This is a genomic window from Levilactobacillus hammesii DSM 16381 (assembly GCF_001434395.1).
Lineage (GTDB): Bacteria > Bacillota > Bacilli > Lactobacillales > Lactobacillaceae > Levilactobacillus > Levilactobacillus hammesii.
This window is the reverse complement of sequence record NZ_AZFS01000064.1, coordinates 119,620-177,290: the sequence shown is the minus strand read 5'-3', so window position 1 is coordinate 177,290 and position 57,671 is coordinate 119,620. Positions and strand designations below refer to the sequence as shown.

Here is a 57,671-nt window from a genome sequence, read left to right as displayed (position 1 = left end):
GCAAATAACGCTCGACTGAAACTAATTCTCCCGAAAACCGTCGAAATCCTGCTGTTTAGCAAACCGTTGCATCATTTTCTCCTGAACTTTAGGAAGCGGCAACGCCGAAATTTCGCCGGCTGGGACCCATTTTCCGGGGAAGAAGTCCAACGGCATAGCGGTTGGTAAGTCTGCCATCAAAAGTTTCACGTGCCACCGTTGATGCGTATACGTCTGACTAACGGGTTGCCCGCCAACGACCGTCAATTTCAGGGGAAGTTGGTAGTCATTTCGCCACTGCTCTTCAAGCGCGGCTATATCGGCCGCAAGAGTCATCGGCTGGTGGTCATCCGCGTGCAAATCCGTCTGCAAAACTAGGGGAAAGCTCCAATACCCCGTTAGCATCTCATTGGCACCACGTTGCACCATCAAGTAGCCTGCCGGTGAATGAACGATCAGTCCGTAATACGCCATCGGTTTGGGCCGGGGAGCCTTGGTCTTAACCGGAAAGTCCAGCACCCGCCCAGCACGATAGGACGCGTCGAACGCCTTGACCGGTGAGTGCGCCGGATCGGGATTCTTAGCCGTCATGTAACTCGACCCGAGATCCATGATGGCCTGGTTGAAAGCCCCTGGGCGTTGGGGGTCGACGATCGGTTGGATAATTTCCGTAAAGAGTTGCCGTGTCTTGGGTTTGGCGATATCAGCCTCAATCATCAACAATCTGGCGAAAACGCGAAAGGCATTGCCATCCACGGCCGGCACGACCTGATCAAAGGCAATGCTGGCAATCGCGCTCGCCGTATAGGGACCGATGCCCACTAAATCCTCCAGCTCCGCCGCTGTGCGTGGCCATTTCCCCTGATAGTCCGTCATCAATTGCTGGGCTGCGCGCTGTAAGTTTCTGGCCCGTGAGTAGTACCCCAGTCCCTGCCAAGCCTTGAGCAGAGTGGCCTCATCTGCGGCTGCTAAGTCAGCGACCGTGGGAAACGTCGCCAAAAAGTTTTCATAGTACGGAATGACCGTATTAACCTGTGTCTGTTGCAGCATTACCTCGCTGACCCAGGTGTGGTAAGGATTCCGTCCGTGTCGCCAGGGAAGATCCCTGCCCGCCTCGTCATACCAATCCAACAGCGTTTTGCGAAAGTCGCGGATCGTTGCCGCCGACCATTTTTCCATAGTGTGCCACCGTCCTTGTTTTTACCATTCTAGCGAATCCATCAGCCAGTCACAAGTTTACTGCCCAACTAAACCTTGACGTGCTGCCGCCGCTCCCCTATTATCAGGGAAGACTATCGTTGCGCCGGATATTTAGGCGTAACCAGCACGCTACCCAAGTGCATCCCGTACACGGTTACGGGCCAACCTTAGTATGGAGGAAGAAACTTGAAACGTTGGGGAATTCTCATTATTTTAATCGCTTGTGGCCTCCTGACTGGCTGCGACATGAGCCACGAAACGGACTCGCCTAGTGACAGCAAGGGTGTCATGACGAAGAATCAGGTGTTGACGTTGGCTTCGAACCATCCCTTGACGACGCTGGACACGGATAAGCTCACCCAATTTGGTCGGCTCAACAACACCATTGAGGGCCTCTATCAATCCAATGGTGACAGCACACCTAAATTAGCCCTCGCCAAGAGCGTTAAGGTGAATGCGGCGCGGACGACCTACACCTTCACCCTCTGGAAAGACTCCTACTGGAGCAACGGTGACGTCATCACCGCACCCGACTTCGTCTTTTCCTGGCGCCGCGCCCTGTCACCCAAGACGAAAGCGCCAGAGTCCGACCTCTTCGATGGGATTAAGAACGCTCGGCAGATTCTGGATGGCAAGCTGCCCGCCACGCAACTAGGCATCAGTGCGCCTAGCAAATTTAAACTCGTCCTTCACCTTGAACACCCGATGGCCGAATTGCCGCAAAAGCTGGCCTATCCTTTATTTGGCCCGCAAAATCAACGTATTGCTAAAAAGTATGGCAAACGCTATGCCACCAAGCCACGCTACCAAGTCTATGCTGGGCCTTTCATGGTCACCAGTAAGAATAGCACCGCCAACCATTGGCATATGGTACCGAATCCCCACTACTGGGATCGCCAGCACGTCTACCTCAGCCGCATCAACGTTGAGACCTACAAGTCGGTCGACGCCGCGTGGGATGCTTACGATAGTGGCAAGCTCGATGAAATGCGGCTCATAGGTAAGTCCGATATGAAGTATTACGAAAAGAAGGCCGACTACACGGCCCGCCCTTACTCAAAGATGGTGCTGTTAAATTACCGGCAAAACGGCCGCGATGCCACGATCAATCGTCTTCTGCAGCAAAAGGTCGCCCGCTTAGCGATCTCACATGCCATCAATCGCCGCGCACTGCTCAAACAGGCTTACGGAAACACCTCCCTCACGGCACAGGGGGTTGTCCCGGCCGGCCTCAGTCGTGGTCTCAAGGGAACCGCTGATTTTGCCGCCGCACAACCCAATCAAAAGACTTTGGCCTATCAGCCCAAGGTTGCCAAACGGGAGTGGCAGACCGCGCTAAAACGGGCCCATGCTGACCACGTCACGCTGACTCTCAGCTATCTGGATGGCACCAATAGTGGAATGGCCGCCAAGACCATTCGCCATCAATTGGAAGCGCAACTGCCTGGACTGTCCCTCACGTTAAAGCGACGTGAACAGACCATTAACACGCGAATGGCCCCGGTCAACACCGACCTATCCCTGACGACACAACGAGCCCAATATGCCGATCCGTTGGCCATTCTGTCGCTATTCACCAGTAATAACACAGCCAATATCGGCCACTGGTCCAGTGCCACCTATGATCGTCTGATCGATACCGCCAGCAACGCCCCAACCTTTAACAATCAGCGTTGGCGGACCCTGCTCGATGCCGAGGGGGTGCTCATGAAGGATCAAGGCGTGACGCCCCTGATTCAACCGGCCAGCACCTATCTGGTCAATTCCAGACTCAATGGTGTGCTCTACAATACCGTTGGGACCCAGTCAAACTTCAAGAGCGCCTACTTTGTTAAGTAATGGCTCTTCCATAAATGAAAATTAAGGCAGTACTCAAAACGACGCTTTCGGAATCTTCTGAAAGCGTCGTTTTTATTTTTGCCATAATGGTGCCGAAACGTGGGACACCCCGAGATTTTCCGCCTTATGACGTTAATGCTCTGAGGTTGTTGCTCTAATCTTATATTGCCGAAACGTGCACCAAGGGGCAGTCAGCTCCGCTTAACGCCATTAAGGTAATAATCCAAACCCAGGATTTTTACCTTAATAACGTTAATGCTCACTGACTAACCGCCCCTTGGTGCACTCTTTCTCACAGTTGTCCTTGCGCCGTTTGGATCACGTCATCGCCAACGAACTCGCTGGTTAACCGAGCCATGGGCGTATAGCCGTGGCGTTCCTTGTAAGGAACCGGATAGGCCGCCACAACGGCCACCTTTAAATTATTTTCCGTTAAAAAGATCTGGCCCACACCGCGGTATTTGCCCTTGCTATGCCGCCCCGTGCGCCACGAGTGCAGCTTAAAATCACCATCGGGCTCCCGTTTAATTTCATATTTTCCAGAAGCGTTGGCGGCCACGGGCACACCCACGTACTGGTTCACTTCGTATTTTGCTTTCATACTACGCCTTCTCTGTTAGGATTTCAGTCAGTTGGGACACCGCTTCAGTGCCCAATACCGCGACCACCGCAGGCTGTTGGAGCACCGCCTGAATAGCTGTCGCAGTGGTCGGTTGCCCCACTAAGTCGTCGGCAATGGTGTGTAACGCCTCGGGAGTGCCGACCGTGCCAAACAGGGTAATGGCCCGCAGCTCACCATGCCATCGCGTAAAATTAACATGGAGTTGCCCGGTGGGGAGGGTTAAACGCTGATACTCCCGGAATCCCGGATTGGCGCCAAAGTTCCAGGCATCCGTCGCATACTTTTCCGCCAAGCGTTGATCAATCACCGACCAGTCATGATCCGATAAATGATACGTCTCGATTTCATCGAGATGGTCAACCTCAAAAATGTGACAGAGTAAGGCCGTCTTAAAGTCCTGAATATCTAAATTCTGATACTCAGGGGCCAGGTACTGCCGTAAATTCGTGATCGGCACCCGGTTAGAGGCCACTCCCCGATGTCGCCGATCGCTGACGGGAATCAAGGCCTGATGGGCAGCGTCCACGTTGAGGTCATACATGATGGTTCCCCCCGCGGCGTAACCCTCCCCATTTTTAAACATCGTCATGCCGGAAAATTTTCGATCCTTCACCACCAGATTGCTCTTCTGACTGATCGCCAAGTCAGCAACTCCCATGGACCGTAACGCCTTCAGCACGGGTTCTGCAAACACCGTGTAGTCACCGAACTTGGACCCGTCCTGGGGATCGCCATTGACAATGTGTTCAAAAATCAAGTTGCGTTCGTCGTGATAGACGGCGCCCCCACCGGAGGTTCGCCGCACCAACTGAACGTCATGTTTCGCGAGGTAATGAAAGTCCACTTCGGCCGTGACATTTTGATTAATGCCGACGATCACTGCCGGCCGATTGACATACATCATCAGTCCATGGCCAGGCAACTTCAGGTCATTGACCAGGTAGTTATCAATGGATTGGTTGACCACGGCATCGGTCACGACTTGCCCCTGCCGATTCGTATCAATGAGAAACATGGTGTTGCCTCCTCGGGTTCTTATAGTTTTAAAACCGTTACCTAACCCAGCCGACGCCCGTCGATCTGGTCGAAAATAACCGACCGCCGGGTGCGACTAATTTTGATTTTAGTTTAGCATACCGGCAAGCTGGCAACAACTTGCCGCTCACGTATTGTCAGCGGTTACAGCATAAGGGTATACTAAGACGGTAACAACCTTAAGGGAGGAAATAGACCATGTCTGAAGAACAAAAGCCCTCATTCTGGAAAATATTTAAAAGTTTCTTTCGTCGTAAACCCGTAGAACCTAAAGTCACCACGTTAAATGGTGTGTGGTGGGAACAGCGTCACAGCATTTATCGCTTGGGACTCACCAGCGAGGCCATCCAACAACTTGGTAAGGTTAGCTTTGCTGATCTGATCGTTGCGCCGGATGATGTCCTTGATCAAGATGAAGATATCATTGAAGTCGAAAGTGATAAGGCGGTTCAAAATTTCAAGACACCTTTCGCTGGTACCGTGGTTGATGTCAATCGCTTTCTCGTCGACAACCCCGACGCCATCAACTCCAACCGACAATTGGAAAACTGGGTGTTAGACATTCGGATCGATTTTGATTAAACCATCTAATTAACCCGTTTTAAGATAAGCCGCTTCACCAGCAATCTTTTCGAGGAATTAGACAAAATATTTACCATTTCCGTTTTAAAGGACTACCATGAAAGTTGAAGCCGGTGGTACCCATGCCAATCACAGATCCGCTGACCCCAAAATTTTTTTGGAGGTAATGGTTATGGCTGTTGTAGAAAAGACTGCTTTATTGGATGAAAAGATGAACGAAGTATTTGACTGGTCCGATGCAACGTTACCTGTTCGTGACGCTCTTTGGGATCACTTCATGGAATCCAATGGTCACAACACCGATGAAACTGAAGCTTCAATGAAGGAAATCGACGCTAAGTCCGACGATGAAGTTCGTTCTTACGTGGAAGACAACCTCAAGAAGTAACCGGCTGTTTCAACCTAAAAATAACCCTGCCGTTTTCGGTGGGGTTATTTTTGTTGCCCACTTTACCTTATAAACTTTCCACCAATGGAGAATTGAAATTAAAAAAGGCAGTCGCCACCCACCTGCGGCTGCCAGAGATTCCGGCGCTGTGGGGACCGCCTGCGGCCTGAGAAGCGGTCCTCCGGCTCGGTTTGAAGTCCGGCAGAGTTCACCGGTCTCCAAACACGTCCCACGCTGTAAGCCGAAGACCATCGGCTAACACCGTCGTCACGGCTGCCTCCATCTCTGGCCTCCTCCGGTTAAGAAAGTTCTTTTCCCTAGCATTGTTGTGGACATCGTTGAGCTGGCAACGTTCATCCCAGGTTATGGACAACCTGTCGTGGAGCCGTGAGTGAGCTAAATTTGGGATCAGCCGTGGGATTTTCCAAGTGGGCTACTTGGAAAATGGCGACTTTGAGACGTGATTTTTTTCGGCTCAAAGCGAGGGAGAAGACCGCTCTTCAGGCTTCTCCCGTCCTGCCCACCGCGTTCCAGTCCAAATTTGGCGAACGGTAAGGCGGCCAACCGCTACCCTGCTGCGTAGCTTCGACATTCACAAGTATTTTCAACCAATCAGTAAAAGCCCCGTTATCCAGAACAGTCTGGATAGCGGGGCTTGTGTTTAAGTTTAAAGTTGTGGACTGACACCGTAGAACTGGAGGTAACGGTGCCCCGTCGCCGGATCAATCACCATGCGTGTCACGCTGGTATTGGTGGGTTCTGGTAAAGCGGTCGTCGCCGGAGACGCCAGCATCAACAGAGCCGTCGCCTTGATCGTTAACCCGTGACTCACCACCAGGATATGATCATTCGGATGATCCACGACCTGCTCGGCCAGCCACTGGCCAACCCGCCGTTGAATCGCCAGGTAAGACTCGCCGCCCACCGTTGCCAAAACATCGGGAAGGGCTTCACCCGTAACGGCATCAAAATCCTCTGGCCGCTGCTCACTAATGACCGGAAGACTCTTTCCCGTCCAGTCACCATAGTCGGCCTCCATCAACCGTTCATCAAACGACGGTGTAAGACTCAACATTGTTGTCAGCGCCGCCGTTGTTTGTCGTGTCCGGTGTAGCGGACTGCTAATCAACTGGTCGTAGCGCTGCGCATGCAACCACTGTGCCAGGTGCTCCGCTTGCTGTAAACCACGAACCGTCAAATGGGTCACCGTCGTGTCCAATTGGCCTTGCATAATTTGATCCACGTTGGCTTGCGTTTGCCCGTGGCGAACCCAATCGAAAGTTGTCATTTCTCAGTCACTTCCTCATTTCCCATTAAAACCCTTTTTCGACCTTTCGTCGACCCCGTTGGAGTAAATAAATGGCCACAATCACCAAAACAGACCCGATAACTTCGGCTGTAGAGATCGCGAGGCTTAAGAAAATAATAGACAGAATGAACGTCACCACTGGCTGGACGGCATCCACGATACTGATCACATCCGATGGCGCAAAGTGTGAGCTATACAGCAATAGTGAGAAGGGCAAAATCGTCCCGAACAAGATCACCGTTGCCATTGAGGCCAACAGTGTTCCCGTCAACGGTGGCGTATTGACCCAAACCGGCTGGTGAATATTGAAGACGATTCCGGCAATAAACGTTCCCCAGCCGAGTACCGTGATGGGAGCATGTCCGTCGTCACGAACCAAGTTCCGCGGTAACACCACGTAACAGGCAGCCGTAATCCCAGAACCAATCCCCCACAAGATGGAGTTCAGCGGAATGGCCAATTGTGAAAAGTCTCCCCGCGTGATAGCCAAGAAAACTCCGACCATGGCAACAACGAAGGCAATCACGTCACTTCGCAGTGGTCGCTCATGCTTAAAGAGCAAGCTTCCCAGCACGATAAATAAGGGACTTAAGTATTGTAGAATCGTTGCTCCCGCTGCATTCCCTGTCTGCACGGCAATGTAAAAGGTCAGCAGGTTTGCGCCCAACCCGATCAAGGCATAGGCCAATAACCAAGCGATTTCACGCCAACTACGAAAGATCGTAAATGTCTGCTTACCATAAAGAATCAAACTGATGGCCAGTAAAACCACCCCGGCGCCCATCGTCCGCGCTGATAGGAACCAGCCAACGGGAATGGATTGCCCCTGTGAAATAAACTGTAAAACGGTTCCGGAGACCCCAAACATCCCTGAAGCGATGGTGGCCCAGAAAATACCCTTAATGACGTTTCCCGTCGATACCTCTGAATTTTTCAAACCTGTGAATCCTTTCTCTCTCACACTCACGGCGTGCATTATAATTCTCCAATTTTACCCGATATTCATTAGAATATGATGATGAAATGGTGAAAAGTTTAGCCCTTTGGCAATTTATTTAGTCATATCTACAGGTTGAACGACTAAACTACCCAAAATGGGAGCAACTCGCAACGAGCTGCTCCCACTTCATGTGCGACCCTAGGCCGTGTGATCCACGTGCCGGGCCAGTAAATCACCAATTAATTGAATGGCAAAAACAATCACTAAGATAATCAACATTGCCATAATCGTGACATCCGATTCAAACCGACTGTAACCCACGTTGATGGCCAAGTTACCCAAGCCACCACCCCCGATGGCACCAGCCATCGCGGTCAGGTCAATCAGACTGATCAGCGTTAGGACGGAAGACCGAATAATATCGGCCAGACCTTCCTTTAAGTAGACACGGAAGATAATGGCAATCGGACCAGATCCCACGGATTCAGCCGCCTCAATCACACCCCGGTCAACTTCGGCCAAGGCATTTTGAATCTGACGCGCATAGAACGGCGCCGAGCCAATAACCAATGGGACAATCGCTGCAGTCGTCCCAATCGCCGTTCCCACAATGATCCGTGTCAGTGGTGCGATCACGGCCAGTAAGATAACGAAAGGAATGGACCGGCAAAGATTGACGATCTTATCCAGAATATTATAAATAACGCGATTTTCCAAAATACCACCGGGTTGGGTCACAATTAACCCAATCCCAATCGCCATTCCAATAACCCCAGCTACAATGGCGGTGATGGCCGTCATGTACAGCGTCTCACCCGTTGCTTGGATAAAGTCACCCTTCATCGTCACTGCATTGGGAAAATACTTCGCTAAAAAGCTCATCTAGGCCACCTCCGTATCATTAGGATTTAAATGCGTAATGTTAATCCCAGCATCCTGACAGTATTGCCAAGCGGCCGCCAACTTATCGGGTTCCCCTGACATAACCACAATCAGGTTTCCCAATGGCGTGTCTTGCAGAATTTCGACGTTCCCATATAAAATGTTGGAAACAACCCCGTAACGCTTGTACAGCTCCGTAATCAGTGGGGCATCGGTGCTCGCTCCCACATACTGGAGTTGAACCAACTGCTGACTTTCGCTGAGGTTGAGCGAATCGGCCTGCCGGAAGATCTTTTCCAAGGCCTGATTAATCTGGGTCGCCGTGTTGATAAAGTCTTGGGTCAGTGGCTTTTGTGGCCGACTGAAGATCGAGACCAAGTCCCCACGTTCGATGATTTTCCCATCTTCCATGACGGCAACCTTGTTACAGATTTCCTTCACGGCTTCCATTTCATGGGTAATCAGAACCACGGTAAGGCCTAACTCCTTATTCAAACGCTTCAACAGCGCCAGAATTGAGGAAGTCGTCTTGGGGTCCAACGCGCTGGTGGCTTCATCACTGATCAGAATCTCGGGGTCGTTGGCCAAAGCACGGGCAATGGCCACCCGTTGCTTTTGACCACCAGACAATTGGGCGGGGTAATCTTCCGCCTTTTCGCTGAGGCCAACTAGGTCTAATAAGTGGGCCACTTTTTTCTTTCGGTTCTCATGGGACAACCGCCCCTTAAGCGGGTAGCCCACGTTATCCGCAATCGTGCGGGAGGCCATTAAGTTAAAGTGTTGAAAAATCATACCAATCTTCGTTCGTGCCGTCCGCAAATCGCGGGATGACAGGTTCAGAATGTCCTGGCCGTTCACCTCAACGGAACCAGCAGTTGGCCGCTGGAGCCGGTTAATCACCCGCACCAACGTACTCTTCCCGGCACCAGAATACCCAACAACACCGTAGATGTCGCCCCGGTTGACCGTCAAAGAAACCTTCTTGACAGCTTCAACGGTCTGCCCCTTATTATGGAAGGTGACGTCGATATCTTTTAACTGAATAATCGCTTCATTAGTCAAATCTTCGTTCTCCTTACTCGCCCTATGCTGGCAATTTTTTCTCTCTACTTATCTTAATACCCCTGCCGCCCGTTGCAAGTTGAATTTTTTCGCTCAGTCATTTTTCTACCCTGACAGCGATCAGGCACCGTGCTGTGAGGATAACATCATCGGCGCAGCGCGGTGCCTGAAAGTCTTTAACTCAGGGACGTTGGTTAAGTGGCCACGTGCTTTTAAACCCGCAGTGGCAACCCAAACCTACTATAATACGTATTGTTTACCAAGCAGGAACGGACAAGCCGTGGAAGTACTTCTTGATTAACTTCTTCGTGGCTTCAGATTGGTAAGCCTTCACAATCTTCTTGTAAGTCTTGTTGTTCTTGTCAGACTTGTTAGCCGCAATGATGTTGACGTAAGGAATAGAAGCCTTGTTCAGCTTTTCCTTGTAAATGGTTTCGCTGTTTGGCAACTTAGCTTCAGCAGCGAATTCGTTGTTGATTACGGCACCAGCTGCATCGGTCAATGAACGTGGCGTCTGAGCAGCGTCAACGGCCGTAACCTTCAAGTTTAACTTGTTTTGCGTAATGTTCTTAGGCGTTGGTAAAGCCACCTTGGAATCAACCTTGATTAAGCCAGCAGATTGCAATAAATGTAAGGCCCGGCCTTCGTTAGTTGAGTCATTAGGGATGGTAATTTGAGCACCCTTCTTGATGTCAGAAACGCTCTTAACCTTCTTGGAGTATAACCGTAGTGGTGCGCGTACCGTCTTCCCAATGGAGACGATGTCACTCTTGTGCGCCTTGTTCCATTGATCCATGAAGTAAGTGTGTTGGAATGAGTTGATGTCAATTTCGTGGTTCGTCAACGCCGCGTTAGGCTGGTTGTAATCCGTGAAGGTAACCAGCTTGATGTTGACCCCTTCCGACTTCAACTTCTTTTGGATAGGTTTCCAGATTTTTTCGTCTGAACCCATGATTCCGACTTTAACCGTCTTGTCGCTGGAGCTGCTGGACTTGCCACAACCCGCCACAATTAACAATGGAATCAACAATACTAAGAGCCAACTGAACCGTTTAAATGATTTCTTCATACTCAAAATCCCCTTTATCCCAATTTATAATATAATTGCTTAAATGTTGCGAGAGAAAACGGTGACCAAAAGAAAAGAGTCCGCTTCTAAATTAATAGAAACGAACTCTGTCGTGGTACCATTCTAATTCAAGTCAGATGCAAACTGACCCCTCATTAACACTCGCCAGCTTGCGCCTTAAAGTGCGTGCACGATAATGAGTGCCAAGCATCACCGCTTCATCACAAGGACTTAGCGGTACCAATTCATTTCAGGCCATCTTCACCCCGCCGTGGGTTACTCGCTTTCAGCAAAACGCGAGCTCTCTTGAAACCATTAACGGTGGTTACTCTCCTGATCACATTGTTTTCAATCGCTTAATTTAATTGCAAGTCTAATGCAACTTTAATCCGGTGTCAAGGAAAATCGACAATAAATATATTTATAACGAACCCCGTCACACCGGCTTTCCACCGCCACGACTGACTTCGAATCGGTTTCACCTTCGCAGAAATTCTCACGTAAATTTCACTTATTCGTCCAAAATCTGCTCGCGGAGAATCCCCGCAGCCAGTAAAAACATGTGTGTGACGACGGGCCCCACAAAACTGAATCCTCGCTTTTTTAAGTCCTTGGCTACCGCACTGCCGAGGCTGGATTGATTGGTCACTTCATCTCGCGTGACCGCAGGCAGCAGGAACGGCGTATCGTTGACGAATGCCCACAGATAGGCACTGAAACTACCAAACTCCTGCTGAACTTTCAGGATGGCACGCGCATTCTTCAATACCGCACGAATCTTCCGCTGATTACCAATCATCTCGGAATCGGCCGCAATTTCTGGAATGGCCAACTCATCAATCAAGGCCGCCACTTGGGGAATGGCCATCCCGGCAAAGACGCGTCGATACACGGGAAGCTTGCTAGCCGCGGCTTGCCAGCTCAGTCCCACTTGAAAAACCCCCACCGTGAGGAGTTCAAACAGGACGTGGTCATCGTGCGTCGGCGTGCCAAAATAGGCGTGATACTCCTTGACGCCATCTGTGTGCCAGTCTTGCCCGTCGTTCGGTCCAATTGCCATGGTTTCCGTCCCCTTCCGTCTGCCTATCCATGATACCAAACTTTACTGACACGTGTCACTTGCACTTCTAGCGACAGCATAGTGGCACAACGCCGCCTTACCGTTCGCCAAATTTGGGCCGGGACGCTGTGGGCAGGACGGTCCGAGCCAAAGTGCGGTCTCGGTCCTCGCTTTGAACCGATAGCCCGCGTTTCAAAGTCGCCATTTTCCAAGTAGAACACTTGGAAAATCCCACGGCTGAGCCCAAATTTAGCTCACTCACGGCTCCACAGTATGTTGTCCATAAACTAGGATGAATGTTGCCAGTCAATTGCTGTTCACATCAATGTCAGGGTTAAGAACCCCCTTAACCGGAGGACCGCTTTTCAGGCCGCAGGCAAATTAAAATCTAGCTTGAATTTTCCAAAGCCTATTAGCTGGAACGTAGTTGGTAGTCTACGTACTTTCAGTTTATCTTCAGCGTATATCGCAAAAATACCGGCACCGCTAGCGTTTGGTCTAGCCGTACCGGTATTTTATCTGAGATGACCCTTCAACCGCGCTTGTCCTCGTCAGCGATGCCCACCATCGCTGCAGTTAAGGTCACTCGGGTTCAAGGGTGTTCGCACCTTGAACGTTGCCTCGCAACATCCCGTGCAAAGGTCTCATCGCTTATTTCATGTAAGCAAACTTGTAACTCCATTGCGTGCCCGCTGTGTTGTGGATCACGCCCTGAACGTCTGACCGCTGCAGGTAAGCGTAGTTGGCCTGATAGAGTGGCGTAAAGCTCTGTTCTTTATTGATCAGCTTGGACGCCTGAACCATGTCGTGCCAACGGGCCTCGTTGTTGCCGGCATCGGCCCCTTGCGCCTTGTCAATCAACGCGTCGTACTGCTTGTTCGACCACTTACCGTAGTTCAGTGCATTAGAACTGACCGGAATCTGCAAGAAGGAGATTGGGTCATTGAAGTCGGCACCCCAGTGAGACAGGTAAAGGTCAAAATCACCGCTGGTCGACCGAGACTGGGCAACGGAAGCTGGGACATTTTCAATCTTGAGGTTGAAACCACTGAGATTCTTTTCCAGCGTACTCTTCAGGTACTGGGTCACCGTGCTGGCGGCAACGTCATCGTTACCGGCCAAGATATTCAGGTTAACCTTCTTAATCCCCAATTGTTTCAAACCAGCCGCCCATTTCTGCTTAGCCAGGGTTGGATCGTAAGTCGTCGCGTTCTTAACCGTCTGTTGCTTGGCAAAATCTTCGCCCGTCTTAGGATCGCTGGCCAAGCCACTCGCAACGAATCCCGTTGGTGTGACGGACCCATCCCCCAGCACCTTCTTAGTTAGCTGACTGCGATCGATGGAAAGTGCGATGGCCTGCCGGATGTTACGGTTATTCATGATCCGCCGCTTCTCCTGATTGGCATCCTTAAAGTTATACTTCAAATGAATCACAATTGAATACGGGTATTCCTTGAAGGCACTGTTATTCTTGTAATTCTTAACCTGTTCCGTGGATAACTGGGCAAAATCAAGCTTCTTGTTCTGGTATAAACTCAAACCTGTTTGGGGATTGGTCACGACTTGATAATTAATCTGGTGAAGCTTCACCACTTTCTTATCCCAGTATTGGTTATTCTTGACAAAGGACCACGTGTTACCGGTCCCGCTCCAGTTAGAAATCTTAAAGGGACCACTGTAGACCATGTATTCTGACTTTGTGGCATATTTCTTGCCGTATTTATTAACGACCTTTTCATTTTGCGGGGCAAATAACGGGTAAGCCATCAAAATTTTAAAGTAAGCAATGGGCTTGTCCAATTGAATGACCACCGTCTGGCGATTCTTGGCGTGAATCCCAATGGTGTCCGGATTGGCTTTGCCGGCAATAATCTTGTCCCCATTCTTGATACCGGAGAACATCGTCGTATAAGAGGCCTTCGTCGCCGGGGTTAACGTCCGGCGCCAGGAGTAAACGAAGTCCTGGGCCGTGATCTTATCCCCATTGCTCCACTTGGCATTGTCACGAATGTGGAATGTCCAGGTCTTCTTGTCCTGAGAAACCTTAGCTGAATCCGCCAGGCCAGGTGCGACCTTACCGTTTTTCCCGAGACGATAAAAACTTTCATACACGTTCCCGGTCTGACCGTAGCCGGTCGCCTTGGCTAAATCGATGGTGTCTAGTTGCGCTGTCGCCGGTAATTTTAAGACCTGCGAAGGCTTAGTTGTCGAAGCTGATTGACCGCAGGCAGCTAATCCCAATCCCATCGCAATGACTGCCGCAACTAAGCCGATACCCGTCCATTTTTTCATAAAATTCATAGCTCCCTTATCCTCAAATTTAGTGGTGTGCAATCCCTAAATTCGTCCTTAAGTACAGAAAAAGCGGGTTTCCCTCACGTTGATCGTGATGGGAAACCCGCTTACACTGACAACAGTCGCTACCGTTGTCGTCGCTATGTAAGTCTACTGGTTAGCCGGAAAATCACGATTGAACGCAACACAAACAAGCACGTTACATTGGCAACATGCGGCTAACATCATTTGTTTTTGGTTGACGTTGAACATCATCGTGATTTTCCCTCCTTACTTTTTATAATCGAATTGGATTGCACAAGACTAAAGATAGACTCTTTTATCTGATTTGTCAAAAGAAAAAAACCGGTTACTAACATCTCGAAAGGGAAAACTGTATACTGGAGACAAGTTGAACAAGTAGAAAGGATTTGAACGTATGGACATCGAACGAACGCTTGCTGCATTGACGTTACCGGAGAAGGCCGCCATGGTCTCCGGCAAAAACTTTTGGTACACGGCCGCTGTGGACCGCTTGGACATCCCGGCTCTGATGATGACGGACGGCCCCTCGGGGTTACGGAAGCAGGACCCCGACGCCTCAGCCGGCGATATTACAAATTCTGTGAAAGCCATCACCTACCCCGCCGCTGCTTTAAGTGCGAGCTCTTGGAACCAATCTCTCATGCGCCAATTGGGAGAACACTTGGGTGAAGAGGCCCGCGCAGAACAAGTGAGTCTGTTGCTGGGACCCGGTGTGAACTTGAAACGCTCACCCCTGGGCGGTCGCAACTTTGAGTATCTTTCAGAAGATCCCCTGGTCGCCGGTAAGCTTGGTAGCGCCTACGTTGAAGGTGTCCAATCCCAACACGTTGGGGTGTCGGTGAAGCATTTTGTCGCCAATAATCGGGAAAACCAGCGTTTCACCGCTTCAAGTGATATGTCGGCCCGAACCCTACGTGAACTCTACTTACGGACGTTTGAAATAATTGTCAAGGCAGCTTATCCCGCTACCATTATGACCTCGTACAACCGTACAAACGGCGTGCTCAATTCGCAAAACCGCCACCTGCTGCGTGACATTCTGCGTGACGAGTGGGGCTTCCACGGGGCCATCATGTCCGACTGGGGCGCGGTGGCGGACCACGCAGCTGCGTTGACCGCGAGTCTCGATCTAGAAATGCCAGGAAAGGGACAAGCCTCCGTTGATGAAATTATTCGCGCCGTTCAAACCGGCGAACTGGATATTGGGACGTTGAACAAGGCGGTTCGCCACCTGCTGCACGTGGTGGACAAGTGGAAACCGGCACCTACCGCAACGACGTATGATCATCAGGCCCATCACGACTTTGCGCGTAAGATGGCCGATGACAGTATCATCTTGTTGAAGAATCACCAAAACGAATTACCTTTGACCCCCGGTAAAACCGGAAAGATTGTGGTCGTTGGCGAGTTGGCTGAACATCCCCGCTATCAAGGCGCTGGCAGCTCACACGTGAACCCCACTAAGGTGGTCACACCGCTGGAGGCCTTACAAGCTACCGGCCTGAAAGCCGACTACTACCCTGGTTATCAGTTAGATGAAAGTGAGACTGACGATCAACTGGCCAATGCCGCGATGACTGCCGCAGCGAATGCGGATCACGTCATTATTTTTGCTGGCTATCCTGCCGCAGCCGAATCAGAAGGCTTTGACAAGCACTCCTTGATGTTACCCGAAAACCAAACGGATCTCATCGGGAGCTTGGCCAAACTCAACGACCATACCACGGTTGTTCTGCAAAATGGCTCAGCCGTTGAAATGCCTTGGATTCACACCGTGGCCGCCGTTGTTGAAACTTACCTCGCTGGTGAAGCCGTTGGTGAAGCCACTTGGGATATCTTAACTGGCGCCGTTAACCCTTCAGGTCATTTGACGGAAACGTTCCCCGTTCGCTTGACCGATACGCCAATGGCACCCACGTTTGCACAAGATCCACGGCATGAGCTCTACTCGGAAGGCATCTTCATGGGCTACCGTTACTACGATACCCATGAAATGCACGTTCTGTATCCGTTTGGCCATGGTCTCAGCTACACCGAATTTGAATTCACTAACCTAGCTGTTACGCAAAACGAGCACGGGGCAACGGTTACCTTTGACGTGACCAACACCGGCGATCGTGCCGGACAGGCCGTTCCCCAACTTTACGTTGCCAACCACGCCTCTCACGCCCCAATGCCCACCAAGGAATTACGTGACTTCACCAAAGTTGCGGTTGACCCCGGGGAAACGCAAACCGTTACCCTGAAGCTTGACCGTCAAGACTTCAGTTGGTGGCGTCAGGGCAAACACCGGTGGCAAGCCGATTCTGGCGACTACGAAATCATGATTGGACAATCCTCTCGTGACATTCGGCTTCAGAGTAAACTGACGATGGACTTCAAGAACTCGCCAGCCCCGATCACCGACGAGACTTATTTGACAACGATCGCTTGGAACCCCAAACTCTTGGACCTCTTCAAGAAGATCGTCATAACGCCGGCTGGACAAGGAGACACTAGCCTGCTCAGCGCAACCGATGAAAACGGTGAGCCGACCGTCTTACAAGATCAAATGTTTTTGAACATGCCACTACGTGCTTTGATTGCGCAGGGTGTGCCCGCAAACCTCATTGAAAACTTCATTCGCGCTGCTAATATAAAATAAGTGTAAAACAACCGTCACCCTATTGGATGACGGTTGTTTTTTGATATTTAACTCAAAGGTAACACCATATCAAGGTGTGGAATGCCCGTGTCTAAATACACGTCGCTCGTTGGCTGAAACCCAAACGAGGCGTAGAATTTCTGTAAATAAGCTTGCGCTTGAATCACAATAGATGTGGCTGCCGGATACGTTCGCCGAGCAGCTGCAAGCGCCGTATCCACCAATTGCCGACCGGAACCGTTGCCCCGATTGGCCGGTGCGACTAACACCCGGCCAATGCGGACCTGACTGCCCTCGTCTATTAACCGAGCATACGCCGTCACGTGGCCAGCCGTATCCTGTGTAAACAGGTGTTGGGCCTGAACATCAAGGCCATCGACCTCCTGATAAGCACACGTCTGCTCTACCACAAATACTGCCACCCGCACACGATAAATTTCAAATAGCTCCGTCGTGGTCAACTGCGCAAAACACTTCTGTTGAAAATCTGGCATTCACTCACCCGCTTAGTTTAGAGTTTTAATGTGGGGCTGATGGGCCAGCGGATACTCCACCGGTGTGTCCCACTCCTCTAACATTTTATCAGTAATGGCAACCCGTTGCAGTTCTAAATTATCGTAAGGCTCCATGTAGTAGGCGCGCTCATTAAGTCCCATGTAACCACGATACTGGGTGTAGTCACTGCTTCCATCTGGCTTGAGCTTAACGCCCTTGGGAATCGTCACGCCGTCTAGCAAATGTTGTAACAGATTCAGCGTGGATGGCGTATCAGCCGTAGCCCGACTGTAATGTTTATTAAAGACCGTTCGAATAAACCGTGACGGTGATGTGTAATCGCCCGGCATTCCGAACGCCCCAGTTCCGGGACCAACCGTCTTCAGCTCAAAGCCTTGGTAATCGTGCAACGGGCGCGTATCAGCCACCAAAGTCCCATAAGTACTCAAGTTCTGCAAATGCCAGCTTAGCTGCGGCGAATTTGCCATGACACCGACCGGATCAGCGATCAAGTGTAGATCCTGATCGGTAGCTTCCAGAACGGCAGTATCACCAGTTGGATCACTGAAGATAAAGTGCAAAGGCACCGTAATTCCCAGCAACCCAACTGGCTTATCCACGATCTGAACCTGCGTGATCAACTCGCGCAGGTCAGCAACACTCTTGGCATTTCCCAAAACCCAAGCCGTCAGGTCATGCGGCGCAATGCCCAGCTTATCAGCAGGTGCCGACTGTGCATACTTCGCGTAGTCAGAAAAGTATAGGGCCGCTGCACCCAGACCAAATTCATTAACCCCGTCCACAAACATATAATGACTCAGATTGCGGCCAGCCCCAATGAAACCATACTTGGTGGTAAATTCGCCGGCGTCCCCCTGAATCTTTTGTTGCCGTGGCATGAAGATTGGCTGACCACCCAACTCAAAGCCATAATCCATGGTTCGAGCTAAGAAATGATCACCTTGGCTATTTTCATAGGTCAAACTAGTACACATCAAAATCATCCCGTTTCCAATTTAGTTATTTATTATTCTAAACCCAAATGAGATGTTGTGCACGCATAATCGTTGATTATATAACCGTTTTTAAAAATACCTATCAAAATGCATGATACCGGCGTTTTAAGGTTTAACCCCAGAACCGTAATCGGGTGAAACGGTCACCCACCACAATTAGATAGCTGTGAGAAAATCACTATCAAAAATGGTCATTTAATGCAATCCAAAGTTTTGCGGGACTCGTTTTAGCCTTTGTGAATCACAGGCATTGTTGCCCCCTGCTTTTTTCTTAAGGACGGGTGATTTCTGTCGAACACACTGGCGCCTTTCAAAAAGGGCCGGCTGTTAACCGCTATTTATCGGTCAGCAGCCGAAAAGGCGCCGCCCACAGCCCATTTCACCAACTTGCTGCTTAGCAAAAATCATCAGTCTGACGACAAACAAGTCCCAAACGCATCCAAGTGAAACATTTCGCTAGCTTTCATCGATTTGATAGGTAATCTTACTTTCACCATTTCCATTGCTAACCACCTGCAGCTGGTTCGGCACTTGTGCGCGTAATTCACTCACGTGGCTGATAATTCCAATCATCCGATGCTTGCCTTCGACGGTTTCCAATGATTCGAGCGCCGTCATCAAGGCATCCTCATCAAGCGATCCAAATCCTTCATCGATGAATAGTGCATCGACGTCAACACTCCCCGTCGTCTGCTGAATGACCTCTCCCAACGCTAATGCCAACGCCAACGCGGCAATGAAGCTCTCGCCTCCAGATAAGGTGTGCACGCTACGTTGCTCACCCACGTGGTCATCATAGACGTTAATTTCCAATCCGGAATTTTTCTTATAAGTGGCCGGCTGTTCATCGACCAAGAACTGGTAGCGGCCGTTAGTCAATTGCTGCAACCGGTGATTGCCGACGGTCAAGATTTGCCGCAGATAGGTCTGCAGAACATACCGTTCCAAGCCTAATTTGCTATTCGGACCATCCCCGTTAACCACGCCGACCAGCTCCGTCAGCTCCTGCGTTTGCTTAACGGCAACCGCTTGCTGCTCAATTTGTCGTTGCAAATTGGCCACAACCTCGGCATTATGCTGCCACTGATCTTGTTGTGTATGTCGTTGATCTTGCAAAGTATTCACCTGTGCTGAAGCGGCCTGCAGCGCTGCTTGTGTCTGCTCGCGCTGGGGAGCCGGTCGATCGGCAACGCGCTTCTTGAGCTCCGCAATAGTTGTAGCGACCCGTTCCTGCTGCGTTCGAAAAGCTTGGAGCTTCGCCCGCTTTTCCGTCAGCGTCTTCACCTCAAGCAGGTGATCGGCTACCGCCGTTTCCGTGGTTGCCGTTACCGTTTCATAGTGCTGTACCAACGTTTCGTGAAGCTGATTTTCAGCAGTCTGACACCGTTGCTGGCTCTTCTTCCACTCGTCTGTGGCCGTCTTAACTTCAGTCGTCGCAACAGTTAAACGATCATTTGTCTGCGTGACCTGTTGGGTAACCGCATCCCAAGCCTGCTGATCAGCGGTCAACTGATCTTGCAGCCGTTGTTCCTCGGCCTGAAATTCGCCTAGGGTTGCCGCTTGCTCTGGCAACTGTTGTCGTTGCGTCGCTAACTGTGCTGTTAAGCGGTCTACCGTACGCATCTTTTCCTGTTGTGCCGTTTGGGCCGCCTGTAAACGTTGTTGTTGCTGTGCAGCCTGTTGCGTCAACTGTTGCAGTTGCTTTTGTGCCTGATCGACCGCGGCTAATTGCTGCTTGTTTTCAGTTATTTTTTTCCGATACGTCGTCGTTAAGCGTTGCAGGTATTGGTCAATATCAGCAAGCTGAGTGACCGCAGCCGGCAGCTCAGGTAAGCTCTCACGTAGGGCTTGTAGCGCCGTTTGCTGCTTTTCTTCTTGATCGGTTACCGCCGCATGCAGACTCTGTTGCTGTGTCGTCAATTGGGTGAGCTGATCTTGTTGCCGTTGCGCAGCTGCTTGGGCCTGTTTGACCTCAAGTTCCGTGACCGTGGTATCAGCGATAGCCGCCGGTGCCGGATGATCCGTAGCCCCACAGATGGGGCAAGGACTCCCTGGTTTTAGCTGGCCAACCAAGCGCACGATCTCATGGTTCAAAAGTTCTTGGTTCAGGTCTTCTGCTCGTTGCCGCGCTTGGGTAGTTGTCGCCTTCTGTGCTGCGACTTGTGTGGTCACCTTTTCTAGTTGTTGTGTCAATTGCGACTGCTGCTGAGTGTCAGTTTGTAGGGTCGCCAATTGACGTTGCCACTCTTTCAGCTGTGCGGCTTGCGTTGTGAGCGACTGACTGACCTGATAAAGGGCGCTCTGACCATCGACAAGTTTCTGCTGCTCTTGCTGATCTTTTTGATTTTGATCCCAAGCCGCCTGCACCGTGGTCACAACCTGCTGAACACTGGTCAAGTCCGTTCGTGCCGTCACCAACTGCGCCGTCAGATCCGCAATCTGCTGATAAATTGGCTTAATCTTCGCGCGTTGTGCTAATTCATCCTTCGTTGCCGCAATCCGTTGTGAAACGGGAAGCAATTCCTTTTGCGCAGCCAGTGCACTCGCCTGCATCGTTTGCGCTTTAGTCAACCGTGTCTGGGCCTGTTGCTGAGCCGCTTGGCGCTGTTGCAGGTCTGCTCGAGCCCCGCTGCGTTCCTGCCACTGCGGCTGGATGCTTTGAACCCACTCTAACGTAGCAATCGTTTGTTGCAGCGTTGTCATTGCTGGCTTTTGTGTGGCCAATTGCTGTTGCTGGTCTTCTTGTGACCGCAATTGTTGTTGGTCACGGACCAACTGCTCCTCACGTGTATCCTGTTGGGTCAACGTTTTGACCTGCTGCTGAGCCGTCGTGACCTGCGTCGTTAGCTCGGCGACGGTGGCTTTAGCCTGCTGTTGCTGATCCGCCATCAAGGCCAATAATGGCGTTATTTGGTGTGCTGCCACCAGTTCGGCCGCGCGATCTTGGTTAACTGGCGTCCAAGTAAGGCTACTCCGAGAGCGACTTAGCTGCTGGTCCGCTTCCTCGTTTTGGGCGCGATCCCGCCGTAATTTATCACGTAGTTTATCCGTCCATTGCGCAAAGATTTCTGTATTGAATAGCTGTTCGAGTACAGCCGCTTTGTCCTCACTAGGCGCCACTAAGAAACGACGGAACTCGCCCTGTGGGAGCAATACAATCTGAGCAAACTGCTTACCGTCCATCTGCAACAACTCTTGCAAATAGTCGTCAACCTGCCGTGATTTCGTGAGCTGAGCAATTTCTGCATCGTTTTCAAAGACGGTCAGTTCAACGCTCGCAGCTGCCCGTCTAACCCCAGATCCCCGCTTTTTCTGTAACGTTTGTGCAGGTTCTCGAATAAGTCGATAACGCCGATTACGATGGCTAAATTCAAAGGTCACCCGGGTGTGATCCTGGGTCGTTGCAAAATCCGAACGCATTTCCTGCGGTTCTCGATCAACACCAGAAGACTGGTCAAATAGGGCATAACACATCCCATCAAAAATGGTGGTTTTGCCACTTCCTGTCTTACCGCTGATTAAAAACAAAGGGGTCGCATCGAATTTCTTAAAATCAATCATCTCGTCCCGATAAGGACCGAAGTATTGGAGGCGTAAAGTCAAAGGTCGCATTAGTTTTCCTCCTTCATAGCTTGCTGTAGGGTGGTCTTTGCCCATTCCTGCTGTTGTTCGGTTAGCGCATGATCCGTAACCGTTCCAAAGAAATCACCCAATAAGGTCAACGGATCGCGCTGAACTTCTTCAATATTTAAAGTTTCCGGTGTAACATCCAACTGATTCACCCGCTGAAGCTCTATGATCTTCGGAAAGCGTGTTTTTAATCGCTGCATGACGTTGGCGATGGGAGTTGTGTCCGTTAACGCCACTGCGATGAAATCATCTGGCGTCACGTTGTACTTCACTTCGGGATCCATTAAATGTGCAAAGGAATCCGTCAAGACCACCAGATCATGTAACGGCTTCAAGGGCTTAAACGTCACTTCAACGGGCGTCTTATCCGTGTCCACGATCCAGACCCCCTTGGTATCGGCGGCTTCACTGGTTGAAAATTTCAAAGGAGAACCGCTGTACTTAATCGTCGGTTCATTTTGAAGTGCTTCTTTGCGGTGAAGATGCCCTAAAGCCACGTAATCAAATGGTGTCAACAGATCAACTGGCACAGCATTTAATCCCCCCACTTGAACCAAGGTTTCTGAGTCACTATGCTGGCTACCTGCCGCAAAGAAATGGGCCACTAAGACGTGCTTCTTTGTCGGATCAAACTGTTCCTGCATCGCCGTAACCAGTCGGGCCATACCCGCCGCCACCGTTTTGAGACTGTCATCCTGAAAGTATTGACGCACGGCAAAAGGCTCAAAGTAAGGTAACAGGAAAAATTGTGTGTCGCCCAGTACCACCGGCTTAACCCCATCAGCAATGGTCGTTTTTAAATAAAAGTCGGTGCTTGCAAACCACTCGCTCCCCTGGCTCAGGCGCACGGCCGAATCGTGGTTCCCGCTGATAGCCAACAATGGAAACTGCTGTTGCCGATTCAAATCGACGAGCATGGCGTCCAAAGTGCTCACGGCATCCTCACTAGGAAGCGCCCGATCATAGAGATCTCCGGCAATCACTACCGCATCCACCTGTTCTGCCAGAGCAATGGCTTTGATTTGCTCATAAGCATCGCGTTGTTCCGTCAATAAATCATAGCCATGAAGTTTCTTACCAATGTGCCAATCCGCTGTATGTAAAAAACGCATCCGTTATCTCCCCTTCTATCTGTTCTCTGGTGCCCAATCACAACTCATCAGGTGGTCGTTGACGAGCCCCGCTCCTTGCAAAAAGGAATAAACGGTCGTCGGCCCAACAAACTTAAAGCCCCGCTTCTTGAGTTCACGCGAAATGTGTTGTGCCAAATCAGTGGTTCCCGGGATCTGACTAGCGCTGCTAAAGTGATGACGAATTGGCTGACCGCCAACAAAAGCCCACAGCCAGGTGGAAAAGTCGCTGGGGTCTGGCCAATTCAACAAGACTTGGGCGTTATTAACGGTCGCTTCTAACTTACGACGATTGCGAATAATCGCCGCGTTCGTCATCAACTGATCCACGTCGGCCGGCTTCATCGCGGCAACCGTTGCAATATCGAAACGATGAAAGGCCGCTTCAAATGCTTCACGCTTATTCAACACCGTTTGCCAGCTCAAACCCGCTTGATAAGTCTCCAAGCACAGCAACTCAAATAATGTCTGCTCGTCATGCTCAGGTCGTCCCCACTCTTCATCGTGATAGCGCGTCATCTTAGGCGAAGAGGTCGCCCAATCACATCGATTAACCATCGTGAAACCTCCTTTTTTCTACTGACCTTACTATACCAGATTACAGATGGAAACACCCGAACAAATGTTCACTTTTATATTTTTGAAACCGTTGCCATCACTACCGTTATTGAAAAAGCGCCTTGAAAATTAACGGGCAGTTTTTACTTGACCGCCCTTCTAGAAAAGGCTATGCTATTGTAAATGTTACGTTTTGGGGAATTAAGGAGGTTAGCATCATGCACAGAGCACACCATTTTAAAAAGCGGTCTCTCCTGGTTGCGGCTGCGGCTGCACTACTTTTCGCGCCGGCCGTTGCGACCAGCACTGTTACGGCTCATGCGGCCAGCGTTACGCCTTCCACGGCAACGCTGAAGAAGTCGAACAGCTACTATCGCAAGAATGCTAAGAATCTTGGTAAAAAGTACAAGTTGGCCTTTGACGCGCAAACCGCACTCAAGAAGAATGGCAAGGCCACCGTTTGGATTAACACCAAGGATGCTAAGCTAAAGAGCAGCGTCAAGATTGCCATGAATTACTGGAATAAGAAACTCGGCAAGAAGGAATTTGTCCAGGGGTCTAAGAAGAACCACACACTGACCTTCTCGGTTTCAAAAGCTAAGGCCACGAAGAGCGATCAAAGTGACGCTTGGTGGACACCAGGTAACAAACACTTACAAGTGCGTTGGTCTTATTACCAAGCCGAAACCAAAAACATCGGCGTTGCCATGACAAACCAGTTGAATGACGCCTTCTACAATAAGTATGCCAATACCATCGAATCTAAAGCCAAGGCCAACCTAGCAGCACGAGGTGTGACCGCCGCCGATGCAAATTACCAAACCGAATTCAACACCGAGGCACAGGCCGTTGAAAAGGCACTTCCAGCGTATGCCACCCTTGAAAAGGAAGTTAAGGGAGTTAACACTGTTGCTAAAAATGGTCGGATGTACGAGTATGCCAGCACGATCGCTCATGAACTGGGACACGTGATGGGACTCAACCACTCCCCGAACAAAGCCGATCTCATGTACTTTGAAAGTGGTAGTAGCAATGTTTACAGCTATCGAAAGGTTAAGGCGGGGTTATCCAAGTACAACCCGATTACCAAAACCGATAAGAATCGTGCCAAATTAGCCTTAAAAATTTACACAGCCACCTATTAAATTAATATTGTTCTCTGAGGACCCGCGACGTCAATCCGGGTCCTTTTGTCTGTCTCCATCTATGTTCGCGCCACCTAACGATGAATAGAAAATCAACGTTTTTTTGACACTTGCAATCTAACTGTAATCAATTGTAAATCTGTAGTAACCTGCTCGTTGGTCACACCGTGTACAATAAAGGCAAAGACTGAGGAGGATGTCATTTATGCAAATTAAGTTACATAAATTGGTTGCAGGTGTCGCTGCTTTTGCTGCTGTATTAGCTGTTGGTGTTGGTTTAAACACCACTACGGCTAACGCTGCCGGTAAGAAGGTTGCCGATATTTCGCAATACCAAGGGAATATCAACTGGAAAAAGGCGTCTAAAGACTTAAAGTACGCCATCATTCGGGTTCAACATGGGAGTAAGGGTGACGCTGGCTACATGATCGACAGCAAGCGCAATGTTAACGCCGAAGGGGCCTACAAGAACGGCGTGCCATTTGGCCAATACATGTTTGCTGAGTTCACGAGTGTTAAGGATGCCCAACAGGAAGCCAAAGACTTCTACAAGCGTAGCAACAAGCACACGAAGTTCTTCGTTTTGGATGAAGAAAAGCGGATGCCATCAGCTAACGCCAAGGAACAAACCTACGTTAACGCTTGGTTAAAGACTATGCGTGGTTTGACCGACAAGCCATTAATCATGTACGCCGGTGAATACTACGCCAACTACCACAAGCTGAACTTCAGCAAGTTTGATGGGACTTGGATTGCCAAATACAGTTCTGTTAAGCCTAAGGTCAGTGGCACTTCCGTTGATCTCTGGCAATACACCAGTTCAGGTCGTGTTTCCGGTATCAGTGGAAACGTCGATTTGAACAAGGTCTTGAACAGTTCAGCCGTCAACAAGTGGTTCTCTGGCAAAACAGCGGATTCCGCAAGCACGAGTTACTACAAGAGCATGACTGATGTTAGTGGTATCAAGACCAAGAAGGCCGTTTACGAATACAACTCAACATTATTCACCAAGAACAAGCGTAGCAACAAGGTCGCTGCTGGTAAGAAGTTGGCTGTCAAAGCCATCACCAAGAACAGCAAGAACGCTTACCGTTTCCAATTAACCAACGGCAAGTACGTCACGGCTAACAAGGCTTACGTTTCAACTTATTAAAAACAAACAAAGCCATCCTGCGGGGTGGCTTTTGTTTTGGTCTAAAAAGAGAGCGGACTGTCACTCAAAAACGACTTTTTCAGGAACTGTACTAGTCCCTGAAAAAGCCGTTTTTATTGGCCAAGATATTACCTGGCCCACTCCATTTCCGTTTACTGTAATCCCGTCACTACTTGTAACGTAGCGGAATAATAATTGTGCTTTTCAATCGTCTTAGGCAATTGCTTGGCCGTCTTTTTCTTTAGCGCCGTCTGCTTCATCGTCACAGCCGCAAAGTGAACCGGTGCCGTAAAGGCCGTATTTTCATAACTATTCACAGCCTTACCACCGAGTGTGTAGACTGCCGTAATTTTCTTCTTACGGTTAAAGAACTTCAGCTGCTTCAGCAAAGCCTTTTTAGTCGTGCTATCTTTACTGAGCTTATACGTTTGGGCTAACCGCCATGGCACCCGATTGGCATTGTAGCCGACCTGGTTATCCGTTCCAGATTCAATGCTGTACGGCTTCACCGCCTTTAGTTTGATCTGACTTCCCGTTGCCAAAATAAAGTCTGGGAAAAGTCCCGTTTGGTGCCGCGCACTGAGCTTCTTAACTGCAGTCTGACTGTGTTTGGCGACCTTGGTCCACGTGGCGTTCTTGGTATATTTCGCGAAGGTCTTGAAGTATCCCGTCATGAGATCCGACGTCCGTAACTTGCTCAAATCATAACTGTTCGTGGCCCAATTACCCATGGTTGGCAAGTAAGTGGTGTGATTGATTTCCTTTTGCTGAATCGCCTTAAGCAAGCTCTTAGCCGCGGCACGATAATTCGTGTGCTTGCTGCCCCACTTTTTATCAGCCAAAATCAGCGCATAGGCAATGTCCAAGTCCCCATCGGTCGCGGAATTCTTCTGGGAACCCGTACTGGTCATCTTGCCGGATCGTTTCGTCTGTTGCCACTGCATCAGCGGCACCTTGCTGGAAACGCGGTGTGCTCGGTAATACTTATACAGCTGATTGAAGGTTGCATGGGTGTTAGCGCCCTTCTTCGCCGCCAACACGGTCGCCAGCATGCCGTACCCCTGACCTTCGGAAAGTACGGTCGTCGCGCCCTGACCATTATTGGACTTAACATACTTCTGCGTCTTACCACCCAGATAAGCCTTTTGCCATTGCTTGTATTGCGTGACGGCTTGGCTGGATTTGGCCTGTGCTGTTACGGGCTGAACACTCGTTAGGCCCCAGACTAAACCGCCAACTAACGTCACACCCAGTAAGCACTTCAAGAATTTTCCCTTTTGCATGCTGCATAACGCCCCTTTAAACGACTCAATTTACCGTTTATTATGCGCCTTTTATCAACTGTTGTCGTTGAAAATAACCCACCTCATTGCAAATGACTCTAGCAAAAAACGACCCCGCCAACAATCGTCGACTAGGTCGTTTACTTAAAGTCTATTCTGTAAAAATATTTTTGGCGATCCCAAACGCGGACCAGGCTTTCGGCCATCCCACGTAAAAGGCCAAGTGCGTAATCACTTCGGAAATTTCATCCTTGGTGATGCCGTTACTCTTGCCGATCTTCAAGTGTGCCGGCAATTGTTCAAAGTTCCCCGCCGAGATTAAGGCGGAAATCGTAATCAAACTCCGTTGGTGCGCGGACAATTGTTCTTCGCGTGACCAGACTTGACCAAACAAGACATCGTCATTTAATTCAGCGAACTTGGGCGCAAAATCACCTAAGTTATCCCGACCTGCCGTTTGTTTCTTTGCCATAGTGATCGACCTCCTAGTCTAAAGCATCGTAATGTGCATCATCAACGGGTTCAAGCCATTCGGGCGTCCCCGCCGTAATGGCAATGTGGCTGAACCAACTGTCCTTGGTGGCACCATGCCAGTGTTTGACACCGTCCTTGGTCACCACCACATCACCGGCATGTAACCGCCGAGCTGGTTGACCAGCCTCTTGATACCAGCCTTCACCACCCGTAACCAGTAGAATCTGAAACCCATTGTGGTGAATGTGCCAGTTATTCCGGCAGCCGGGCTCAAAGGTAACGTTGCCCACTCCCACACTGACATCGGGATCACTGACTAAGCCTTGTAAGTAGCTCTGACCCGTAAAGACATCCTGATACGCTACATTCTTATCGCCAGCGGGGAAGATAACCCCGTTTTTTACGTCTTCATTTTTTGCCAAATTTAAGCACTCCTTTATTGATGATTAAAACGTTGCAGATAGTCGTGGAAACTCTCAGAATCGGCAATGGTGTGATCGACTTTGCCATCGTACCAGTCAATTTTGTGGCTAAGCACCTGCAGATGCATCTGCAATTCCGCAATGTCGGCCTCAGCATCATCCTTGGTCTTTTGCAGCATCTCTCGCCGAGCTGGAATTGTTGCATCCCCAGCGGCTCGCAGCTTAACGTAGCGCTTCAAGTCATTCAAGCGCATGCCGGTTCCTTTGAGATGTAGGATAAAACCAACCCACCGAATATCTAGGTCGGTATAGTATCGCACGCCATTCTCATCACGTTGCGACTTTATCAGTCCCTGATCCTCGTAATAGCGCAGCGTATACGTGGATAGTCCCACTAATTTCGCAAACTCGCCGATACGGTAGCGTCTTTCATCTGCCATTTTCTGATCGCCCTCATTCCTTACAATCCCTAGTAAACACCTTCGAGTGCACTTTAAGTCAACCACAATTGCCCAAAAAGGACAAAAAAGTCGGGCCCTTTTAAGCCCGACTCGCAACTATTCAAATGTAATCTGATCAACAACTAACTGCATCATCTGTTGGAAACGCTCATCAATCCGTCGCTGTGGCAACTTTAAATAACCACCCAATTCCTGCATGATAAACCCAAATAATGCGGAGCGATACAGGGTCGATTCCACCAGATTGGGATTATCGGCACCCTCCAGGACGTGTAAGCTTTGAAACATTTGCTTGTACAGATCCCGTAGTGCCTGGTGGGTGCGTTTCAACTGCCGCAGATCATTGGGGTTCATCAAAATGGGCGCCAAGTGTTTCTCCTGCCGGCACCCCTTGCGAAACTCTTGGGCAAAGACCAGCAATGCTTCCTTGCCACCGACCCCAAACAAACGGCGCATGAGACGATCCGTCAACTTATCCACGAAGCGTAAGCCCACTTGATCTAGCAGATCATTTAAGCTGTCAGCGTAGTTATAAACGGATTGTGGCCGAATCTCCAATGCATCAGCGAGGGCCCGGATCGTTAAATTCTCCAAGCCGTGTGCCGCAATCAATTGATCAGCCTGGTCCAACACAATTTCTCTCGTTAAGGTTCGCCGTTTTACCACAATCTCGCCTCTTTCTGAAGTTCTTCTCGTGATTATTATACCTTGAATGGCCGGTAACTTAAACTCCAGAAAGATACACACGCCAAAAGCGGCCACCTAACTACGGCATACCTACCGCTTCTTTCGAAACAGTTCTCGCATTGGCGGCCAGGCCTGACCATACCCACCACCCATCAGGCCACTGCCCAACAACGCCAATAACCAGCAGCGTTTAACCCATTCCTTTTCAAACAAAACGGTCTCCCCTTTCCCTTAAGTGCGTTTAAGCCGCCACTTCAGCAGCTAGACTTTGTGACTAGTCCCGATCATGAAGTTCGGCCTAAAAAACGGCACGTTGCCCCTTACAACGTGCCGTCAATCGTGTCACACTGGTTCTAACCTAATTCTGCCGCTTCCAAACAAATGCGCCTAATCCGCTGAGTGCTAGCAAAAGCGCACCACCTAATCCCACTTCAGTCGACGAGGACTTTTCACTCGTTTGCGGTAAGGTTGGGCCAACCGCACTGACTGTCATTTTGGGCTGACTCTCTCGACTCATCGCTACTGGACTTTGGCTTGCTGACTTGCCCACGTGATGTGCAACGGCGTTTACACCAGCACCACCATTTACCACCTGTTCTCTTGGGCTATTACTTACTGGGCGATTAACGATAACGCCCGGCTTTTGTGGCTTCTGGGGTTTTTGAGGTTTCTGTGGCTTTTGTGGCGCAGTTGGTTTTACCGGATTGGTTGGACTCGGATTCTCTGGCTTGGTTGAACCCGGATTTTCTGGTTCCTTTGGATTCGTTGGGTTCTCTGGCTCCTTTGGTTCCGTTGGATTGGGATTTCCTGGCTCCGTTGGATTGGTTGGACCCGGATTCCCTGGCTCCGTTGGATTCGTTGGGCCTGGCTTCCACGGCTTACCTGGTTTCCAGGGCTTGCTTGGTATCCAGGGCTTAATTGGAATATCCGGCACCAGCCCGGCCCAGCCCCATGGGTGTTCTCCAACGCTTGAAACTCTGCTCAAATTGGGGTTCACAGTAGATACCGCGACATCACTAGCATAAGCCGTGTTGCTCGCAGTGCTAAAACTACCGATCAGACCAATCGCAGTCACCAACAATCCACCGGCCATAGCAACCACTACTTTTCTTTTCATCCTTATTCTCCTCCAATCAACGCTTCCCGTTCCCCCTCTAATTTGTTTAAAATCCAAGCTTACTAACAGCTCGTATGACAAAATGCTTTTACTGACAATACTTTCGCTGGTCTGTAATTATTATAGGTGCTCCCGAAAGAAAATGCCGGTGCGCAAGAAAAAATCGGGGCTGTTAAAAAAATCACAACTGGCAACAGCGCCTTATTCGCGCATTCCCATTGACTTAGCCCTGCATCTATCACCACTGCTAACGTGACACCACCCTTTAATTTTATATCCTTTCAGGTTCTAAACGGCTACACCTGTCATTAATCTGGCTAAAAAAGACTGATTCACTAATGCAAATCAGTCTCCACCATTACACCTTTTCTAAAGCACCACCGCGTTGCGCGACGACTAACGCTGCCAAATGGTTGGCGCGTTGCATGGCCACCTCAAGGGAATGGCCCGCTGTCAATTCGGCCAACAAGCCACCACAGTGCGTATCGCCGGCACCAATCGTATTCACCACTTGACTGGCTTCACCAGGTACCATATGGGCTTGCCCCTGGTCCACGTAATAGCAACCTTGCGCATCTAACGTCACCACTACCGGCGCCTCAGTCAGCGCATTCAACCGCTGTGCGATGGCTTGGTACGTTTCATCGGGTGAGCCTAGTCGCTGAATCTCAACCGCATTACTGTGAACCAACACACCTGGTCGCAGGATTCGTTTCAGTACAGCCGCCGTAAGCTGGTCCACACGAGGTGAGGTATCAAAAAGCACGGGAAGTTGGGGGAATCTCTCCAGAGCGGTCAGGATAACCGCGGCTGCGTGTGGATCCTCGAGCTCGTACCCGGACAAATAAACGTAGCTGTAATCAGCTAAATTAACCGTTTCAAACCACTCGGATCGCCAATACCTTTCCACCCCATTAATCGACAGAAAGGCCCGCTCGCCGTTGGCCTCAACAAACGACACGTCCCACCCGTTGTCGGCGCTAGGATCTTGCAGAAGCATTGGAATCCCTAATCGTTGGAAGGTTTCCCGGACAATTGTGGCGTGTTCACCACGTCCAATTGGGACCAGCAAATTCGCCGTCGCTCCAGCGTAAGTTAGCGCCCGTTGCACATTGAAGGCTGAGCCGCCCACCTGTGTACGCCGCCATTCACCAGGAACATCTTCCCCGCTCCGTGGCAAGCGCTGCACGTTGACGACAATATCGACATACGCTGCCCCAATCACCAAGACTCGTTTCAACTCACTCCACCTCTTCCGTTAGCCGCTTTCCCAGTGGCAACAGGACCAACATGCAGATGACCGCAGCGGCCCCCGCGACAAAAACACCCAGACTATTGTCTCGGAAAATGCCCCGTGCAAATGGCCCGTTCCACACCGCATTGTTGGTAAACAAGAAACCCGTTACCACGGCAACGAGCCATGAACTGATCCCTTTCCAGTTATATCGATTTGTGGACGCGGCCATCATATCACTAATCGCGTAACCCTCTCGCCGATACAGAACGCTGTCACACAGAAAGATTGCGACCCAAGCCGCCAAACAGGTCCCCAAGAAACCGAGGAAAAGCGTGAAATTCCCCATAAAATCCTCGGCAACAAACAGCACATAGACGGGAATCAGAATCACGATACTACTGTGGAGAATTAGCGAATGTTTTTGTGAGACATGAATCCCCACTGTCTCCAAGTTAATCCGTGCCGACCGTAGACTGATAATACACTGCGGAATCAACCCACCGGCGGCCACCAGAAAATAAATCACCGTCATCCACGATGGCAGTGCCCGGCTCATCACATCGATGGGGTTGGCCGCACTAGCCAATCCCGGTTCGACCGTGCTAAGCAGCACCCCACCCCACATTAGAATAAACAATGGGATCGCGCCGCCCAGCATCGTATGCCAGAATGTGGCACTCTGGCTGGCTTGGGGCTTCACGTAGGCTCCCCAATCCGCTGCGGCCATGGACCAACTAATACCAGAACCGGCGGCCACAATGGAGACTGCTGGCCAAAAACCACCAAACCACTTACCAGAAGGACGGGCCAGCGCTTGTTGCCAATCGGCCTTTAGCAAAAATAAAATGAGAATAATGACCGTTAGTGCCCCGAAAATCCAGGACAACCACGTTTGAATCTTAGCCAAGATTGCTTCATTCAAGAGGCCCGAAAGAATCACGATTCCTGCAAATAACGCCAACGCTACGGCCGTCACCAGCGTAGATTTGGCAATATGTAAGACCTGAAAGAGGGAGACCAACAGTAGCGTTCCCGTAATCACATTAATGGCTAACCAGCCAACCATGTTGACCCAGGCAATCCCATTAGGAAGCTTATTTCCCTGAGTACCATAGGCGGCGCGCGACAACTTAAAGGTGGTCACCCCCTCGCGTTTACCAATCATGGCCACCCACCCGGGGAAGACGAAAGACAATGCCCCCAACAGCGAAGCCAGCGTTGCTTGAACAAATGATAAATGATAGCTCACAATAATGGCACCAAAAACAATCCCCATAATGCCGATGTTTGCGGCGAACCAATTGTAGAATAATTTTCCAGGTGTTAACGTCTTTTCGTTCTGTGGCACCTTGATACTTTCCCCATTCATAGCCGTCTTACTCCTCAATAGTCGTATTTGGTACTCCTGAAAAGATAACGTCTGCCTGTCTACCTAAGTGCTCGTCAGGAGGCGGAGCTTTCCCCATTTAACCATCGTCTTGATGACTGCTGCAAATAGTTTACGGCAGTTACAATTGGGCAAAAAGCCCCGTCAACACACGGACTGCCTGCACCGATCAGCATTTTCATCATCTTCCCCCAAAGTACCAATAATCACACTATACCTGATTAAGGTTGGATTGTCAGCAACAATCACTCACAAAATTATTTATAGCCTAACACGTCTATTTTCAGGATTTCACCCCACAAAAAAACGCATAGTTCAAGTACTATGCGCCAAACAAGCTTAATCAAATTCTTCATATTCGTTAGGATCTTGACCATCAACCCGACCATCAGCACGGCTCAATTCGTCAATAGCATGCATCTCTTCGGGCGTTAAGTTAAAGTCAAATAAATTCAGGTTAGACCGTTGATGCAGCAGGTGGCTGGCCTTAGGAATCGGCACGATCCCCCGTTGATAGTGCCAGCGTAAAATGATCTGGCCCACGTTCTTCTCGTACTTCTTAGCCAGCTTCTGAATCACCGGTTCCCGTAGCGCGGCACTACCGCGTCCCAATGGGCTCCAGGCTTCGGTAACGATTTCCCGCTGTTGATCCGCCGTCAACATCCGCTGGTTATTCCAATACGGATGCGCCTCGATCTGGTTGACCGCTGGCGTCACACCCGTTTCCTTCACTAGTCGGTCCAAATGTTCGGGCTCAAAGTTCGAGACCCCAATCGACCGGATTAAGCCCCGGGTTTGGGCATCAATCAATGCTTGCCAAGCTTCAACGTAGTGATCCCGCTTGGGTAACGGCCAGTGAATCAAGAACAGGTCGAAATAAGCCAGTCCCATGCGATAAAGGGACTCTTGCACCGCCATCGTGGCGTCGGCGTACCGGTGATACTTTCCGGGCAACTTAGACGTCACGAAGAAGGCTGAACGAGGCAAACCCGATCGGCGAATCGCTTCGCCCACGGCCCCCTCGTTATCGTAATTCGTCGCGGTATCTAAGCTCCGATAACCGTCGCGAATTGCGGCTAAGATCTGATTGACACCCTGTCCACCGCGAACTTGAAAAGTGCCCAAACCCACTGCTGGCATTTGGTAACCATCGTTCAACGTTATTTCTGGTACATCACTCATCAAATAACCTCCTGTCTAAATGTACGACTAAGTTCACTCTAACGCGGAAACGCACTAAAGGGAACTATTTTGCCGATGCTGCTTGATGACCCGGTTCAAGATAACCGCCAGCATCAGTGAAATGGCGGCATACACTGCCGCTCCCCAACTGATGTGATTAAGACCCGCCACACCCAGCATGCCGGAAGCGGTCGCTGAGCCCAATGAGATGCCAAAGTTAAAGAAGATGGAATTCAGTGATGACGCTAATACCGTGGATTGCGGATATTCTTCTTCGGCAATGTTTAGAAAATGAATCTGAATGGGCGAGTTGATGACCGTCACAATCAGGCTCAAGACTAATAAGATCCCCAGGCCACCAAACTTAAAGCCCAGGCCAATCGGCAACAGCGCTAACAGAATCACGTCCGCCACGTAGAAACGAGGCATGATCCGCAGCCCATTTCGTTCGGCCAATCGACCGGACAGCCGATTGCTCAGGATACTCATAATCCCAATCAGGAAGAGCAACCAGTTTAGACTCTGGGTGCTAAAGCCCAGCGCCGTCGTGAGCAGTGGTCGAATGTAGGTATAGTACGCGTACATGGTGGCTGCTGTGAACAGAACCAGGGCAATGCCCACGTAAATCCGCCGATCCTTTAACAGAACCAATTGATTTTTAATACTGCCCTGCACCTGCTCAACCTGCCGTGGCAGTAGCCATCCCAGTAGAACACAGGTGACCGCGCTGATGACCGAGATGAGGTAAAAAGCGTCGTGCCAGCTATAACTGGTACTGATTGCCGTTCCAATGGGCACCCCAAAGACGGAGGCAATACTGAAACCGGCAAAGATCCAGGAAACCAGGCCCGCCCGCTTCTCACGCGGCGCAATAGAACTGGCAAATGTCATAATCAAAGAAATAATCGCCCCAGCTACCATCGCCGTCATCATCCGTGACAGCAGTAGGACGGGATAGTTCATGGCAAAGCCACTCAGCGTGTTCCCCACTAAGAAGATTCCCATCAACGTCATGAGCGTCTTGTAACGGCTAAACCGACTCGTCAGGACCGTAATAAACGGCGTGCTCACCGCGTACACCGTCGCAAAAATGGTGACCAAATAACCCACGGTTGCCACCGGAATCCGATATTCCTTGGCAATGTCCGAGAGTACCCCGACCACAATAAATTCATTACACCCCAACATAAAAGCCACCAGGACAAAGACGATGGCTTGCCAACGATACTTGTTCAAGATATTTTCTCCTCTGAATCTTAAAATTTTCACTCGCTACCTACCAGAATACACTATCTTTCAGAAAATACGTTAAGGGACGTCTCATGAAAACGTCCCCAATCACGCATTATTTTTCTAACACCGTAGACTGGTGATAAGTCGCCATAACGCGGTTCAAAATCACCACTAAAATCAATGAAATCAGGGCGTAACCAGCCGCCCCCAGACTCACATTTTGTAAACCAACCTGGCTAAGCATCAACGAGGCCGTCGCTGATCCCACGGAAATACCAATGTTAAAGGAAATCGGACTGACCGACGACGCCAGCATAGTTGCCTGTGGATAGCTCTCGGCTGCCACATCTAGGAAATGAATCTGGATGGGCGCTCCGGCAATGGTCACAATCAATGTCAGAATCAGCAGAACCCCGAAGCCCAGTACCTGGCTATTTAACGCCACTGGCAATATCAGCAATAGGGCCATATCGGCTACGTAAAACCACGGCAACTGTCGAAGGCCATTTCGCTCAGCCAGGGTACCTGACAAGCGGTTGCTAATGATACTCATGATCCCCAGCACGAAGAGCAACCAGTTTAGACTCGTCAGACTGAACCCCATACTCGTCGTAATCAAAGGTCGAATGTAGGTGTAGTAGGCGTACATCGTCGCCGCCATGAAGAGGTTCACGGCGATCCCCAGATAGACCCGCCGATCGGTTAGAAAGACCAACTGATCCTTGACGCCCCCCTTGGTCTGTGGGACGTGCCGTGGTAGCAACCAGGCCAGTAGCACATAGGTCACCAGTGTGATGATTGAAATCACGTGAAATGCCGTGTGCCAGCTATCAGCGGTACTGATGGCCACCCCAATGGGCACGCCAATCACGGAAGCAATGCTGAAACCGGCAGAGATCCACGCAATCAGCACCGCCCGCTTGTCGTGTGGCGCAATGTCATTGGCAAAGGCGATGATAAAGGACTCGATGGCCCCCGCCACAATTGCCGTCATCATTCGCGCTAGCAGTAGCATGCCATAACTCGTGGCAAATCCACTTAACGTGTTTCCTACTAAGAAGATTCCCATCAGAACCATCAGCGTCTTATACCGACTAAACCGATTCGTCAGTACGGTAATGAACGGCGTGCTAACGGCAAAAGTCGTTGCAAAAATCGTCACCAAATACCCCACCGTCGCCACGGAAACCTTGAGTGACTGTGAGATATCGGAGATGACCCCCACGACTATAAACTCATTACACCCCAACATGAATGAGGTTAGGACAAAGAGAATCGTTTGAAGACGGTATTTCGACATAGTCTACTTCCTTTCGTACGCCTAAACAGGACTGAATTTTCAAATAAGACTGCTCGTCTCGGGAACAATCCACCTTACTCTCTAGGGTACACGAGAACACAAAAAACGGCTAGTCCCCTCAGGCAACTAACCGTTCCGTTTCATTTATTTTTTAATCGTACGGACAATCTGTTCCGTCATCAACTGGAGGTCTTTTTCCTGACCATGAAGTAGAAACGGCGCGTAATTGGACTGCACCAAGTAGCCAATCAACTGTCCGGCCATGATCCGGACCAGATCGGCAGCCTCGATGTCGTCACGCAACTCCCCGGTTTCTCGAAAATACTGCAGCAGTTCGCCGAGAAAATCAAAATCATTATCACTGACTAATTTCCCAAACAATTGCCGGACATCGGCATTAGTCATCAGTTCCATCGCAATGATTTTGACGGCTTCTTCATTTCCTTTGATGAAGGCATACCGGTCGGTCACCATGAAATGCACCATCGTCGTCAACGTCTTTTGTTTAGCAATCCCAGCAAAGAACTCGTCGCGATACTGGGGAAAGAAGTGCGCCATGACAGGCCGTACTACGGCCAACATCAAATCCTGCTTCGTATGAAAATACTTAAAAATGGTGGCTTGACTGATCCCGGCTGCCTTAGCCACATCAACAGTCGATGTGCCATCGAAGCCATTCTCTGAAAAGAGCGTCATAGCCGCCACCAACGCTGCCTTCTTACCTTTTGGCATCTTTTGTTGTTCCAGCCAATCGCGGTAATTGACAAAAATATTTGGTTCCACACCATTCACCCTTTCCGTTTAATCGATGTGATTAATGACGTCAATTGCCGCTCACAGTAAGCCCATGACTTTCTGGAACGGCAATCATAACTACTTATTTAGTATACGCGACTTAATTAATAAACTCTTGTAATTTCAATTAAACTTTCCGATAACGCTTCAATCCAATCACGTTCAGGATGGTTAACCCCACCAGGAAAATTAAGAGAATCGAGATGTCAAAGCCTAAATTCCAGATCGATGTCCCTCGCATGATAATATCGTTAACCGCCTCACCAGAGTACTTCAACGGAATGATGTAGGAAATAGCCTTCACCCAGTCGGCCATCGAATCCAGTGGAATAATTCCGGAGAAGAAAACCTGCGGAATAATCACGAGTGGGATGAACTGCATCATCTGGAACTCGGAGTTGGCAAATGTCGACAGTAAGATCCCAAATGCCAGGGCAACCAACGCCAGAATCAGGTTGATGACGACGACACTAGCCATGCTACCAACGACTTCGATTCCCAATAACCATACGGTCGTCAAGACAATCACAATCGTTTGAATAACAGCCAGTACGCCGTAACTTAGCATGTAACCAAAGACGATGGAAGACCGCTTAACCGGCGTTGCTAGCAGGCGATCCAGCGTTCCCGTTGTTCGTTCCTTGAGCAGTGCCATCCCTGAAATCAGGAAAACAAAGAAGAAGACGAAGAAGCCCATCAGGATGGGAAGCATCTTAGCAAAGTAACCGGTGTCCTTGTCCCCATAAACGTAGTGGTTCGTGATCTTCGGCGTGGACTGACTGGTGCTCTTGGTTGCATGATTCGTTGACTGGGCCTTAGCTGCCGTGGCCTGTTTAGCAGCGTTTTGCTTGGCCGCAGTCACACTACCCGTCATGGCAGATGCCGCAGTCTGTTGCTTCTGTAAGGCCTGCAATTGTGCCTGTAACTTGACCGTGGCCTTGGTACTCTGCTTTAGCGCCGACTTCAGCTGACTGATGCTCGTTGCCGTCAAGACATTCTTGAAGGCCAATTTAACCGTCGCCGTCTTAGTAGAATCGGTGTTGGCATAGGTCAGGCTGTAGTTGTTACCATTCTTCTTAATAATGGCATCAACCTTTTCATCGTTCAGAGCTTTCTTGGCATCCTGCTTCGTATCATATGACTTGACCGTCACGTGCTTGATCCCGCCCATTTCCTTGTTCAACTTCTGGGAAACGGAGACCGTTCCCACACTGACGTCGGTTGAGGCGTTGGTATTAAAGATCACACTCATTAACAGCATCACGAGAATGGGGGCAACAAACATCAGTGCAAGTGTCCGCTTGTCCCGAAAGAGTTCTTTCAGCACCCGGTTCATAATTCCAATCGTTCTCATGATTCAACCCCCTCCGCCTTTAAAAAGACGTCTTCAATCGTCGCAACAGCATATTGCTTTTTCAGGACGGCTGGCGTATCGAATGCTATGACTTCGCCGTCTAAAAGCAATGCCACACGATCAACTAATTCGGCTTCATCCATCACATGCGTTGTAATCAAGATACTTCGGCCTTCATCCCGAATGCGCCCCAGTTCCGTCCAGATCTGCCGCCGCAACGCCGGATCAATTCCCACGGTCGGTTCGTCCAAGATCAGTAGTTCTGGACTACCCAGAAGTGCAATGGCCAAAGACAAACGGCGCATCATCCCTCCAGAATAACCGGAGACTCGTTTGTTCAGATCAGCCGTTAGGTCAACCACTTCCGCCGCATGCATAACCTCTTTTTTCATATCAGCCTTGGCGATGCCCTTCATCAAGCCAAAGAACTTTAAGTTTTCCAGACCTGATAAGGAATCGTACAGGGCATCCGTCTGCGCCATGTAACCAATTCGTCCCAACAACTCCCGATTTGGCATGGTCGTGTCAAACACCTTGGCGGAGCCGCCACTCGCGACCTCCATCCCCAAAGCCACCTTGATCACCGTTGATTTACCGGCCCCCGAAGGCCCGATGAGGCCAACGATTTCACCCGGATTCACGGTGAGATTAATATCTTTTAAGACGGTTTGATCGCCAAATTTTTTGGCGAGATGTTGTAAATCAATCATTGCTTGTCCCATAATGATGCCTCCCAAAACAGAATTGACTTGGTAAGTGAGTAATCACTTACTTGATAAGGTGAGTATATACTCACCTTTGAATTTTGTCAATGACTAGCTTGCAAACAGAAGAATTTAGATGTACTGTGTATGTACACGATAAAGAAAGGACCCCTGCCCATGGCTCACCAATTCTACGAAACCTGTGCCTATTTCACCGCCGCACGCTATCTCCGAGCAGTCGAGCAGCTCACGGACAAGATCTTTGCGCCAACTGGCCTGAAACCCGCCTACAGTTATATCATGATGGCATTGGAAGATCAGCATCCCCAGACCATCAAGGAACTTTCCACGAAATTAGGCTACGAACGCTCAACGATTTCTCGACTGGTCAAGTCACTGGCGCAGCAGAAGTTAGTCACCCTACAAGCACAAGGACGGGCGACCAGTATTGACCTAACCGCGGATAGCGCCCCCTTTCTGGTGACGGCCAACCGCTGTCTCAGTCACTTAACGGCCACAACCGATCAACTGCTGGGTGCTGATAAAGCCCCCATGACACATCTACTAACGACAAATAATCAAAAAATTCGGGAGGACTTAAAATGATCACTTATCATAAACAAGACGTTGAAGACCTGTCCATTTTCTACAGAGAGGCTGGCGATCCTAACAAGCCCACCATGCTCTTACTGCACGGCTTCCCTTCCGCTAGTCATATGTTCCGTGACCTCATGCCGGCACTCGAAAATCATTTTCATTTGATTGCGCCAGACTTTCCAGGGTTCGGTCAGTCCAGTTCACCCGATCACGATGAATTCATCTACAGTTTTAAACATATCAGTGAAATCATGACGACTTTCCTAAAAGAACGCAACCTCACCTCCTTCTACATGTATGTCTTTGATTACGGTGCTCCCATTGGCTACTATCTGGCGCTTAGCCATCCCGACTGGATTCGCGGCATCGTTAGTCAAAACGGCAACGCTTATCAAGAAGGATTAGGCAGCAAATGGGCCACCCGCCAAGACTTCTGGGATCACCCCACTCAAGCTAAACGCGATAGCTACCGGACGGCCTTCGCTCCCGAGACCATCAAGGGCCAGTACCTCACGGGAACCCAACCCAATCGCGTCGCACCGGACGGCTATATGCTCGATATCGCTTATACCCACACGCCAGATTACGCAGAGCGTCAACTGGATCTTATCTTTGATTATCAAAATAACGTCAAAACCTATCCCCTATTTCAACAGTACTTCCGCGAATATCAACCCCAGCTACTCGCCGTTTGGGGCAAGAACGATCCCTCGTTCATTCCTGCCGGCGCTGAGGCCTTTAAGCGTGACGATGCCAATGTTGAGGTGGACCTGTTAGATACCGGCCACTTTGCCTTGGAAACCCACGCCCAAACGATCGCGCAACTGATTATTCAGTTCTTTAATAAGTAGCTCACGCCAAACTAAAAGGTGAAGCCCCACAAAACTTGCTGGACTTCACCTTTTTAGTAACTAAACTAAAGTTTTAAAGTATCAGGTATACCTATTCTAGCAATAATAGTCAACCTGAAATTGGGCAACCTAGTGGTCCCTTCGCCTTACCGGTCAGCAGATATGGACTGGAACGGGGCGAACGCAACTTGAAGCCTCGAAAATCACGAGTCTACAAGCTTGGTTTTCTACTAAGCCAGTAAGGAGTTCACTTACTGACTAAGTAGAACGACGCACCTGAGCCATATCTGCCGACCTCACGGCTTACATGGTGCTCTTAGCTGACTGTGATCATAACTATAGCAGGCGTTATTAACTGAACCGAATACGCAGGGTAGTCACGTTTTCGAACGATGTGTTGTGATAAAACACAATCAGAGCCGGAGGAGGCCAGGGATGGAGCCAGCCGTGAAAGTGGTGTTAACTGGCGTGCTTCAGCCAGTTTACAGCACGGGCGACTTTGGAGACAGGTGCTCTTCGTGGCTCCAAATCGAGCGAGAAGACTGGCGGCCTTCCAGGCTGAAGCGTCCCCACAGCAGGCGGAATCCCTGGCAGCCGTAGTGCGCCCACTTTAGACTAGTTTAGTGGCGCTAATGCTTACCAATACAGGGCCACGGTGGGTATTTCATCTTCCAACCCTAGTTAACGCAATTAAATCAGCTTCATGAGCAGATGAATCTGACCCGCAATAAAATCGTGCGTTTTGGCTGGCAACGCCTGATTATCACGAATCAACAATTCATCAAAAATCACCTTCTGGAAGGTCGCCATGATGGCCGTTGCCAATTGGGTCGCCTTCTCTGGGGTCACCTCTGCCGGTGTAATCTCGAACAATCGCTGGGCCACCCGCTTCTGAACGTGGTCAAAAGACGTGATCAACCACGCAGACTGTTCATCCGACAGCATTGCCCGATTGCGAATCGTAATGATAAATTCCTGGTAACCAATGCCATTTCCTAACAACCGCCACATGTTTTCAAAGAGGCCAATGACATCCCGTTCAATATTTTCTCGTGTCCACCCGGCCGTCATGTCTTCTGCAATGCGGATACGGTCCGCGACGCCTTCATGGACAATCTGATCCAGCAGTTCCCGTTTGCCCTTGGGAAAGTAATAGTACAACAGGCCTTCCGCAATGCCGGCGCGCTCATTAATCTCCCGCGTGGACGTTTCCGTATAGCCCTTTTCCGTAAATAATTCTCGACTGACCGCAATGATCTTTTGGCGTTGCTGGTCACTTTTTTTCGTCATAACTTCATCGCTCCACTCAAGTTGTTTAGCTCTAATTATACCGTCTTTTCCGCACTGGGAGCAAAAGGCATGCGTTCACCACGCCACCCGGCAACGTCGTCGGGTTCGAACTGGTAGGTCAAGGGCTTGCCATAGGCCTGTTCGTACGCCGTCTTCTTCTGCTGATAATCGAGCGCCATCATGGCACGGCTATTGTCCCGCACCGACTTTTGCGGATCAGGGAAAATGGGCTTGAGAACGTGCATGACGTAGCGAACCTGATCAAACTCGGCATTATCCATGCGTGGCAGATCTTGGATCTCGACGAAACAGGAGATGACGGGAACTTGGAATTTAGCGGCGTAGTAATAAGCCCCCCGCTTCACCGGTCGTGGCTTACGGTAGTTAAACCACATCTCCTGTTCCGGATAGATCAGCACATATTGCTCTTGGGCCAGTGCCTGCTGAATGAATTTAGGAAAGACCCGTCCGGCATATTCCTTGTCGTCACTAATGGGAATCGTGTCGTAGTAATTCATGAGGTAGCCAATCACCCCGCCCATCTCCAGGTTGGTATCCCGACTCACAATATAGAGACGTTTCTTACTGGTACGCTGAACCATCCGCCGCACCACCGTGTTGTCTAGGGGATTAAAATGATTGCTGGTGATGATGGCGCCGCCGGTCACCCCAGCCAGATTTTCCAAACCTTCAAAGCGGGTCCGCCGATTAAAGTAACGGGTGGCCAACCCCGCGACCTGCCGGGAAACGTGATTGTTAAAACGATAGGTCAAGGTGCCGTTGCGCTGAAGGTAACGCTGGAGCACGGCGGTTTGTTGGGCCTTCGTAAAAATCGGATCATTAACTTCGACCTTGGCGTTCAGTTGGCCAGTCACGGCATCATGTTCAATGTTTTTGACAACTTTTTCTTTCATACCACCAATAATCATGTTAGATCAACTCCAATTCTTTTTTAATCTGCCAGACATTAGCTGGTTGTTTCTCCGCATAAATGGCGAGTGTCCGTAGGAGGTTGTGCTCAGCCGTACGATCCTTGGCGCGGTCCGCTGCGGTGAACACCCGTTGAATGGCCAGGATTTCCGCATAGTATGGAGACTGAGGCGCGATATCCCAGAAATACTGGGCGTTCTGTGCCGCCGGGTAGTGCCACGGCTTACTGAACAAGGTGTAGTGCGCCACTTTGGGAACAACCCGCTTACCCCGTGTAGGCATGGTGTTCCAAGCGGGATCCAGATACAGGACACGATCGCGACACAATTCATTCAAATAATCCTGATCCGGCGCAATGAAGTCAAGGTGATAGGTCGCCAGCAGACGACTAAAATTCTCGCTAAACCCCTCTGCTCGCATCTGACGCAGATTCAGCAATAACACGCCGGAGTTAAAATACTGAGCAATTGGCAACTGCAGGTGATGTTCGACGTAGCGTAGACTCTGCGGGTGTTCAATCGCAAAGGTCTCCCGAACGGCACCGACCAAGTGATCGCCTAGGTCCATGCAGAAGAGCGCCGCCAGATCGGTTGCCACCACGACATCAGCATCGAGATAGATGGCCTGATCATACTGGGGAAACATCGCGGCAATGAACAGCCGGTAGTAGATCGACAGGGTGAAGTTTGCCCATGGCAGCTTCCGGTGTTCTCCGGCCAACCGGGCGAGCAGGTCCGGGCTAAGCTGCACAAAGCGAATCGCCACGTTGCCGGTCGCCATGTTTCCCAATCGCTCACGGTTTTCAACACTCAGCACCTCATATAAAACAATCAATTCGTAGTTTTGCCGGGGATTCGAATGGGCTTTAATTGAGGTTATCGTCACCGATAAAAACGGCGCGTAGGCATCGTTGATGGAAAAGAAAATTGGAATAGCTTTCGTCATGTTAGCACCCTCCTCACCTATTTAGTCGCTGATTAATTCTCTTCTAATCTGCTGAATATCATCACTATTCTTCGCCGAAAAAGCGTGTAGCGTAGCCAATAACCCCGTCTCAGTGGCCTGATCCTTGGCACGATCCGCAGCCGTGAAGGCGCGTTGGATCGCCTTAATTTCTGCGAAATACGGGGATTGCGGCGCGATGTCCCAGAAATACTGGCCATTCTGTGCATCCGCGTAGTGCCACGGCTTGCCAAACAAGCTGTAGTGAATCAGCTTGGGCGCGGTCACCCGGTTCTGCTGGGTCGGCATCACATTCCAAGCACGATCGAGGTGTGTCACGCGATCCCGGCACAGAATGTTCAAATAATCTTGATCCGGCGCAATGAACTCGGCGTGATAGGTCGTCAGCAAGTGGGTAAAGGTCTCGTTGAATTTCTCGGCGCGCATCTGCTTTAGATTCAACACCATCACGCCAGAGTTAAAGTAGTCGGTAATTGGCAACTGCAGGTGCTGCGTCACGTACTGCACACTCTGCGGATGATCGGCAGCAAAGGTGTCCTGCACGGCCCCGACCAAATGGTCCCCCAGATCCGTCTGGAACAGTGCGGCCAGGTCCGTGGTCGTCACCACATCGGCATCGAGGTAGATGGCTTGGTCGTACTGGGGAAACATGGCGGCAATGAAGAGCCGATAGTAGATTGTGAGGGTAAACGTGGCCCCACGTAACTTCATGTGCTCCCCGGCCAACTGCTTCATCAGGTCATCGCTGACCGTAACAAAGCGAATCGAAACGTTGGTCGTTGCCAGTTGTCCCAACCGCTCCCGGTTCTCCGCGTTAAGATCTTCGTACAAAACAATCAGGTCGTACTGGCGCTGCGGATCGGCATGGGCAATGATGGACGTCATCGCGACTGAGAGAAATGGCGCATAGGCATCATTGATGGAAAAGAAAATTGGAATTGGTTGGGTCATCGTGGTCTCCTCCTTACAGGGTCACAATTAATTTTTGATAGTCCGTTAAAATATCATCATATTCGTGTAATTTTAATTTACGATGAACGTCCTCGACCTGCCACGGCTTGACCGTCAGGGTATGCAGCCACGGGAACAGTCGAAAACTGGTGGTAAAATGCTGAAAAACCGTATTGGCTTTGAGACGTCGCTGTTCGTTGTAACGTCGTGGTAGTAGACGTTTGCGCGTCACCAAGCGATTAATCGCGGATTGATCGGGCATGAACATCTCTTCAGTCCGACATAGCTCACGACAGCGTGCAAACAGGCCCGTGCGCCGAATCACCTTGAGATTGAGAAGCAGCATCCCCGAATTCATATAGTCAAAGTGCCGCCAACTTTGATGGAAGAACCAGCGCCCGTAATGATCCAGCACGCCAGCCAGCTCAATTTCACGAATATCTTGGTGGTAAAAGGGTTGGCAATTCAGTCGGCAGATGACGTCGGTATCGAGGTAGAGGAGCTTGTCCGGTAACTGGGCCACCTGATCGGCATATAACCGCAACATACAGCACGGGGTAAAGATCGTATTGCGGTTGGCCGTGAGTGGCTCCGCGGCCACCAAAGCCGTCACGTCAATACGGGTCACGCAACTAGCTGGATTGGCCTGCTTGACTATCGCATCCAGTTCCGCCACCGTTTTCACCGTGAGCGGTTCGAACTGCCGCGTGTCGCTCTGCATGGCTGCCGTTAAAATGTAGATAGCTAACGGCTCATGCGTTTCTTTCAGTAACGATAGGATCGAGATCAGTAAGCCCGGTTTCATATGACTATCGCCACAATAGAGAATATTCACCCTTCACCCCTCCTCGTAAGTCACGTACTGTACGTTGCTCGTCGCCGCGCGCTTGGTCATCTGCGCTTGGATCTGTTGTTGGAGCACGCGCTGTTGCTGCTTTGCCGGTAGGCTCGCGTCCGGGAAAAAGGGACCATCCAGGTAAACGACCAGTCGTGGTCGTCGCCCCCAACGTTTGCGATAGGTAACCGTCAAACAATAGGCGGGAACCTGAGCCGCCACGGGAAAATGAAACGCGGCGGGATTGAACGGTCGAACGCCCGTATAGTAGGGCCAGACGTGCTCTTCGGGATAAATCAGCACCCATTCATCAGCTGCGAGCTTCGCCATAACCGCTCGGTTAAATCGTCCCAGTTGATGAAGCGTTTGCGGTGTCGGGAGCGCCCCACCCCGGCTCGCCAGTGAGCCGATAACGGGAATTCCCAGATTAGCCGGACTGACTAGGGCATTAAACGTGCGATGATCACCTAGATAATAGGGAATCAGCACATCCCCGGTCGGCTGGGTATGATTGCCATACAATACAAACCCGTGATCACCGGCCGCCTTGAGCCGCCAAGCATTCTTAAACGTCACGGATCGCCCAATGTGACAGTAAAGATAACTGAGACTGTTGGCAGTGACGCGGACTAGCCGTTGTTGCCACCGTTTGCCCGATGACTGCCAGTCGTAATCGGCAGGCAATTGCCAATCCTGATGACGACTGGTAACGAAATCCTCTTGAAAGCTGTGATAGACCCGATTTCTCATGGCAATCCCTCCTCTGCTCATAAAATTAAGTGAGTGCTCAATTACCAACTTCAATATAGCACATCTTTTTTAGAATGCAAGGCCCTTTCTCAGAGAAAATGACCAAAAAAATCGCCAACCCCATTCAGGGCCGGCGATCGTCGTTACTGCATTAAATTCAAGGTAACCAATTGGTAAGACGTTTTTTCATGATCCGTGTGTTGGGTTGTTTTTTTACCCGTTTGTTCCAAAATTTGAGTTCTCTCAGTTCCCGTGACGGTTTGCACCTTCGTCACCACGAGCTTCGTATTGGGATTCAGGAGATATTCCTTCTCGTCATCGTACTGAGAAATGGGCGCAATATAGGCGCCGTGATAGCCCTTAGGAAAGTTAATCTTCAATAGAATCTGTGAAGTGAATTCCGTTGCTACCGCATGACTCGTGCTCGTTGAAGCAAAACCCGGATCTCTGTAAATAGCGCCTGGCTTTAACTTGGCCTGGTGCAGGGCGAGTCGCGCCACCTTCTTAGAGGTTCCCCGGTAGACCGTCATGGGGTGCGCCAACTTAAAGGTCTTCAGACTAGCCGTCAGATCCTTCACGCGTTGCCGTGTCTTAGCGGTCGTCTTGCGTTTGGGATAGCGTAAGGCGTTGTTAATCTTGTCGGAACCGTCGCCCGTGTAGACGCCGATCACCTTGACCTGCCGCTTGCTGAGCTTACCTGCCCAGGCTTTGGACTGCTTCACCATCTGGCGATAGTGCTTCTTGGTCAGCTTAATGGCACGATTGCTATAGGTCATCCGACCCACGTTGGTCACCAGTAGGATCTGGGTCGATCCCGGGGCCACCACGATAGCATCGCTTCCCGTTCGGCGGACCACGGACAGTGCCGTATTCTTAGGAATCGACACACTCTCCGGTGCGGACTGATCCGTTGGTTGTGTGAGCGCGGTCACGGAACGCCGTGTCACGACCTGTTGGGTCCCCGCCGAAGTGTTTGTGTTGAGCTGACTCTCAATGTAGACGAGTTTAGGCGCTTTAGCTTTCGTCTTAGCGCTGGCAGTCGTTGCTAGCCCGCTCCCGAGAACGAGTCCCATCCCGACCATCAGTAATACCCCTAGTGTCCTTTTCATCAAAACTCCTCCTCCAAAAACGGGTGCCGACTGGATTTCCCCGCCAGCCATTCACCCTAATTGTTCCGCTCACCATTATAGCATGATAGCGATGCCATTGAATCATTCAGGGGCAAAACTTAATCGTTATAGCGGAGACTATTCTAGCAGCAAACTTCATGGCTAATTCGCTTCAAATGCGCATCGAACCCGAGCCTCAACGGAGGTGAGTAGCCAGCCGTTGGCGAGTTTTAGTGATCTCACAAAAGTCATCAGTCGTGATAACCCGGTGAAACTAGAAAGGTGCTGGGATGTCACTCAAAAAAGGCTATTTCAAAACGTTGAAGTTCTGAAATAGCCTTTTTGTTTTTACCATGATGGTGTCGAAACGTGGACCATCAGGCAGTTTGTTGCGCTTAACCCGAGAACAGAAATTATGCCAAGATCAGGCATAACCCCTGTTCTCACGTTAATGCTCGCAAACTAACCGCCTGCTGTTCCACTCTTTATTCTGCAATTAAATCTTATGAAGCGTAGTAAACTTCACCGTGGAAGCGATGGTTCTTGAGTTGCTTGGCGACCTGCTTAGACGCGTAATAGTGCTGATCAACCCACAGGCCGGCGCCACCGGCTTCACTCAGCACGGCTAGCTTTTGCCCGTGATACGGCTTGTTGGCCACCTTGTAGTAGGTGCCGTCCCCGGCTGATTGATTCCAGCCACGAAGGCCGACCCAATTGGCCTGGCGAACCCACATCTTCTGGCCGACCACCCAGTTGGTGTGCTTGGCAATCTGCGCCGGATCGGCGCTCGCCAAGCGTTGATGTAACGTTGTCGTCCGGGTGTAGTGCTGCGTGTTATCATAGCCCGCCGTCCGCCACTTGGTCGCCGTAAACTTGACCTTGTCGTATTTACCGGCGCCCTCGTAATGGTACCAGGTGCCCCGCAGGCGTTGCGGATAGACCTTCATTGTCCGTTGTGCCTTAGCGTGGACCGTTGTGGGGGTCACCATTTGTGCACCACCCAAAGTCATCCCCGCAAGTAATGCTAAAAGCCAAACTTGTTTCTTCATCAGTAAAACTCCTCCCCAGGAATATGATGTGTGACTCATACGGAAATAGTATACACCAGCCAGGCCCGCAAAAACCGTATAAATTAATAAATAACCGCTTCAATCACTGCTGGCCTGAAGTGCCCGGTTTTTCAGCAGTCCAATTGCGGCCCGCAATCGTACGGTTAATGCCCCTATATGGGGATCTTCACCCATTGAAACAGGCGGCGCAATCGCGTCAGTGAATATTGAAAAGAGAGTGTTCCCAGAATCAAAAACGCCGGCAGATACTGAATCAAATACCGACTACGTCCCCCTTCAAAAAGCAGTAAAAATAGGAACGCGCCAATAATCGTTAGACGCAAAACCTGGGTGAATTTGCGCTGATCACGCCACCCAAAAAAGATCATGATTAGCCAAACGATCCACCACGCCTGTGCTAAGTAACGAAAATCTCCCAAGCGCGTCCCATAAAGATAAACGAACTCACGGAGACCGCGCGCAAATCCGGTTCCAGTCGGCTTGGTTCCCTGCTGGATGAAGTGACCTTCTTTAATCCAGGCAAATGAGCCATCCGCGCTGTTATTGCGTTGCTTCTTGACTAAAAAGGTTAAATATCCCCAGAATCCCCGTTGTTTTAACCGTTTGAGGTACATCTTCTTGGACCACTCGGTGCGGGCCTTCTTAGTCGGCAATTGGGCCATCTTAAGGGCATCCTTGGCATTGTAGCCACCCTCACCAGAAATCCCCATGCTCATGAAATGGACCGCCGGAATCGCCCGAGCTGTATTGATTTTAATGTAATGTTGCGTATCCAAAATATGGTTGCCCGCGCTATAGGCACCACCACCTACAAGCCCACTAACAACTAGGAGAACGACGAGCAGGCCACCCTTGCGCCACGTTAGCTTTTGCCAAAATTCGTGGCGAATGAGCTGCAGCAATTCTACGAGGACAATCGCAATCAACGCGACGATGGCTGACGGCTTCATAAAATAAGCCAGCGCGACGTTTAGGCCAAAACCTGCCGCCGCTAGCACCTTCCAGAAGCCGTGACACCGGCCATAGCTCATCACAACATAACAAAAGATATAGGCCGAGACGAACGGCAGCACCCACGCATCCGTATAGGGCACAATAATCATCGGAAAGATGGCCAGCCAACCAACGTGAACATAAATCGCGGTGGGAATCTGGCGGCGACTAATCACGGCCACACTCAGAATATTAAAGACGGCCGACAAATCCGTCAGTATCAGTGTCACCCAATCAAAGAATAGCCAAGACGTGGTTTGAAATTGCTCTGCCAACCAATGTTGCATCAGTAGAATGGGCAAGTTGTTTGAGTTTTGACTAAAGTAAGACATCGTCTCGACACCCTTGGGATCAAGAACCGCCTCATGAATCGCACTCACATCAAATCCGATGGCGGGATGCACACACAGAACAAATAACACCTGCCAGGCAACCGTAGCCACTAATAAGACACTCGCCGTGACCACCTGATGACGCACAAAAATCCATTTCAGGACGCGGGCCACTCGCGGATAGGAAAAGCCAGCCAGACTGATGCTGATCGCCACCAACAAGACCATGGCTGTGACCACGGTGGTGCCAGACCCTGTCTGTGAATTATCGCCCAAAATGAGATTGACTGACGTCACCGCAAAGTACGTGGTCAGCGCAAAAAAGAAATAAAACAGGCCCCGGATAAACCGATTCCCATAATTAAATAGTCGATGATCCATCAGTAGCCTCCCCAATCTTGTCCAGTCACGGTATTAATGATTCCACTCGCTCCCCTTTTTATCGCGAAGGTAGCGGATATCTTTATCGACAATCTTTTTAGCCGATCCCGTCTCGGCAGTGAAGGTGTCCGTGTTCCAAACGCCAGGAAGGGACATCGAATTAATCACACCCACCAACCGAATCCAGGAAACAACGAAGTTATACAGTGGCAGCAACCAGATAATCCATCTGATATTGTGATAAAATTGCCGCTCATCAGGAAATTTCTGTAGCAGTCGACCCACACTAACGTAATTGACCAGCGACACAAAGACATATAGCAAGTAAATCACAACGTAAGATAGGCCCAGTACGACCGGTGAATAACGGAAAAATAGGAGGACAATACTGGCAAATAACCAAATCATTTTGGGAAAGACGAAGGTATGATCGATCATCATCCGTCGCACCAAAAAGTTTTTGAAAAAGTGACTGATTTGCGCATCATGATGCATGTATTCTTTGGAAACTTCCAGCTCGCCCCGCATCCAGCGTTGACGTTGCTTGTAAAGCTGTTCCACACCCGACAATGGTTCAATGTAAAAGATCGCATCTGCACACAACATCACCTTCTGCTTAAGGCGTTGCCGAACTTGAAAGGTCATATCCGTATCTTCGCCAACGGTATCCGTGTTATACATGAACGTGTCCACCAAGGTTGACTTACGAAAGGCCGAGAATGCCCCCGACATGGTAAACAATTGATTATTATCCGATTCAATCGTCCGACCAGACAAGAAGGCCTGGGCGTATTCAAAGTACTCAATCTTTTGCAAGCACCGCAATCCGCGGCTGACCGTCCGTTTGATCTGCGAACGTTGTGTCAAAATGGTGCCCGTCATCGCCGCCAAATCAATGTCATTTTCAAACTGGAGAACCATGTTCATTAACGCATGCTTTTCCAGTACGCCGTCACTGTCAATGTTGATCACATACGTGCCAATGCACTGATAAATCGCGCCGTTTAAGGCCTTGGCCTTCCCTTGGGCGGTTTGCATCATCTGCAGATTTAAATTGAAATGGTTCTGAGCCCGCGCAAAGGCAGCGAAACTGTTATCCGTACTCTGATTATCCGCCAACACAATCTGCATATTCCGATTGGGATACGTGGAATCATTGATGGATTGCAGACAGGCAAAGAGGGTCTCCTCCGAATTATAGACCGGCACAATAATCGAAATGAAGGGCAATTTATCTGGTGCTTCAAGCTGCTTTAGATGATGGCTACGATGCATCACGTGAATAGCCGAGATGAGTGCGGGAATAATCTCCACCACAATGGGAATTAACGCCCATGTGATCCAGAACCCCATTTGCGCTAAAGTTAAATCAATAAAATAAGTCACGACTGCTTACCTCTCGAAAAATGCCGTTTAAAATTCGTATAGAGACTTTGCGATAATTGCGAATAAGTAAAGACGTTGTAGTACAGCACAATCACCAGCACATAGAAGAACAACCGTCCTAATAAGGTATGGGCCATAAAGTACCAGCCAGCGCCACCAAAATAGACCAGTGAAACCACCAACATGAGTCGCATGACATTTGCCAGGTAAATCCACACGATACCCACGATCAAATAAAAATTCTTTTCCTGACGAGAATAGGTTGGAAAGAAAGCCAGCAGGCCAATAAACGCCGTGGTTTCAATAATTCCCGAACACTCATAGTCAATCGACATCGTCACTGGATTGACGCTATTGCCAATATAAACGATTCCATATTTAGTAAAGACCCGACACCAATGCGTCAAGTCGCCTAAGGTTGCGACACCATTGATCACGAGGTGGGTCATAAACCACACCCAGTATGGGTTGCCCAGCGCAATCAGAATAAAGAACAGGCCAACACTTCCCGCGATAAAATAATAGGCGGAAAGGTGGGCCCGTTTTAAGACTGAAATTATGTAGAGCCATACAATGATGCCTAATAGCAGGTAGCTACTCATTTTAGCCGTCCTTTTTTGTTTTAATTTCCATGATGAGACCCGCGATCACAGCCATTCCGCGTTCCGAAAAACGCGTCTCGCTTGCCGATCTCTTTCTGCTTTAGATTCTGGCGAAAAGATTTAACCTGTTGGCTAATAATGCACACTTTCTCAGCCCTAGCCCATTTCAGTCCATTTTTCACCAGAATTCGCCAATCGTGCGATGACCACTTAGGCCGTCTGACGTCGACGGCGGGCTATCTTAACCACCCCTACCAGGGCAATGCTAAACCCGGCAGCAACCAGGATGACACCGCCCGTACTGCCACCGGTCGTGGTCAGGGTGGTTCCGCCAAACATCGCATCCCCGCTCGTCATCGAAATGTTCTGACTGGAGGTCGCAACGACGCCTAGATCCCGCAAAGGCACGCGCATCTCAACAATTTCATAATTACCGTGACTATCCTTAGGACGCGAAATCATGGCCTCAGCACCACTAACGGTACTTCCATTGGCGTTAACGGTAACGGGTTTAACTTTACCAGCGCCTAGGCCCTTCGCCTTCCCCAGAGTGATGGCGAATGACTTTGAACCGAACTTTAGCGTATAACTATCCGGCAACGCAATAAACCCGTGTTTATTATCATTGGGATTGGTGTTCATGTAAAAATAAACCGCGCTATCGTCCGCGACCAGCGATGCCTTAGCATCATTATTCAGTGAGGTCATCGGCTTATCGTCCCAGTCACTAAAATTACCATCCACACTAATATTTAGCTTGTTACTGTTGGTCGTTGCGGCATGGGCAGGAGTGGTCGTTGACCCCAACCAAATCAGGCTAAAACAAGTTAATAAAATCCAAAGCCATCGACGCATCATAAATCTCCTCCATTCACCGTTGCCACCTAAGTCGTACATCGACTCAATTATTTTAAGCACATTACGGTTAACTTCATACTACGCTAATTTTCAGGAGAAAACACACCCGACTCGAACAATATGGGCAATTATTTAAGCTAAGTTTAAGCTTCAATATTTAGTACCCGTCGCCATGACAAAAGGGACCGGAAAAATCCCCAGTCCCTTCCTTAACGGGTACTCAAAAATCATCGTACCATCCGCTTATCCAAGCTATCCTGGCCGCTCATCATCGCTGTAATACTGTGGTTTCGGTGCGACAACGGGATGCATTGCCAGCCAGGCGACAATCTGCCGGCCCAGGTTCTCGCCCATCGGTGCCGACGCGGCAATCTGCGCCTTGGTAATCTGATTCACGTGAATGCCGGCCGTGATGGTACAACTGCCGGGCAGTGCCGGTTGCACCACCCGGGCCACGCGCTCACCGACAAAGTTGTCCTTGTGAAAGCGCCCATCGTGACTGGGATACTTAATGGTCTGGATGGCCGTGTCCTTGGTCAACGTGGTGACATCGCCAATGTGCGGATTACTGCCACCCGTGACCACGATCAGCAAATCCTTACCAATCACCGTCACTTCCGCTTCAATCGTATAGCCTTCCTGCGTCACACTGAATTTTGGCATCTAATCACCCTCCCAACGCTTGGCCGTCTGTTCATGAATGCCAAAGGCGTCTAGCACCTTCATCGTTTGATGATCGACCAAATCCTGAATGGTCTGTGGGTGATTGTAGAAAGCAGGAATTGGGGGAATAATCTGAGCCCCGAGCTTCGCTAACTTCGTCAAGTTCTCCAAATGAATCACACTCAGCGGCGTTTCGCGAGGCACAATCACCAGTTTACGCTGCTCTTTAATGGTCACATCGGCGGCCCGGGCCACCAGGTTATCGCCAAACCCGTACGCAATGCTGGCCACGGTCTTCATGCTGGCGGGAACGATGACCATCCCGTCATTGAGAAATGAGCCACTGGCAATCGCAGCCCCCTGATCACGGTCGCTGTAGACCACATCGGCTAGTGCCTTGATCTGAGCCAACGTGTAGTCCGTCTCCAGCGCTAAATTTTTCTTCGCCCAGGCACTCATCACGAGGTGGGTCTCCACGTCGGGAAGGGCCCGCAACTTCTTCAGGAGGTCAATCGCATAAATGGTACCGGACGCGCCGGTTACCCCAATCACAATCTTCTTCATCACCCATCAGTCCTTTACTTCAAATACTTTTGCCAGTCGGGCACCTTCATGAACTGGGCCCGCACGAATTGGTCTTTCATGTCATAGGGCACGGTGCCATCAATCACGAGTTTGGACGACATGCCCTGCGTCCGAATCGACTTCGGGTCGTATTCGGGCCGCTCGGAAGGGTCCAGTGGATGATTGCGCATGCCCGGCAAGACCATAAGATCTTGGTCCGCCTGGAAGCGCGTGTTCACGGTCCACATGACATCATTCATATCGAAAATATCCACATCTTCATCGACCAGAATAACGGTCTTCAATTCCTTAAACGCCGAAAAAGCCAGCAAGGCCGCCTGCCGTTGAATCCCCTCATCGGCCTCGTCATCCTTGTGAATCTGCATAATCGTCATGAGCTTCCCACCACCTGCTGGCGGATTGTAGACGTTCAATACCTTGCCCGGGATCGCCCGATTGGTCAGCTCTAAAATACTGGCTTCGGTCGGAATACCGGCCATGCTGACGTGTTCCTCGGAAGGCCCAATCACGCTTTGCATGATTGGCTGTTTTCGATGAGTCACGGCGGTCACCTTGATCACCTGCAACGCAGGGTTGGCGTCCCCGTCGTACCCCGGAAACTCGGGCATGGCCTTGCCGGTGTGGGTGTTGATATCCTCTTGAATCCGCTCGTTAGGCATGATATAGCCCTCCAGCGTGAACTCCGACCGGGCAATCGCATTTTCAGCGACCGTCAGTGCCGGCGTCAGCCCCACGGCCTCTTGCCGGATCGCCCCGGCAACGCCCAATTCGTTGTAGCCTAATGGCGTGGTTGGTGGCTCGAAGGTGCACCCAATGGTGATGGCCGGATCCAGTCCAATGTTGATTGTCACCGGCATCGGCTCGTTGGCGGCCTCATATTCCTTGGCAAACGCGCCAATGTGCCGGCCACCGGGCATGATGTAAATGCCCAGTTTATCTTTATCCTCCAAAACCATCCGGTGAATGGTCACGTCGCTCATGGTTTTGGCCTTGTTGGACCCCAGCACCACCCCCACGGTGATGTAAGGCCCCGCGTCTTCGGGCGTATTGGTCGGCGCCGCAACCAGCTTGCGAATATCAAAGTCGGGGTCGGTCGCCTGGTGAACCACCTCATGGGCCGGCGCATTGTCGACCATCACGGGCGGCACTGGATTTTCCACGGCGTCGTTTAGAAACTGCCCCAGCGTGTGGAAATCGTGATGAAACATCAGGCCCACCCGCTTACGGCTGGCCATCAGTCCCATTAAGACTTTGGTATCCGGAAAGCCTTTGACGTGGTTAAACATCATCGCGGGGCCTTCTTGGGTTGGTCGTTCAACCGTCCCGCCAGCGCCAATGTACCGGTAAACACCGGACAGTTCGGCATTGGGATCGACGGCCACATCGGTCGCGTGGAACTGACCCGGGTGCGTCTTCAACTCAGCTAAAACTTTGCGCAAGTCATAGGGTTCATTTGTCATCAAATTACCTCCTGTATGTCATGTCTACAGTTAACTCTAGCCTCAATATCGCTTGCAAACAACGCCACTTTCGACTAACGTTATGCTTAACAGGAATAACAGATCAATTACCGTGAAAGGACCGCTGCCCATGACCTTGGAAGACTTCTACAGTTTCATCGTGATCTACCAGATTCGGAATATTTCCGACGCCGCCGTTGAACTGAACATTACGCAATCGGCGCTGTCAAAACGGCTACGCAACATGCAAAACGAACTAAACACGGCCTTGATTTCCACCCGCAATAAACGTCAACTGACCATCACCGAGAGTGGTGAGGTCTTCTTTCGTTACGCGCAGACCATCACGGCACAATACCAACTGCTGCAAGATGAGCTGCGGGACTACCGCACGTTGCAACGAGGCACCCTCCACATCGGCAGCGTCCCCGTCATGGCCCAGTATGGCCTAACCCGCAAGATGAGCCGGTTCATGCACGATTTCCCCCAGATCAACATTCGGTTGGAGGAACTGCAGGGAGCCGACTTGCTCAAACAACTGCAGAACCAGGCACTCGATCTGGGCATTCTCCGGGATGTCCAGAGCCAGCAACTCAACAAGTCGCAATTTGAAGCGGTCAACCTGGACACCGACGAGTTACGGGTCGTTCTGGATGCTCACCACCCGCTTGCACAACAAGCAACGCTCACCATGGCCGATCTCACGGACGTTGAGGTGGTCACGCTCAACCCCGGCTCGGGCGTTTACGAGAAAATGGGCAGCCTCTTCCAGCAGGCCGGGATCACCCCCAACATCCGCTTCACCACACCCCACATTGAGACACTGCTGGGGATGGTCGCTCATACGCAACGGGTCACCTTCCTCTTCACCAAGGCCGCCCAGCCCTTCTTGACCTCGGATTTTGTGACTCGCCCATTTCGTCAGCCCCTGATCAGCCACCTGCAGTTGGTCTATCCGCGGGGAACGTTGAGTCAGGCGGCCCAGCGCTTTATGGGTTATCTCAACGGGTCCCTCGTGAACTACTCGTCACTAAAGTAACGAGCTTCTAGAAACACCGCTGACTTGCATGACACTTATGGGGTGTCACGTAGCGGTTACGGCTATCAACTAAGGACTATTCCAGCCCAAGACGGTTTTAATATTTAAGCGGTTACGGCCAAAATATTCTTAGCGGCATTAATGTCTCTATCGTGATTTTCTCCACAGTTTGGGCAAGTCCATTTACGAAGGGACAGCTCATGTTTGCCATCGTCAAAGCCACAACTTGCACAAAGTTGACTGGTTTTCCATGGGTTTACAATCACTAGTCGCTTCCCATACCAGGCACATTTGTAAGTTAGTTGCCGACGAATTTCACGCCAAGACTGGTTG

At 50.3% G+C, this 57,671-nt stretch carries 55 protein-coding genes; 9 read left to right on the top strand and 46 right to left on the bottom strand.

Features of this window, described 5'->3' with window-relative positions; translation table 11 throughout:
* Positions 1-21: 21 nt before the first annotated feature.
* Complete coding sequence (locus FD28_RS11210; RefSeq protein ID WP_057735135.1) at positions 22-1,158, bottom strand: A/G-specific adenine glycosylase; 1,137 nt, start codon at positions 1,156-1,158, stop codon at positions 22-24.
* Positions 1,159-1,365: 207 nt separating this feature from the next.
* Here FD28_RS11210 and FD28_RS11205 point away from each other — a divergent pair, with 207 nt between their 5' ends.
* Positions 1,366-3,018 (top strand): peptide ABC transporter substrate-binding protein, encoded by a 1,653-nt coding sequence (locus tag FD28_RS11205; protein ID WP_235806895.1) that lies wholly within the window; start codon positions 1,366-1,368, stop codon positions 3,016-3,018.
* A 292-nt stretch (positions 3,019-3,310) separates the two neighbouring features.
* Here FD28_RS11205 and FD28_RS11200 read toward each other — a convergent pair whose 3' ends face one another.
* Together FD28_RS11200 and FD28_RS11195 are read right to left on the bottom strand one after the other, a co-directional pair.
* The gene (locus FD28_RS11200) at positions 3,311-3,619 is read right to left on the bottom strand and encodes a DUF7671 family protein (protein WP_057735134.1); all 309 of its coding nucleotides are present in this window, start codon (positions 3,617-3,619) and stop codon (positions 3,311-3,313) included.
* A 1-nt stretch (position 3,620) separates the two neighbouring features.
* The gene (locus tag FD28_RS11195) at positions 3,621-4,655 is read right to left on the bottom strand and encodes a lipoyl protein ligase domain-containing protein (protein ID WP_057735133.1); all 1,035 of its coding nucleotides are present in this window, start codon (positions 4,653-4,655) and stop codon (positions 3,621-3,623) included.
* A gap of 218 nt (positions 4,656-4,873) precedes the next feature.
* Here FD28_RS11195 and FD28_RS11190 point away from each other — a divergent pair, with 218 nt between their 5' ends.
* Positions 4,874-5,257 carry a glycine cleavage system H family protein gene (locus FD28_RS11190; RefSeq protein ID WP_057735132.1) on the top strand — a complete coding sequence of 128 codons (384 nt, stop codon included), beginning with the start codon at positions 4,874-4,876 and terminating at the stop codon, positions 5,255-5,257.
* Between the two features lie 172 nt (positions 5,258-5,429).
* Positions 5,430-5,645, top strand: a complete 216-nt coding sequence (locus FD28_RS11185; protein WP_057735131.1) for a P8 family protein — start codon at positions 5,430-5,432, stop codon at positions 5,643-5,645.
* Positions 5,646-6,312: 667 nt separating this feature from the next.
* Here FD28_RS11185 and FD28_RS11180 read toward each other — a convergent pair.
* The 7 genes from FD28_RS11180 to FD28_RS11150 form a co-directional block, all read right to left on the bottom strand.
* Entirely contained in the window at positions 6,313-6,933 is a 621-nt protein-coding gene (locus FD28_RS11180; protein WP_057735130.1) for a histidine phosphatase family protein, read from the bottom strand.
* A 25-nt stretch (positions 6,934-6,958) separates the two neighbouring features.
* Positions 6,959-7,930 (bottom strand): DMT family transporter, encoded by a 972-nt coding sequence (locus tag FD28_RS11175; RefSeq protein ID WP_057735129.1) that lies wholly within the window; start codon positions 7,928-7,930, stop codon positions 6,959-6,961.
* Between the two features lie 162 nt (positions 7,931-8,092).
* Positions 8,093-8,776 (bottom strand): methionine ABC transporter permease, encoded by a 684-nt coding sequence (locus tag FD28_RS11170; protein ID WP_057735128.1) that lies wholly within the window; start codon positions 8,774-8,776, stop codon positions 8,093-8,095.
* Positions 8,777-9,838: a methionine ABC transporter ATP-binding protein gene (locus tag FD28_RS11165; protein WP_083478182.1), complete on the bottom strand. Its 1,062-nt coding sequence runs from the start codon at positions 9,836-9,838 to the stop codon at positions 8,777-8,779.
* Between the two features lie 256 nt (positions 9,839-10,094).
* A complete protein-coding gene (locus FD28_RS11160; RefSeq protein WP_057735127.1) occupies positions 10,095-10,907 on the bottom strand; it encodes a MetQ/NlpA family ABC transporter substrate-binding protein in 813 nt (270 codons plus the stop codon).
* A 511-nt stretch (positions 10,908-11,418) separates the two neighbouring features.
* The gene (locus tag FD28_RS11155; RefSeq protein ID WP_057735126.1) at positions 11,419-11,967 is read right to left on the bottom strand and encodes a DNA-3-methyladenine glycosylase I; all 549 of its coding nucleotides are present in this window, start codon (positions 11,965-11,967) and stop codon (positions 11,419-11,421) included.
* A gap of 651 nt (positions 11,968-12,618) precedes the next feature.
* Entirely contained in the window at positions 12,619-14,259 is a 1,641-nt protein-coding gene (locus FD28_RS11150) for a peptide ABC transporter substrate-binding protein (protein WP_057735125.1), read from the bottom strand.
* Positions 14,260-14,680: 421 nt separating this feature from the next.
* On the opposite strand from FD28_RS11150, the gene FD28_RS11145 reads away from it, so the two are divergent.
* Positions 14,681-16,930, top strand: coding sequence for a glycoside hydrolase family 3 C-terminal domain-containing protein (locus FD28_RS11145; protein ID WP_057735124.1), 2,250 nt, complete (start codon positions 14,681-14,683; stop codon positions 16,928-16,930).
* Positions 16,931-16,977: 47 nt separating this feature from the next.
* Here the strand turns inward: FD28_RS11145 and FD28_RS11140 are convergent, their stop codons facing one another.
* From FD28_RS11140 to FD28_RS11120, 5 genes are all read right to left on the bottom strand, one after another.
* Positions 16,978-17,424: a GNAT family N-acetyltransferase gene (locus FD28_RS11140; RefSeq protein WP_057735123.1), complete on the bottom strand. Its 447-nt coding sequence runs from the start codon at positions 17,422-17,424 to the stop codon at positions 16,978-16,980.
* A 12-nt stretch (positions 17,425-17,436) separates the two neighbouring features.
* Positions 17,437-18,420, bottom strand: coding sequence for a choloylglycine hydrolase family protein (locus FD28_RS11135; protein ID WP_057735122.1), 984 nt, complete (start codon positions 18,418-18,420; stop codon positions 17,437-17,439).
* 477 nt (positions 18,421-18,897) lie between these two features.
* Positions 18,898-22,053 carry an AAA family ATPase gene (locus FD28_RS11130; protein WP_057735121.1) on the bottom strand — a complete coding sequence of 1,052 codons (3,156 nt, stop codon included), beginning with the start codon at positions 22,051-22,053 and terminating at the stop codon, positions 18,898-18,900.
* On the bottom strand, positions 22,053-23,183 hold the full coding sequence (locus tag FD28_RS11125) for an exonuclease SbcCD subunit D (protein WP_057735120.1): 1,131 nt from the start codon (positions 23,181-23,183) through the stop codon (positions 22,053-22,055). Before FD28_RS11125 ends, FD28_RS11130 begins: the two co-directional genes overlap by 1 nt.
* 15 nt (positions 23,184-23,198) lie before the next feature.
* Positions 23,199-23,759, bottom strand: a complete 561-nt coding sequence (locus FD28_RS11120; protein WP_057735119.1) for a DNA-3-methyladenine glycosylase I — start codon at positions 23,757-23,759, stop codon at positions 23,199-23,201.
* Between the two features lie 218 nt (positions 23,760-23,977).
* Between FD28_RS11120 and FD28_RS11115 the strand changes: the two genes are divergently transcribed.
* Together FD28_RS11115 and FD28_RS11110 are read left to right on the top strand one after the other, a co-directional pair.
* The gene (locus tag FD28_RS11115; RefSeq protein ID WP_057735118.1) at positions 23,978-24,904 is read left to right on the top strand and encodes a matrixin family metalloprotease; all 927 of its coding nucleotides are present in this window, start codon (positions 23,978-23,980) and stop codon (positions 24,902-24,904) included.
* Positions 24,905-25,109: 205 nt separating this feature from the next.
* Positions 25,110-26,057, top strand: coding sequence for a GH25 family lysozyme (locus FD28_RS11110; protein ID WP_057735117.1), 948 nt, complete (start codon positions 25,110-25,112; stop codon positions 26,055-26,057).
* A 152-nt stretch (positions 26,058-26,209) separates the two neighbouring features.
* Here FD28_RS11110 and FD28_RS11105 read toward each other — a convergent pair whose 3' ends face one another.
* From FD28_RS11105 to FD28_RS11040, 15 genes are all read right to left on the bottom strand, one after another.
* Positions 26,210-27,340 carry a family 8 glycosyl hydrolase gene (locus FD28_RS11105; protein WP_057735116.1) on the bottom strand — a complete coding sequence of 377 codons (1,131 nt, stop codon included), beginning with the start codon at positions 27,338-27,340 and terminating at the stop codon, positions 26,210-26,212.
* A gap of 151 nt (positions 27,341-27,491) precedes the next feature.
* Positions 27,492-27,812 carry a carboxymuconolactone decarboxylase family protein gene (locus tag FD28_RS11100; protein WP_057735115.1) on the bottom strand — a complete coding sequence of 107 codons (321 nt, stop codon included), beginning with the start codon at positions 27,810-27,812 and terminating at the stop codon, positions 27,492-27,494.
* 13 nt (positions 27,813-27,825) lie between these two features.
* Positions 27,826-28,236: a cupin domain-containing protein gene (locus tag FD28_RS11095; protein WP_057735114.1), complete on the bottom strand. Its 411-nt coding sequence runs from the start codon at positions 28,234-28,236 to the stop codon at positions 27,826-27,828.
* A gap of 14 nt (positions 28,237-28,250) precedes the next feature.
* The gene (locus tag FD28_RS11090; protein WP_057735113.1) at positions 28,251-28,676 is read right to left on the bottom strand and encodes a MerR family transcriptional regulator; all 426 of its coding nucleotides are present in this window, start codon (positions 28,674-28,676) and stop codon (positions 28,251-28,253) included.
* Between the two features lie 117 nt (positions 28,677-28,793).
* Positions 28,794-29,363 (bottom strand): TetR/AcrR family transcriptional regulator, encoded by a 570-nt coding sequence (locus FD28_RS11085; protein WP_057735112.1) that lies wholly within the window; start codon positions 29,361-29,363, stop codon positions 28,794-28,796.
* A 111-nt stretch (positions 29,364-29,474) separates the two neighbouring features.
* The gene (locus FD28_RS13540; RefSeq protein WP_268888937.1) at positions 29,475-29,597 is read right to left on the bottom strand and encodes a hypothetical protein; all 123 of its coding nucleotides are present in this window, start codon (positions 29,595-29,597) and stop codon (positions 29,475-29,477) included.
* Positions 29,598-29,742: 145 nt separating this feature from the next.
* Positions 29,743-30,501, bottom strand: coding sequence for an LPXTG cell wall anchor domain-containing protein (locus FD28_RS11080; protein ID WP_057735111.1), 759 nt, complete (start codon positions 30,499-30,501; stop codon positions 29,743-29,745).
* A 358-nt stretch (positions 30,502-30,859) separates the two neighbouring features.
* Positions 30,860-31,741 carry a PfkB family carbohydrate kinase gene (locus FD28_RS11075; RefSeq protein ID WP_057735110.1) on the bottom strand — a complete coding sequence of 294 codons (882 nt, stop codon included), beginning with the start codon at positions 31,739-31,741 and terminating at the stop codon, positions 30,860-30,862.
* 1 nt (position 31,742) lies between these two features.
* Positions 31,743-33,107 (bottom strand): purine-cytosine permease family protein, encoded by a 1,365-nt coding sequence (locus tag FD28_RS11070; RefSeq protein ID WP_057735109.1) that lies wholly within the window; start codon positions 33,105-33,107, stop codon positions 31,743-31,745.
* Between the two features lie 357 nt (positions 33,108-33,464).
* Positions 33,465-34,307 carry an aldo/keto reductase gene (locus FD28_RS11065; RefSeq protein ID WP_057735108.1) on the bottom strand — a complete coding sequence of 281 codons (843 nt, stop codon included), beginning with the start codon at positions 34,305-34,307 and terminating at the stop codon, positions 33,465-33,467.
* Positions 34,308-34,361: 54 nt separating this feature from the next.
* On the bottom strand, positions 34,362-35,543 hold the full coding sequence (locus FD28_RS11060) for an MFS transporter (protein WP_057735107.1): 1,182 nt from the start codon (positions 35,541-35,543) through the stop codon (positions 34,362-34,364).
* Positions 35,544-35,652: 109 nt separating this feature from the next.
* A complete protein-coding gene (locus FD28_RS11055) occupies positions 35,653-36,840 on the bottom strand; it encodes an MFS transporter (RefSeq protein ID WP_057735106.1) in 1,188 nt (395 codons plus the stop codon).
* Between the two features lie 144 nt (positions 36,841-36,984).
* Entirely contained in the window at positions 36,985-37,623 is a 639-nt protein-coding gene (locus FD28_RS11050) for a TetR/AcrR family transcriptional regulator (RefSeq protein WP_235806894.1), read from the bottom strand.
* Positions 37,624-37,762: 139 nt separating this feature from the next.
* A complete protein-coding gene (locus tag FD28_RS11045; protein ID WP_057735105.1) occupies positions 37,763-38,989 on the bottom strand; it encodes an ABC transporter permease in 1,227 nt (408 codons plus the stop codon).
* A complete protein-coding gene (locus FD28_RS11040; protein WP_057735104.1) occupies positions 38,986-39,711 on the bottom strand; it encodes an ABC transporter ATP-binding protein in 726 nt (241 codons plus the stop codon). The genes FD28_RS11045 and FD28_RS11040 overlap by 4 nt, the downstream gene beginning before the upstream one ends.
* A 159-nt stretch (positions 39,712-39,870) precedes the next feature.
* Here FD28_RS11040 and FD28_RS11035 point away from each other — a divergent pair, with 159 nt between their 5' ends.
* Together FD28_RS11035 and FD28_RS11030 are read left to right on the top strand one after the other, a co-directional pair.
* Positions 39,871-40,299, top strand: coding sequence for a MarR family transcriptional regulator (locus FD28_RS11035; RefSeq protein WP_057735103.1), 429 nt, complete (start codon positions 39,871-39,873; stop codon positions 40,297-40,299).
* Positions 40,296-41,141, top strand: coding sequence for an alpha/beta fold hydrolase (locus FD28_RS11030; RefSeq protein WP_057735102.1), 846 nt, complete (start codon positions 40,296-40,298; stop codon positions 41,139-41,141). The genes FD28_RS11035 and FD28_RS11030 overlap by 4 nt, the downstream gene beginning before the upstream one ends.
* 690 nt (positions 41,142-41,831) lie before the next feature.
* Here the strand turns inward: FD28_RS11030 and FD28_RS11025 are convergent.
* The 15 genes from FD28_RS11025 to FD28_RS10955 all read right to left on the bottom strand — a co-directional run bounded on the left by FD28_RS11025 (position 41,832) and on the right by FD28_RS10955 (position 56,299).
* Positions 41,832-42,431: a TetR/AcrR family transcriptional regulator gene (locus FD28_RS11025; RefSeq protein ID WP_057735101.1), complete on the bottom strand. Its 600-nt coding sequence runs from the start codon at positions 42,429-42,431 to the stop codon at positions 41,832-41,834.
* Positions 42,432-42,466: 35 nt separating this feature from the next.
* The gene (locus tag FD28_RS11020; RefSeq protein ID WP_235806893.1) at positions 42,467-43,345 is read right to left on the bottom strand and encodes a lysophospholipid acyltransferase family protein; all 879 of its coding nucleotides are present in this window, start codon (positions 43,343-43,345) and stop codon (positions 42,467-42,469) included.
* Between the two features lie 16 nt (positions 43,346-43,361).
* Entirely contained in the window at positions 43,362-44,306 is a 945-nt protein-coding gene (locus tag FD28_RS11015) for a glycosyltransferase family 8 protein (RefSeq protein WP_057735099.1), read from the bottom strand.
* 21 nt (positions 44,307-44,327) lie between these two features.
* Positions 44,328-45,275, bottom strand: coding sequence for a glycosyltransferase family 8 protein (locus FD28_RS11010; RefSeq protein WP_057735098.1), 948 nt, complete (start codon positions 45,273-45,275; stop codon positions 44,328-44,330).
* 13 nt (positions 45,276-45,288) lie between these two features.
* On the bottom strand, positions 45,289-46,110 hold the full coding sequence (locus tag FD28_RS11005; protein WP_083478180.1) for a glycosyltransferase family 8 protein: 822 nt from the start codon (positions 46,108-46,110) through the stop codon (positions 45,289-45,291).
* A gap of 3 nt (positions 46,111-46,113) precedes the next feature.
* On the bottom strand, positions 46,114-46,860 hold the full coding sequence (locus FD28_RS11000; RefSeq protein WP_057735097.1) for a lysophospholipid acyltransferase family protein: 747 nt from the start codon (positions 46,858-46,860) through the stop codon (positions 46,114-46,116).
* A 143-nt stretch (positions 46,861-47,003) separates the two neighbouring features.
* Positions 47,004-47,969, bottom strand: coding sequence for an ADP-ribosyltransferase (locus FD28_RS10995; RefSeq protein ID WP_162255555.1), 966 nt, complete (start codon positions 47,967-47,969; stop codon positions 47,004-47,006).
* A gap of 503 nt (positions 47,970-48,472) precedes the next feature.
* Positions 48,473-49,018 carry a hypothetical protein gene (locus tag FD28_RS10990; protein WP_057735095.1) on the bottom strand — a complete coding sequence of 182 codons (546 nt, stop codon included), beginning with the start codon at positions 49,016-49,018 and terminating at the stop codon, positions 48,473-48,475.
* Between the two features lie 173 nt (positions 49,019-49,191).
* On the bottom strand, positions 49,192-50,745 hold the full coding sequence (locus FD28_RS10985; RefSeq protein WP_057735094.1) for a TIGR03766 family XrtG-associated glycosyltransferase: 1,554 nt from the start codon (positions 50,743-50,745) through the stop codon (positions 49,192-49,194).
* Positions 50,746-50,778: 33 nt separating this feature from the next.
* Positions 50,779-52,131, bottom strand: a complete 1,353-nt coding sequence (locus tag FD28_RS10980; protein WP_083478178.1) for a TIGR03111 family XrtG-associated glycosyltransferase — start codon at positions 52,129-52,131, stop codon at positions 50,779-50,781.
* Positions 52,128-52,733, bottom strand: coding sequence for an exosortase family protein XrtG (gene xrtG / locus FD28_RS10975; protein ID WP_057735093.1), 606 nt, complete (start codon positions 52,731-52,733; stop codon positions 52,128-52,130). Before xrtG ends, FD28_RS10980 begins: the two co-directional genes overlap by 4 nt.
* Positions 52,734-52,943: 210 nt before the next feature.
* Complete coding sequence (locus tag FD28_RS10970; protein ID WP_235806892.1) at positions 52,944-53,591, bottom strand: Firmicu-CTERM sorting domain-containing protein; 648 nt, start codon at positions 53,589-53,591, stop codon at positions 52,944-52,946.
* 252 nt (positions 53,592-53,843) lie between these two features.
* A complete protein-coding gene (gene lpdD / locus FD28_RS10965; protein ID WP_057735091.1) occupies positions 53,844-54,254 on the bottom strand; it encodes a prenylated flavin chaperone LpdD in 411 nt (136 codons plus the stop codon).
* Entirely contained in the window at positions 54,255-54,818 is a 564-nt protein-coding gene (locus FD28_RS10960; RefSeq protein WP_057735090.1) for a UbiX family flavin prenyltransferase, read from the bottom strand.
* A 14-nt stretch (positions 54,819-54,832) separates the two neighbouring features.
* Positions 54,833-56,299 (bottom strand): UbiD family decarboxylase, encoded by a 1,467-nt coding sequence (locus FD28_RS10955; protein WP_057735089.1) that lies wholly within the window; start codon positions 56,297-56,299, stop codon positions 54,833-54,835.
* 130 nt (positions 56,300-56,429) lie between these two features.
* Here FD28_RS10955 and FD28_RS10950 point away from each other — a divergent pair, with 130 nt between their 5' ends.
* Positions 56,430-57,338, top strand: coding sequence for a LysR family transcriptional regulator (locus FD28_RS10950; RefSeq protein ID WP_057735088.1), 909 nt, complete (start codon positions 56,430-56,432; stop codon positions 57,336-57,338).
* A gap of 104 nt (positions 57,339-57,442) precedes the next feature.
* On the opposite strand, the gene FD28_RS13490 is transcribed toward FD28_RS10950, so the two are convergent.
* A partial coding sequence (locus FD28_RS13490; protein WP_235806891.1) for an RNA-guided endonuclease InsQ/TnpB family protein occupies positions 57,443-57,671 on the bottom strand: 229 nt, incomplete at its 5' end.

Coding starts and splice junctions, on each gene's coding strand:
- FD28_RS11210 (WP_057735135.1), bottom strand. CDS start 1,158: ATGGAAAAATGGTCGGCGGCAACGATCCGCGACTTTCGCAAAACGCTG.
- FD28_RS11200 (WP_057735134.1), bottom strand. CDS start 3,619: ATGAAAGCAAAATACGAAGTGAACCAGTACGTGGGTGTGCCCGTGGCC.
- FD28_RS11195 (WP_057735133.1), bottom strand. CDS start 4,655: ATGTTTCTCATTGATACGAATCGGCAGGGGCAAGTCGTGACCGATGCC.
- FD28_RS11190 (WP_057735132.1), top strand. CDS start 4,874: ATGTCTGAAGAACAAAAGCCCTCATTCTGGAAAATATTTAAAAGTTTC.
- FD28_RS11185 (WP_057735131.1), top strand. CDS start 5,430: ATGGCTGTTGTAGAAAAGACTGCTTTATTGGATGAAAAGATGAACGAA.
- FD28_RS11180 (WP_057735130.1), bottom strand. CDS start 6,933: ATGACAACTTTCGATTGGGTTCGCCACGGGCAAACGCAAGCCAACGTG.
- FD28_RS11175 (WP_057735129.1), bottom strand. CDS start 7,930: ATGCACGCCGTGAGTGTGAGAGAGAAAGGATTCACAGGTTTGAAAAAT.
- FD28_RS11170 (WP_057735128.1), bottom strand. CDS start 8,776: ATGAGCTTTTTAGCGAAGTATTTTCCCAATGCAGTGACGATGAAGGGT.
- FD28_RS11160 (WP_057735127.1), bottom strand. CDS start 10,907: ATGAAGAAATCATTTAAACGGTTCAGTTGGCTCTTAGTATTGTTGATT.
- FD28_RS11155 (WP_057735126.1), bottom strand. CDS start 11,967: ATGGCAATTGGACCGAACGACGGGCAAGACTGGCACACAGATGGCGTC.
- FD28_RS11150 (WP_057735125.1), bottom strand. CDS start 14,259: ATGAAAAAATGGACGGGTATCGGCTTAGTTGCGGCAGTCATTGCGATG.
- FD28_RS11145 (WP_057735124.1), top strand. CDS start 14,681: ATGGACATCGAACGAACGCTTGCTGCATTGACGTTACCGGAGAAGGCC.
- FD28_RS11140 (WP_057735123.1), bottom strand. CDS start 17,424: ATGCCAGATTTTCAACAGAAGTGTTTTGCGCAGTTGACCACGACGGAG.
- FD28_RS11135 (WP_057735122.1), bottom strand. CDS start 18,420: ATGTGTACTAGTTTGACCTATGAAAATAGCCAAGGTGATCATTTCTTA.
- FD28_RS11130 (WP_057735121.1), bottom strand. CDS start 22,053: ATGCGACCTTTGACTTTACGCCTCCAATACTTCGGTCCTTATCGGGAC.
- FD28_RS11125 (WP_057735120.1), bottom strand. CDS start 23,183: ATGCGTTTTTTACATACAGCGGATTGGCACATTGGTAAGAAACTTCAT.
- FD28_RS11120 (WP_057735119.1), bottom strand. CDS start 23,759: ATGGTTAATCGATGTGATTGGGCGACCTCTTCGCCTAAGATGACGCGC.
- FD28_RS11115 (WP_057735118.1), top strand. CDS start 23,978: ATGCACAGAGCACACCATTTTAAAAAGCGGTCTCTCCTGGTTGCGGCT.
- FD28_RS11110 (WP_057735117.1), top strand. CDS start 25,110: ATGCAAATTAAGTTACATAAATTGGTTGCAGGTGTCGCTGCTTTTGCT.
- FD28_RS11105 (WP_057735116.1), bottom strand. CDS start 27,340: ATGCAAAAGGGAAAATTCTTGAAGTGCTTACTGGGTGTGACGTTAGTT.
- FD28_RS11100 (WP_057735115.1), bottom strand. CDS start 27,812: ATGGCAAAGAAACAAACGGCAGGTCGGGATAACTTAGGTGATTTTGCG.
- FD28_RS11090 (WP_057735113.1), bottom strand. CDS start 28,676: ATGGCAGATGAAAGACGCTACCGTATCGGCGAGTTTGCGAAATTAGTG.
- FD28_RS11080 (WP_057735111.1), bottom strand. CDS start 30,501: ATGAAAAGAAAAGTAGTGGTTGCTATGGCCGGTGGATTGTTGGTGACT.
- FD28_RS11070 (WP_057735109.1), bottom strand. CDS start 33,107: ATGAATGGGGAAAGTATCAAGGTGCCACAGAACGAAAAGACGTTAACA.
- FD28_RS11065 (WP_057735108.1), bottom strand. CDS start 34,307: ATGAGTGATGTACCAGAAATAACGTTGAACGATGGTTACCAAATGCCA.
- FD28_RS11055 (WP_057735106.1), bottom strand. CDS start 36,840: ATGTCGAAATACCGTCTTCAAACGATTCTCTTTGTCCTAACCTCATTC.
- FD28_RS11045 (WP_057735105.1), bottom strand. CDS start 38,989: ATGAGAACGATTGGAATTATGAACCGGGTGCTGAAAGAACTCTTTCGG.
- FD28_RS11040 (WP_057735104.1), bottom strand. CDS start 39,711: ATGGGACAAGCAATGATTGATTTACAACATCTCGCCAAAAAATTTGGC.
- FD28_RS11035 (WP_057735103.1), top strand. CDS start 39,871: ATGGCTCACCAATTCTACGAAACCTGTGCCTATTTCACCGCCGCACGC.
- FD28_RS11030 (WP_057735102.1), top strand. CDS start 40,296: ATGATCACTTATCATAAACAAGACGTTGAAGACCTGTCCATTTTCTAC.
- FD28_RS11025 (WP_057735101.1), bottom strand. CDS start 42,431: ATGACGAAAAAAAGTGACCAGCAACGCCAAAAGATCATTGCGGTCAGT.
- FD28_RS11020 (WP_235806893.1), bottom strand. CDS start 43,345: ATGAAAGAAAAAGTTGTCAAAAACATTGAACATGATGCCGTGACTGGC.
- FD28_RS11015 (WP_057735099.1), bottom strand. CDS start 44,306: ATGACGAAAGCTATTCCAATTTTCTTTTCCATCAACGATGCCTACGCG.
- FD28_RS11010 (WP_057735098.1), bottom strand. CDS start 45,275: ATGACCCAACCAATTCCAATTTTCTTTTCCATCAATGATGCCTATGCG.
- FD28_RS11000 (WP_057735097.1), bottom strand. CDS start 46,860: ATGAGAAATCGGGTCTATCACAGCTTTCAAGAGGATTTCGTTACCAGT.
- FD28_RS10995 (WP_162255555.1), bottom strand. CDS start 47,969: ATGAAAAGGACACTAGGGGTATTACTGATGGTCGGGATGGGACTCGTT.
- FD28_RS10990 (WP_057735095.1), bottom strand. CDS start 49,018: ATGAAGAAACAAGTTTGGCTTTTAGCATTACTTGCGGGGATGACTTTG.
- FD28_RS10985 (WP_057735094.1), bottom strand. CDS start 50,745: ATGGATCATCGACTATTTAATTATGGGAATCGGTTTATCCGGGGCCTG.
- xrtG (WP_057735093.1), bottom strand. CDS start 52,733: ATGAGTAGCTACCTGCTATTAGGCATCATTGTATGGCTCTACATAATT.
- FD28_RS10970 (WP_235806892.1), bottom strand. CDS start 53,591: ATGATGCGTCGATGGCTTTGGATTTTATTAACTTGTTTTAGCCTGATT.
- lpdD (WP_057735091.1), bottom strand. CDS start 54,254: ATGCCAAAATTCAGTGTGACGCAGGAAGGCTATACGATTGAAGCGGAA.
- FD28_RS10960 (WP_057735090.1), bottom strand. CDS start 54,818: ATGAAGAAGATTGTGATTGGGGTAACCGGCGCGTCCGGTACCATTTAT.
- FD28_RS10955 (WP_057735089.1), bottom strand. CDS start 56,299: ATGACAAATGAACCCTATGACTTGCGCAAAGTTTTAGCTGAGTTGAAG.
- FD28_RS10950 (WP_057735088.1), top strand. CDS start 56,430: ATGACCTTGGAAGACTTCTACAGTTTCATCGTGATCTACCAGATTCGG.